This is a genomic window from Sporosarcina newyorkensis (assembly GCF_900167515.1).
GTDB lineage: Bacteria > Bacillota > Bacilli > Bacillales_A > Planococcaceae > Sporosarcina > Sporosarcina newyorkensis.
In genome coordinates this window covers 1-57,671 of record NZ_FUYJ01000011.1, presented here as the reverse complement: position 1 = coordinate 57,671, position 57,671 = coordinate 1, and the positions used below count along the sequence as shown (strand labels likewise).

Sequence of the window (57,671 nt, the reverse complement as noted above, 5' to 3'; positions counted from 1 at the left end):
TGGATCTTATGCAAAAATGTTTCCCTGAGCAGATAGACGAATGGGAACCAAGATTGAAAGAAATGATTCCTTCTTACGGCAAGTCATTGGTTGAGAATCCTGAGCTTCTGAAGGAGATTCATGCTTCTACAGCTAAAACATTAGGCCTGACTGAAAAAGAAGTCGTTCATAATTAAATAAGAAACAAACTAGAGCTCTGTGACGATATCTATCGCACAGGGCTTTTTTAATTGTTGCCAGTCGACACCGCTTTCACTGCAAGGTAGATTGGGTTTAGTTATAAAATAGTTAACGACAGAACTGTTCACACAATGAAGTGGGATTTTACTCAATGATAATATAGAATGAATATGATAGATAATTCATGAAATGAGGGTTTATTCATGTCACTTCACTTTATTAACGCGGAAAAACGGATTCACGATTCTGTTATCTTTCCTTCATTTGACTTATCAGTCGATCCGGGGGATATAGTGGCTGTCTATTCGAGCGTAAATGTTCGAGAACAGCTGATAGAATTACTTTTAGAGAAAACGAGGCTTTCAAATGGAGAAATTAGAGTAGACGATAGTAAGATCTCCAATAATAGGCAGAAGGTCGGGATTCTTTTTCTTCAGGATGGTCTATATGAGCGATTGTCCATTGAGGAAATGATTAGTTTTATAAAAGATCTTTATACATCAAACGTACTCAAAGACGATGTAATACAAGCCGTACAATTAGATTCAAAGCGAAAGGTAAAGATAAAGCAATTATCCTACTCGGAAAGAAAACGTGTCCAGCTGGCCTGCTTACTTATTAGGGATCCGGATATTTACATATTTGAAGAAGCAGATCAGAACCTTGATTTGGAATCGAAACGGATTTTTGTATCAATACTTCAAAGATTGAAACAGCAGAATCGCAGTGTCTTAATTCTAACGGGTAATATGGAAAGTGCTGTTACTACATCTGATAGAGTCCTCAGATTGGATGAAAATGGGCTACATTCAATTCATACACAGGAAGCCATTGAAGATCGAGCCACTCTGATTGAGGAAAAGCCATTGGTTGCAGATTCGGTACTGCCTGTTCGTTTCGAAAAAATTCCAACGAAAATCAATGAAAAAATTGTCTTGTTTGATCCACCTGAAATTGACTATATTGAAAGCAATGAAGGACTCTCTCTTTTGCATATAAAAGGAGAGTCCTTCCCATCCGTTTCTACACTGACTGAATTGGAAGCACGGTTACTGCCATTTGGTTTTTTCCGCTGCCATAGATCGTACATTGTAAATTTACAGAAAGTACGCGAAGTGATTACATGGACTAGGAATAGTTACAGTCTCGTGTTGGATGATACTCAAAAATCGACAATTCCATTATCGAAGTCTAAGATGGTAGAACTAAAAGAGATGCTAGGGCTCTAATGTTGTCGAAATAAGTGTTATTTCCCGGGGAATAACATGAAAATAGTATTTGGACTAACAGAATAGGAGCTTATTTCAGAGAGTCAGCTGTAACTATACAAAATTGACGATTCATTCAACTTTGATATTGTCCCATTCACCCTTTACTAGCCTCTTTTCATTTGAAATATGATGCAGTCCACTTTTCTTTTACGTATTCTAAAGGTGTGAAGAGCAGATACTTGCAAAGTTATACACGAGGAGGAAGGAAATGGATAACATTATTGAGGTGAAGGGGCTAGCAAAAGTATTTGGAAATCAAACAGCAATTGAGGGGTTGAATTTTCATGTTAAGAAGGGAGAAATTTTTGGTTTTCTAGGTCCCAGTGGATCGGGTAAAACAACAACTATTAAAATACTAACTGGGCAAGTAACACCAACGAACGGAACAGCAGTTGTTTTCAATCAGTCCGTTTCACAGCTGAAGAAACCAAAATTTCGCAGCCGTTTCGGTGTGCTTACCGATAACAGCGGACTGTATGAGAGATTATCTATTCATGATAATTTGAAATTATACTGTGAGTTATATAACATACCGTACTCAAAAATTGATGAAGTATTGGACACTGTCAATTTAAAGAAGGAAAAAAACAAAAGAGTCTCCACTTTATCTAAAGGGATGGCACAGCGAGTGACGCTTGCGAGAGCGTTGATTCACGAACCGGAGTTGCTTTTCCTGGACGAACCGACGTCTGCACTTGATCCGACAAATTCTCTTCATATCCATGAAGGGTTGCGTGCGCTCAATGCAAAGGGTACGACCATTTTCCTGACAACGCATGACATGCAGGAAGCTGAACTCTTATGTGATCGTGTAGCCTTTTTAAATAAAGGTTCTATCCAATTACTGGATACACCGGATAAGCTAAAAAAGCGCTATTCCGATTCTACAATCACAGTAGAGCTGATGACAGAAGAGAAAGTAGTTTTGCCTGCGGGAACCGAAGGAGCAGATCGCTTGTTTGAATATATGAATACAAATCAGGTAGTAACAATCCATTCAAATGAACCAACTTTAGGGGAAATTTTTGTGCAAGTGACAGGGAGGAAATTGGCATGATGATTTCATTGAGACGAATGAATGCGATATTGCAGAAAGACTTTAAAGACTTTTCACGGAACTTGGCAGTTTCTACAGTTCTCATTATGCCTATTGGATTAGGGGCATTCTATGGACGTGGGGGAGTGAATTCAATTGAGGCACATTATATGCTCATTAACTTGGCATTTGTGATGATTGCGACATTCGTACAGTGTTGTTTAATCGCAGAAGAAAAAGAGAAAAACACATTGCGTGGTCTTATGCTTTCACCTGCAAGCACAACTGAAATCCTTGGCGGGAAAAGCTTACTCACATTTATCTTGACGATGATTACTGTCTCTATAACAGCCTACTTAGCTGATTATAGACCTGCAAATATTGGTGTTATTGCGCTGGCATTCATTTTATCTTCTTTCTTTTACATTGCAGTCGGTACATTACTCGGTCTCTTTTCAAAATCTGTTATGGAAGCATCTGTTATTGTAATGCCTGTAGTTGCGGTTTTCTCAATGGGAACGTTTCTTCCAACATTTGTGGATCAGTATCCGTTCTTAAAAATGGGGATGTACTTGCCAAATATTCAGCTGATAGAATTGGCTGTAAAAGTCGAAGCAGGCGGTGGTTTCGGGGATGTCCTGATAGAGTTACTCATCATACTTGCATGGACTATTATCCTATGCATGCTGACGGCTGCTATTTATCGAAAGCGGATGGTCGATTGATAGAAAAAGAGTTCTTGCGCTTGAGACTTTACAGCGCAGGAACTCTTTTTGTTATTTAAAAAACTGTACTTTTTTCAGCATCGCACAAACCGGAATTGCAATCGCAATTCCCACAATACATTGGACGATATCACCAGGAATCGATGCCAATGGGATGATCCAACTGTTATATAAAATTCGTTCGCCAATATAATAACCAGCAATCGTTATGGGAACAGACACGGTCATAGCTAGCAAGTTAAACTTGAGGCTGGTTCCTTTACGACCGTTCGACCAAGCAATTTTTCCCACGATATAACCTTGTAAACCGCGTGTCAAAAAAGTGATAGGTGCCCATAACGTCCAGCCGCTAATCAAATCAAACAGGCCCATTCCAATAGCTCCTGCGAGCGCACCTTTTTTAGGTCCGAATAAGATAGAAGCTATGAACAGCATAGCGGTACCGAGATGAATCAATCCGCCATTTCCAATTGGCAACTTAATATTGAGTAAGAGAGTCGCAACAAATACGAGTGAAGCAAGCATGGAAGTTAGTATCAGATCGAACGTCTTCGCTCGGGAAGCTGCATATCCTTGTGTTTTTTGCATTGTCTAGACCTTCCTAACGTTGTGAGATTTATTGGTTTAGGATATAGGAAATCTGGTGTTTTTAAAAGCATCACTTTCTAATAAAGTTTAGGGGTCAGCAAATAAACATACATAGAAATGGTAGAATATACATCAACATAAGAAAGCTGTAGCATAGTAAAAAAAGATTGTAGGTGTTGTATGGAGACTTTTATATTTATTCTTATAGTTTTAGTCGCATCGATTCTTCAAACTAGTACAGGATTTGGATTCTCCATTTTGGCGACTCCATTTCTTCTCTTCTTGTTCGAACCGCTTGAAGCGATCCAGTTGAACTTACTATTATCATTAGTCATTTCTAGCGTCTTGATCCTAAAAATCAGGCAAGATATTGACTTGGGAATACTAAAGAGATTTGTAATCGGAAGTACTGCTGCTTTACCCGTGGGCATTCTAATTTTCGCGTTATTGGATATGAGACAATTAAAGTTAGGGATAGGTCTATTTCTTCTCGCAGTTACGATTCTATTGCTATTCAATTTTAGAATAGCTCTAACTAAAAGCAAGGACTTAGTAGTAGGCGGCATTTCAGGGGCACTGACAGCCAGTATCGGCATGCCGGGACCTCCGATTTTGGTTTATTTTTCAGGAGCTGATACATTAAAAGAAAAAGTGAGGGCTACTACATTAGCTTTTTACTTATTTATCTATTCCACTAGCTTGATCATCCAAGTGCTTTTCGTAGGGACTGCTAAGAGTATTTGGGTAGCGGGTGGGTATGGATTGCCTATCGTGGTGGTTGGTTTGTTTTTGGGGCAACGGTTGTTCAATCGGATTAACCAAACGGCCTTCCGTTTCATTATGTATGCAATTTTACTAATTACAGGAGTATATCTGCTTGTTGAAAATTGGCCTTATTAACGACTTGATAGGTATCTGTTAAGAAAAATAGAGGCTGTCCTGTAGACGCATTGTAGCGACTAGCAGAACAGCCTCTTATGTTGTTAAAACAGACTTTTCAACTCTTCATACTCTTCTTCAGTGAACACGCGAGATTGAGTAATAAAGTGTGTTTCTTCAATACTATCTAGCGAAAACTCGGCACCTCTTCCAGGTACAGCATCGATTATGAGCTGGGTATGCTTCCAATATTCATATTGACTTTTATGCATATAAAATGGTGTGTCGGCCATCATGCCGAGTAATACATCTGCATCACCGAGTTGGAAATCACCTTCTTTATAGCACATCGGCGCAGAACCATCACAGCAGCCGCCTGATTGATAAAGTAAAACGGAGCCATGGATATTCTTAATAGTATTCAGAAATAAAACAGCCGCTTCTGTAGCTATTACCCGTTCAATCATGGAACAACAGATCCTTTCGATTTAGAAGAATCCTTGAGAGCTTTTATCGTAGCTGACTAATAAACATTTAGTTTGTTGATAGTGATCAAGCATCATTGCATGGTTTTCGCGTCCGATTCCCGATAATTTGTAGCCGCCAAATGCAGCGCCCGCAGGATATTGATGATACGTATTTGTCCATACACGTCCTGCTTGAATGCCACGTCCTGCACGGTATGCGATATCGCCTGTACGTGACCAGACACCTGCACCTAATCCGTAAAGTGTGTCGTTTGCGATTTCCATTGCTTCATCGAAATCTTTGAATGTCGTAACTGCAAGAACAGGTCCGAAAATTTCTTCTTGGAAGATGCGCATTTTGTTGTGACCTTTGAATACAGTCGGCTTAATATAGTTACCATTCTCAAGATCGCCACCCAAATGGTTCTCTTCTCCACCGATTAAGCATTCAGCGCCTTCTTCAGTACCCAATTTAATGTATGAAAGGATTTTTTCTTTTTGTTCATTAGAAGCTTGCGCACCCATCATTACTTCTGTGTCCAGTGGGTTGCCGATTTTAATAGCTTTTACTCGTTCAAGTGCACGTTCCATGAATTCATCGTAAATGGACTCTTGGATCAAAGCACGAGAAGGACATGTACAAATCTCACCTGAGTTTAAGGCGAACATTACGAAGCCTTCAATTGCTTTATTCAAATATTCATCATCATGAGCCATTACGTCTTCAAAGAACACGTTTGGTGATTTTCCACCCAGTTCGAGCGTTACTGGAATAATATTTTCTGTAGCATATTGCATAATTTGACGACCAACCGCTGTAGATCCTGTGAATGCAATTTTCGCAATTCGTGGATTTGTCGCTAGCGGTTTCCCTACTTCTACACCGAAACCATTGACGATGTTTAGGACACCTGCTGGAAGTAAGTCTTCGATTAACTCCATGAGTACCATGATGGAAGCAGGCGTTTGTTCAGCTGGCTTTAAGACGATACAGTTCCCGGCAGCTAAAGCTGGTGCGATTTTCCACACAGCCATTAGAATTGGGAAGTTCCAAGGTATAATTTGTCCGACAACGCCAAGTGGTTCTTGGAAATGGTAAGCGACTGTGTCGTTATCTAACTGCGATGTACGCCCTTCTTGTGCACGAATAGCGCTAGCGAAGTAACGGAAGTGGTCAATAGCTAGTGGAATATCGGCATTTAATGTTTCACGTACTGCTTTCCCGTTATCCCAAGTTTCAGCTACTGCTATCATTTCAAGATTCTCTTCCATACGATCCGCAATTTTATTCAAAATCATTGCACGTTCCGCAGCAGAGGTTTTACCCCATGCATCTTTTGCAGCATGAGCGGCATCTAATGCTAGTTCAATATCTTCTGCCGACGAACGAGCAGCCTTCGTAAAGACTTCTCCAGTGACAGGGGATTTATTATCAAAGTATTGACCGTTTACAGGTGCGACCCATTTCCCGCCAATAAAGTTATCATATTTTTCCTTGAATTGAACGACTGCGCCTTCTGTATTAGGATTTGAGTAAATCATAGATGTAAGTCTCCTTTAAGAGTAGTTTAAAACCACACCCAAACGACGGATTAAAATTATACGGTAAAAGTATTATTCAGGTGTTGTTCTATTAATATAATGTTCCTAATCGTTTTAAAATGCAAGTAACATAAACTTTCTTGTGTTAATTCTACTCTTTGAAGGTATATCAGTATATCTATTGTATAACAGTAGAATAAGGGGAACTCTGACGCATAACGGTTTCCTTCGCAAGAAAAAATCTTAGAATTAATTTGGACGTTCTACAAATCCTACTCAATATGTTATTTTCTATGGTTGGAAAGACTGTTAAATTCAACATGTTAAGTTTTTGTAGTATAGTAAGATGGGTAGTGTATGATAACAAGTTTGACCGTACACAAACTTTTGACGCAAAGGAAGGAAGGCAAATACCTCTTCTTTTGCGCTTTTTTCTTGTTCTTACAAATTAATTTGAAAATATCTAATCCGATTTAATTGTCTTAACACCATCAGTCAAACCTTCTAACAATTGTAGAATCCGTTCTTCCATAAGTTCATCCTCCTTTTCAATGTTATATTGCGTTCATTATATAACGCTTAAAGAGAATTATCTGCTGAAAACAGAACGAATGTTTCTGTGTTTTAATTGGAAATAAAATTAGATAAACGTGCCTAGATGCCAAGCCATTCAATTTGAGGTAAAATGGCAAGGGTAGATCAGTCTGCTGGGAAAGGAATGATTGAACTTTGAAGACCTCTACAGCAAAAAGAAAGTTACTTACAGAGTACATTTGGATTATGATTGGCTCGGTTTTTGTCGGCTTGGCCTATAATATATTTTTCCTTCCTGCAAGGCTTGCAGCAGGTGGAGTATCAGGGATCAGTACGATTGTGTATGAACTGTATGGATTCGAGCCTGCGTTCGTGCAATGGCTGATCAATATTCCGCTATTTTTCCTCGGCCTAGCGCTTCTTGGAAAGGATTTTAGTCTAAAAACTTTAGTTGGCACTTTTTTTGTGCCATTTACGATTTGGTTGAGTGCAGACCTTCCGTTCACAATCGATAACCCTTTATTATCGGCAATCTACGGAGGCATTCTGTTAGGTGTGGGACTGGGTATCGTTTATCGAGGGAATGGATCGACTGGAGGGCTTGCAACGGTTGCGCAAATCGTGAAAAAGTATACGGGCTTGTCCAGCGGCTATGCCCAACTCATAGTAGATGGGGTAGTTGTAATTTGCTCAGCATTTGTATTTAATTTCGAGTTGGCTCTATTTGCGATGATGGCGATTTTTGTGACGAGTAAAGTAATTGATTTTGTACAGTTGCAAACATCTCATTCGAAACTTGTGTTAATTATTACAGAGCAAGAAGAGCGAATTCAGACGATTATTAAGGAAGAGATCGATCGGGGATTGACGAAAGTACGGTCTGTCGGTGGTTTCGCCAACCAAGAAAAAACTATGATTTTATGTGTAGTGGAGCAACAAGAAGCGATTTATTTAAAGAAAATTCTACAGGAAGAAGAACCGCATTCATTTGTCGTGTTCTTGAATGCATCTGAAATTCTAGGAAGAGGATTTTCTTTGGCGAAAAGCTAACAGACATGAGTTGTCTAAAGCGTCTACATGGCGTTCTAGACAACTCTTTTTGTTTAGTGAACATTTGCAAAAAACTAAAAGAAGATACAATGTTCTTACAAAATACGAGCTTAGTAAATACTATCGAGTATCCATCCGATTAGAATATAATTTGGTTTATATTTGAGTAATTAATTTAAAGAAGTGCAAAATACAATATACTTCATCTCTTGAATGAACAATTTGGCGGAATCGCGGAAGTGGACAATTTGTTTTGTATAAAGGACGATAGGGATAGTTATACCGTTTGTCACGCGGAATGAAAGGAGAGATTATGGTGAATAATTATTTGTCTGGTTGGAACTTAGAACTCAGCTTCTGTGATTTGCCCGATACATTTTACGCATTAGTGGAACCGAACATTGTCAGTTCACCCCAACTCGTCATCGTGAATGATGCGCTCGCTTCTTCACTTGGTCTGGATGTGGAGCAGTTGAAGACATCGGAAACAATAGACGTTTTTGCAGGAAACAAAAAGCTTGAAGGAATTGAACCGATCGCACAAGCGTATGCAGGACATCAGTTTGGCAATTTTACGATGCTCGGTGATGGACGCGCAATGCTTCTTGGGGAACAGATCACACCTCAAGGAAACCGTATGGATATCCAGTTGAAAGGTTCGGGTCGCACGCCATTTTCTCGCGGCGGTGATGGACGTGCAGCGCTTGGTCCGATGCTTCGTGAATATCTAATTAGCGAAGCTATGCATGGACTCAGTATTCCGACGACACGCAGTCTTGCCGTTACGGTAACAGGTGAGCCGGTGCTGCGTGAGACTGCATTGACAGGTGCTGTATTGACAAGAGTCGCATCAAGTCATTTGCGTGTAGGGACGTTTCAATATGCAGCTGCACGACAAGAAGTCGAAGATTTACGTGCTTTGGCGGACTATGCCATAAATCGTCACTATCCAAGCATAGCCAAAAAAGATAATCCTTATTTATCCTTACTAGAAGAAGTAATTGCACGCCAAGCTTCCTTAGTTGCGAAATGGCAGCTAGTTGGTTTCATCCATGGTGTGATGAATACTGATAATATGACGATTAGTGGAGAAACGATCGACTATGGTCCATGTGCATTTATGGATACCTACGAGCCGACAACAGTTTTCAGCTCGATTGACGTGCAAGGACGCTATTCTTATCGCAACCAGCCTGGTATTGCAGAGTGGAATCTGACACGATTAGCGGAAACTCTTTTGCCGCTATTGCATGACGATCAGGAGAAAGCAGTGGAGCTTGCAGAGAATAAACTGTCCGAATTTGCAAAGTTGTATGTGACGAATTGGATGGGTGGAATGAGAGCGAAACTTGGATTATTCAATGAAGAAGAGCAAGATGAAATACTTGTGAAAGATTTATTGGCATTAATGCAAGAGCATCAGGCAGACTATACGAACACATTCCGTTCATTAACGTTAGGGCGGTTGGAGAAGATGTTCGAAGAGTCGGGATTCGTGGAATGGAAAGAGCGGTGGACAGCTAGATTGCAACGTCAATCGAATAATGAACAAGCTGTCCAGCAGTTAATGAAGAAGCATAATCCTTCTGTTATTCCGAGAAATCATCGAGTGGAAGAAGCATTACAGGCCGCGGAAGAGGGGGATATGAAACCTTTCTTAAAGCTCTTGCATGTGCTGGAACATCCATATGCTTATACAGCTGAGCAAGAAGATTATACAGTACCATCTGATAACGGAAACTCCTATCAGACATATTGCGGAACATAAGGACGGCCTATTCGACGGAGACTCTTGTCGAATAGGCCGTTTTTATCTTTATTCTGGCTCCCATCTCTAAAGGCGGGTGAGATGAATAAAGTCTGCGGCACGGAGTTCTCAGCACCATTTAAAATCTGGACGCAATTACGACAAGGTGTAATTAAGTATACTGCTCCTTAAATGCATATAACTTACTTGGTCTTCCTTTTGAAACGGCTTTCTCCTCACCGACTTGCTTTATAATTCCTGCAGTGCTTAACGCAAGAAGCGCACGTTGTGTATTGCGGTCACTCATTTTTAATTCAAACGCAAGCTCTTTTGCGGTAAAAGCAGACCATCTCTTACGTCTTATGACTTCGCGTATTCTATCAAATAATTGAATATTAATATTTTCGGCTTTCAAAAGCTCAAGCAGATAATTCTCATGGTGGACTGAAGATTCATCATATTGATCTTTTGGTAAATCGAGGACTTTTCCTTCATGATCAACCATAATGATCGTATCAGACTCTCGTTGCGTAAGTTGCAATGCTTTCCTTGCATGCATCTCAGCTTTTAGTGCAGAGTCGCCAAATCCTATACCACTTGTGATTTTCCTATTCCACGCACGCTCTAGTCGCCCAATTGTCTCTCGTAATACAGAAAATGTGTCAATGATTTCTCCGCGCGAGCTGAAAATCATGTACTGTCCTTCTCGATAGCTGATAAAGGAGCCGTTCATTTCTCGACTTAATAGTAGTAGTTCCTCATTCAATTTTAGTGTGGTGAACTGGATATCATATGACAGGTTGGTGGGATGCTCGTACAACAGATTATCAATATGTACCATACACACTCCGATTTGTGAACGTTTTAAAAATGAAATTTCTGCATGGTTATCGATGATTTCCAACGCATGCCGCGTCGCTAGTTTTGTTGTACTGATCCAATCGGCAGGGATACCTTTTTTGTGTAATGCATTCATGATATCGGGATAACATGTCAAGACGGCATCTACCTTTCCAGACTCCCATAAGCGGACATGATGTTCGTACAAAGACCAATAATCGACAGCCGCGTCAAATGCCTCCACAAAGACTTCTTTGACCGGGAGATTCAGTTGGCTAAGAGAGGCATCGACTACATTCGAGGTATTAATAATATCGATACTTAATCGCTCAATTGGTTTTCTTACTTGATTCGTTATATTAAGCAGTGCTTTGTAAAGTCCAGTTTCCAACAGAACGATGGAAAAGAATTTAGCAGAATCCAAGCCTGTCCGTGTAGCCAGTTCATAAGGAATGGGGCCAGAGAATAAAAAATAGTCAAATGCATCATATTGTGCCTTGACGATATCGATAGTTTCGATTGCTGTTTCATAAGTGAAAGAGGTAAATGCCAGTCGTGAAGGAAAATCTTCAATTACACTCTGAATCCGTTCGACAGAAACTAGCGGACCGATAATTGCCACTTTAAACATTCTATACCTCCCATAAAACCACTGTATTTATGTCAGTATATCAAAGAAACAACATGTAACGTCAAATTTCTTTAGGCAGAGTAGCCCCTCATTCTTTTAGACAAAAAAGTGTCTCTTGGCCGTAAACATCGCTAAGAGACACTCTGCATATTACTTATTCAAAAAAATAGGTGCATCCGGTCCCACTGGAATTCCCAGTAAATACCAAACGACTAACAGAATAATCCAGAAGATGCCATAGAACACCGAGTAAGGGAACAGTCCTGCAATTAATGTGCCAAGCCCAGCTTTCTTATCAAACTTCTGAGCGAATGCTAATATGAGTACTAAATATGGAAACATCGGTGTTATAGGATTCGTAATGGAGTCACCGATTCGGTACATCATTTGTGTGAATGCCGGATGATAATCCAAGTACATAAACATTGGCACAAAGATTGGAGCTAATATAGCCCATTTTGCAGAGGCGCTCCCAATTAATAAATTAACCAAGGCCACAAACAAAATGAAAGAAACGAATAGTGGAATGCCTTTAAATCCAATAGAATCTAAAAAGTTTGCCCCTTTAATTGAAATAATTGCTCCCAGATTACTAGCGTTGAAATATGCAAGCATTTGGGCAGAGACGAAAACAAGAACAATGTAAGGTCCCATCGAGCTCATCGCACGACCAATTTGTTGTGCAAAATCCTTGGAGCTCTTAATCGTTTGTGCCCCAATTCCGTAGAAAATGCCTGGTACTAAGAACAAAATCATTACTAGCGGAACAACTGAAGCCATAAGTGGAGAGTCCTGAATAATAGAACCCGTTTCTGCATTTCGTAACCATCCATTGACTGGGATGACGCCGATCAATAGGATTGCAACTACAGCCACTACAGAAATATTTGCCCAGCGCAAACCTTTATTTTCAAGTGGAGTAATTGCCTCATTCTCCAACATATCTCCCTCGAATGCGCCATAACGAGGAATCGTAAATTTATAAGTGACCCATGTCCCAACAGCCAGTAGGAAGAAAGTTGATACGGCAATAAAGTAATAGTTCATTGCTGGATTCGCAACGAAAGAAGGATCTACAGTTTGTGCGCCGATTTCCGTAAATCCGGCAGCTAACGTATCGGTCATACCAATAAGTATATTTGCGGAAAACGCACCAAGCGTTGATGCGTATGCGGCAATTAATCCCACAAAAGGGTGATAGCCAAAAGACATCAGAATCGTTGCAGCAAGTGGTGGCAATACAACTTGTGTTGCATCTCCTGCGACGTTACCAATAATACCAATTAAGACGATCATCGGAATGATAATCTTTTTCGGCGTAGAAAGTACCGCTCTTCTCATTAATGTCTTAAAGTATCCACTTTCATCTGCGAGCCCGACACCAAGCATGATGACCAAAACTGCACCAAGTGGCGGGAAGTCACTAAAGTTTTTGACCATTCCTGTCAGTTGCTCTAAGATTCCATCTCTTGAGAGGAGATTCTTTGCTATAATCTCCTCTCCATCTACAGGACTAATTGCCGAAACGTTAAAGAAAGAGGATAAGGCTGAAATGACAAGAATAGCTAAAGCCATTATGGCAAATAAAACGATAGGATCTGGCAACCTGTTACCGACGACTTCAATGCGGTTTAGCATCCGATCAAAAAATGAGTTTTTAGTTTTTACCTTATCTTGTTTTTTCGACATGTCAGCACCCCTTAGTATTGGCTAGTTAAAAATAGGGCAGTTGAAACAAAATATGAGATGCCTATTTTAAGAGCCTTTTCGTTTATTTCAAAGCGAGGATGATGATGAGGATAAAAGACATCGTCTTTCTTTTTCATGGCACCTACTCCGATATAGCAACCCGGTACGACATTACTAAATGCAGAAAAGTCTTCTCCGCCCATCATCGGGGGAATCTCCTCTACCTTTGCATCCGTAAAAAATTCGGTTAGATGTTGCATCACTTTGGTCGATAAATCAATATCATTGAAGACCGGATCATAACCATATTGATAAGATAACTCAGCTGTGGCGCCATGGGCTTCTGCTATATTTGTGCTGATTTTTTCTAAATTATCTTTAATTTTCTCTCTGACGTCATTGGATAGAGTACGAACGGAACCACCAATTAACGCTTGATCGGGAATCACGTTATAAGCGTCACCACTATGGAAACGAGTACAAGAGACCACTCCGCTTTCGAGGGGACTCAAAACTCGGGAAACGATTTGCTGAAGGTTTGAAACGATTTGAGAACCGATGGCTAGCGCATCTATTGCCCCTTCTGGCTGCGAAGCATGTCCTGACTTCCCTTTAACGGTAATATCAAAAATGTCCGATGCAGCAGACATTGGACCTTTTGTTACTTGAATTTCTCCGACAGGTACAGTGGACCATAAATGCATACCTAAGATACAATCCACACCTTCAAGCACTCCCGCCGCGACCATTTCCTGAGCTCCGCCAGGGGGTAATTCCTCTGCGTGTTGAAATATAAAAACAAATTCCCCGGTAAGCGTTTTCTTTATTTCGGAAAGAACTTTTGCTGTACCTAGCAACATAGAAGTATGCCCGTCATGACCGCAAGCGTGCATCTTCCCGTCCACTTTTGATTCAAAAGAGATACCCGTCTCCTCACGAATTGGCAACGCATCAATGTCTGCCCGCATAGCAATCGTTTTGCCATCGCCTGCTAATCCTTTTAATCTTCCCATCACACTGGTTTTAGTGGGTCTTGATACTTCTATTCCATCAAATGTATTCAGCTGTTCTTCAATAAATTTAGATGTCTCATACTCTTCAAATGATAGTTCAGGATGCTGGTGTAAATGGCGTCTCCATTCTACTACCTGCGGAAATACTTCTTCTACCATGGTTGTAATCGTTTTCTTTTGCATGTCATTGACCTCTCTCACTTAACGCAAATTTAACGACAAGGTCGTTATTTGGATATTATAGTATCTGAGAGGGGGAAATATCAATAGCTAAATTTTCTTATCTTTCAAAGAAGGGGAAATTTTCTACTTGTCAATAGATAAAAGAAAAGGCAGAAAGATTGCTATAGCAATCTTTCTGCCCGTTTCTAATAATCCAAATAAACTAGTAATATTTTTTATCGGTTATGCGGTAATATCCCGTTTCGTAAACACAGAATAGCTGATAACTAGGAAAACCACGAGATAAACGACCAAGACGGTAAGAGAAAAAGGCATGGTCATTCCTTCTACGAAAGGCTGACCCATTTCATAAACAGTCAGATCCATATGTGTGAATACAAGATACTTTACGATTTCATAATTTGAGAGCAACAATACAATCGTGTTGCCGGTGAAAAAAATGAACAGGGAAAGGCCGATTGCCATTCCGTTCGAACGAAATACACTGCCGATCATGAAAGCGAAGGTAGCCGTAATGATCACATTGGCAAAGGACAGAATAAGCAAATATAGTCCATGTCCCCACACAGGAACAGAAACGATTGCATTGCCGTCCATCTTGAGTTCTTGACCACCGCCAGAAGGGAACAGAATGTACGCACAGGCTATGGTTACAACAAAACCAATAAGCATCAGCAACATCCCAAACAGCAGAACCGTGATATATTTTGACGTCATGATTTTCCAGCGTTTTACTGGCCGTGTCAGTAACATTTTAATCGTTCCTTGTGAGAATTCAGAAGCAACGATCCCTGCCGCAACAATGACTGTCAGTAACACAACTAGACTGCCAATTCCTACAGGATTAATAATCATAGACTCCCGACTGTCTTGCGCTAAAGGCGGGACATTCTGGTCTAAGCGATATTCCAAAATTTTAGCGGTTTCTTCCGTTTGTTTTCGTTCGCTTTTCGATAAGTCCATTTGAAGTGTTTCGTGCGTAAATTTTAATTGCTCCTGAACATTGGTTTTCCAATCAGTCGGTTCAGTCGTATTCTGACTGTTTATCCACTTCGTCAGTCCCATTAGGCCAATGACGATAGCGATAAGTAACAAAGTCATGAGCCAAGTACCTCTTTTAGCCCAAAGTTTCATCCATTCATTTTGTATGAGCTTCAGCAATCTGCCCACCTCCCGTCATTTCCAAGAATTGATCTTCTAACGTTTTTCGATGTGGCTGTACGGCAAATACTTGGATTCCATTTGCGGTTAGAAGTTGAACGATTGCTGGAATTTGGCTTTTCTCTGCCTGTAACAACAGACCAACAGGCATTGTTTCGACAATGAACCCTTTGGACAAAAGTAATTCCTGTGCATCTTCAGCGGGGGACGCTTCCAGATAATAATGAGATTGCACAGGCTCTGTCATGTCTTGTATATCAACAAGCTTACCGTTTTGGATGACGGCAATCCGGTCGCACATCAATTCGATTTCAGAAAGCATATGACTGGAAACGAAAACAGAGACATTCTCAGTGGCAGCGATTTCTCGCAAATATTGTCGAAACTCTCGAATACCGGCAGGGTCGAGCCCGTTTGTCGGTTCATCTAGAATAAGAAATTCAGGTCGATGCAATAAAGCTTGTGCTAAACCGAGTCGCTGGCGCATTCCAAGAGAGTAGGTGGAGACTTTTTCGTGGATACGTTGTTCCAACCCTACTTGGCTAATGACTTCATCGATTCGTTCTTTGCTTATATCGCTTTGCATGCGCGCAAAATGCAGCAGATTTTTATAGCCAGTCATAAATTTGTACATCTCAGGATTTTCTACGATCACCCCGATTTTTGACAATCCCTCTTCAAAGTCTTCAGACAGTGGTTTTCCATCAATGAGAATTTCGCCGCTCGTTCGTTTCATCAGCCCAACCATCATACGGATGGTTGTAGTTTTTCCAGCTCCATTAGGTCCTAGAAATCCGGTGATTTGCCCGGGATATAACGATAAATTGAGGTCATCAATAATCTTCTTGTTTCCAATGACTTTGGTCAGATTCTTTAATTCTACTATTGGTTTAATAATCATCGAACCTCCTTTTTTTCTACAAGGTGTGTATGGGTACATACCGCCTTGAATAGTGAGTCGTTGTTATATATACGGCTATCAAGAGAAAAAGTTCTGTTTAATAGCAATTAAGCATGATCAAAATCTGAATTGCCATAAATTCGTATCGACAATTGGATGGATAGCCACGTTACCAATGCACTGACCAAGAGAAACAAGAACGCAAAGGTCCATTGATTTGTAGTCAATAGCTGAGCGATATGCATCATCCACTCGTGAGTTGAAGTCATTCTTGGATTTTCCAAAATATTTTTTATTATAGTAAGTGACATCATGGCCAACACGGGAATCATGACAGTCAAAGTGGAGGCCAACACATAGCCAGCTTTAAATTGCAGTGGATAGTAAATAGAAATCAGTAGAAAAAAGCTGCCCAGTGCTATAAGCAATTCAGTTATACTCATCATGCGTGCAGGAAACGGAGCGAACGTTTCAAACAGGAAGATATATATAAGCACTGCCACAGCGGATAGAACAAACCAAATGAGCCCTGCAGCATACTTAGCTAGCACGACTTGTTTCCTCGTGACCGGCAGACTATTTATTAGGACAGACTCCTTTTCAAACGACTTGGTATTGGAAGAAATAGCTATAAAGTAAGCAACAACGGCAAGTAGGATGACATGACGGATCGGTTGACCATCTGTAAAAAAGTTTGTAAATATAATAAACCACAAAATAGTTAGGAAGTAAGTACTCACTCTTTGCGTATATAAATCTTTGCGTATCAAAAGATTCATTGGTATCCACTCCTTACTGTGTAATACATAATGTCTTCGAGTGTCGGTTTTTCCATAAGCAATGCATGAAAGTGACTTAAAGAGGTTTTTACAGAATCCACCAGACATTCAAAGCCTACATCTGTTTCCCTCAACCCGATCACAGGCAATCCATTGAGCAGGCTGCGCTGGTCAGCTGTGCCTTTTACAAGCACATAGCGCTCGGTGAATTCATCCATCTCGCCTTGAAAGATGATTCGTCCATCGTGAATGAAAATAATAAAATCAGCAATCCTCTCTAAATCAGTCGTAATATGTGTTGAAAAGAAGATGGCTTTCTCTTCATCTTGAATAAGTTCTTGCATCAGATCCAGCAATTCTCGACGAACAATAGGATCTAATCCGGCTGTCGGCTCATCCATAATAATGAATTCGGGATGGTGGGCAAGTGCCATCGCGAGTGAAAACTTCATTCGCATTCCTTTTGATAAATGTTTTACGAGTTTAGTAGCAGGGAGGTGAAATTTTTTTAGATAGTAGTAAAATAATTCATCATCCCAATTTTTATAGAAAGGGGATAGAATCCGTTTGTTTTTTTCAATTGAGCTATCCTCATAATAGTAATTTTCATCGTAAACAAACCCAATTCGCTGTTTGATCTTCGCCGTATGTTCGCTATGAGACCTATCAAAAATACGGATATCGCCTTGATCTTGACGGATTAAGTCCATAATGCAGCGAATGGTAGTACTTTTTCCTGCCCCATTCGGTCCAATAAAACCAGTAATGAAACCTTTCTTAATATCAAAGTTCAGATCATTCAGCACAAAGCCATTCAACTGTTTCGTCAAGCGGCGGACTTCCACAACATTTTCCACTTTTCTCACTCCTCATATAACAATGTCAGCATATCAACCAATTCTTCTAATCCCACATCGAAAGCTCGGCTATCTTCAATGACCATTGCCAGTTGATCCTCAATTTTCTTCAATTGCTCTTCCTTCAGCAATTCATGATTTTGTGCTGCGACAAACGAACCTTTTCCCGGGAAAGTTTCAATCAGTCCATCTCTTTCCAGCTCTTCATACGCTTTTTTTGTCGTGATGACACTGACCTGCAAGTCTTTCGCGAGTTTTCGAATGGAAGGCAGTGCTTCCTTCTCCTGTAATTCTTTAAGTAGGATCTGCTCTTTAAGCTGGTTCTTAATCTGTACATAAATTGGTTGGTTCACTGTATTGGAGATGACAATATTCAATACATCACCTCATTTCTTTTCATATACTGTATATGCACAGTATATACAGATAGCTAAGTAGAGTCAAGTGTAGTTAAATAAAAAAACCTTCAAATGAGATTTCATTTGAAGGGAAGGTGCAACTATGCAAAAGCTTTCGAAGAATGATACCGTTTCGGCGTGATTGGTGACGATAGGATTAATAGTACTTAGCCTTAATTATTCGCAAGCTTATAATTAATCACGATTTAGCCTTTTTAATTAACTTCAATAGTTCAGTGAAGCGAGCATCTAGCACGGCGTATTGTGGATCCTTAGGAGTCAAATATGACAATTGTCCAAGCACGGCCTGTTTTTCAGTCTCGAGTGCAAGTAATACTTCATTCATTGTTTGTTTAGCTTGTGGTAAGTGCAGTGTGCCATTTTCAACTGTTACACTGCGAGTAGCTAGTTTTTCCCGAAAGTAGCGGTCGTGGGAAACGAAAATAAGCGTGCCTTCATAAGCCAGTAGCGCATCTTCCAATTGCTCGCGAGACGCAATGTCGAGATGATTTGTTGGTTCGTCTAATAATAAAACATTGCGTCGCTCCATGATAAACTTAGCAATTTTTAATTTAATCCGTTCGCCCATGCTTAACTCATGAATGGCTGTATGCCAGTGTGCATTAGTGAAGCCTAAAAGAATGAGTTGTGTACGGATTGTGCCTTCTTCCTCGAAGTTATCGTACGTAAAGAATTCGGCAACCGTTTGTTCAAGAGGAAGATCGAAAACTGACTGCGATAAATAGCCAATGTTTGCTGCCTCTGTTAGCCAAAGTTCTCCGCTTGTTATCGCAGATGTATATATTGCGTGTAGTAAAGTAGATTTACCGGCTCCATTTGCACCAAGTATTGCAACTTTTTCGCCACGGGTCACAACTAGGTTTACATCTTGTAAAATAGGAGAAACTGCTACGTTTTTTAATTCAATAATGCGTTTGCCTATCGTACGCTCGACGGCAAGCGAGAAATGAATGGTATGTTCCTTGCTGACTTTATCAATGTGATGTTCCTGCAATTGTTGTTCGAGTTTTTTACGTTTCGATTTCACTTGCTTATCTGCACGTTTAGCTTTGGTTCGGTAATATTCCTTCGCGCCCATTGCTTTCGGGTGGTGGGCAGCTGTGGATTCTTTATGCATAGTAGCCGACCATGTCTGGAGCTCATTTAATTGCTGCTCGACACGTGCAATGTGCTTTTGTTGTACAGTGTACGCATGCGCCTGGCTATCACGCTTCGCTTTGCGCCATGTTTCATAATGACTATAATCGCCAGTGACCACATCAATCGCGCCATCATCAATCGCCCAGATAGTCGTGGCGACTTGGTCTAAAAAGAATCGGTCATGTGATACGATTATCCATGTTTTGGAACTTGTTTGGACCAGTTCTGTAAGCTTTGCTAAGCTGTCATCGTCTAGATGATTAGTCGGCTCATCGAGTAAAAGAATCGGTGCGCGCGAAGTTAACGCCTTCGCGAGGCGGAGCTTCAATTGCTCACCTCCGCTTAACTTTTCGTAGGGAAGGGCTGGGACCTGCCAATCACTGAGGAATGCAAGTTCCTCGGATGTAAACTCCAGTTTTTCGCTTTGCGCCTCTTGTGTCATAAGCGCACTTGTTTTTATAGTGTCGTGTAGTTGGTGTAGAAGCGTAGATTTGCCGCAGCCATTAGGCCCGACAATCCCAATGGTTTCACCACGCTCGATCGTCAAGGTAGTTTCTTTGAATAAACGGTGTGTCACAGTAACTTGCATGTAGCATCTCTCCTTAATGTTTAGAAAGAAAAAATCCTTCTAAACAAGTAGTTTAGAAGGATTAGCCATGTTTAAAAATCGCACTATTATTGTGCGAGCGGCAAAATGTACAGACTAATCCTATGGTTCTTGAAAGCGAAAAAATATTCGTTTCCTTAATCTTCCATAGATTAGTTATCCATTGTCCACTCGTCACCCCGTTCATATAATTAACCTCAGTATAGTAGGTGCTTGTTGTGTTGTCAAATGGATAAACTAAGGCTTGCAGCACACACATCTAAGCAGCAAGCCTTGGTTTTCAGTTTATTGAAAATTGTGATAGAGTGTTGAGTAAAGGAGTGAGCGCAAATGAGCAGGTGTACAATCGACCATTCTCAAAATGATGTCTTGCAAAAGCTGAAAGAACAACACATGTTTTTGCCGAAAGATTTATTCAAGCGTAGTGAGATTTTTTTAAGCAAGCCATTGGATCAAGGGACGTTGAATGAGGTATTTCATCTACTGAAAAAATATGATTTGGCAACAGGAGAAGAAAGAATGGAGCGTAATAAAAACTTGGAAAAACTGTATAGCTAAGTGGATGTTTCTATATTAACTTGCATCGCCTTGCAAAAGAGAAATCGCTGTTTTGAGCAGCTGAATATCTTTTAGGATAAAAGATTTTACATCGGCGGGTGCAGTTTGGTATTCATCGGTCAAAAGTTGCAGCTCTCTGTTGAAGATAAAACTTTCTTGACAATTAGTCATCATTGCAACCCTCCTTATAAGTCATTTTACCCGCCAAATCTATGAGTTAAACAGAGATAAGAGCAAATATTTCATTTAGATGACATTTTGTTTTCTGACGACCTGTAAACGTGTTGGAGACCAAGTGCGTAAAAATTGCTTGGTTCGGTTTCGTCCAATATTGAGCAATTCCTCCATTTGTTCTTCGGTCAGATCAAATTGCGTTGCACTGTAATCATCCACGGGAATAAAGACGATGTTTTTTTCGTGTTCTCGAGAAATATATTTTTCATCATGCGCATTTTTCATCGTGGAAAACAATGCTTCGAATAATTGCAATGCATTGTGAATGGGACGACCGGATGTTTCCTCTTGGCGGCGGCTTAATTTCAATCCAATCAATGGATGGCGTGTATCGTCATCAAAAATCCACATTGGAAAATTACTCAGCACGCCACCGTCTACAACTACTGCTCCCTTTGGTGCATCCAGACGGACGGGTTCAAAGAAATAGGGAATTCCGCAACTCATACGCAATGCTTTCGCAATAGAAAATTTATCGGGATCATAGCCATATTGCTCTAAGTCATCAGGCAACAGCATCATTTTTCCGTTCGTTAAATCAGATGCCACCAGTTTCAACGAGTCTTTCGGCAAATCGCCAAATGCATAGCAACCTTTTCGTGCGAGCTTGTCAAAAAACCAATCCTCTAGCGCTTTTCCTTGATAAAGACCCATTCTCCAATAAAGCGAAACCCATTTCATGAAAGGAAATGGCAGCAAGGTTTTTCGTGGATCAAGCAATGATTGAAAATCTTCTTCCGCTAACATTTTCTCTATCTCATTTGCTGTATATCCTGCAGCCAAAAAGCTTGCTAAAATTGCCCCAGCACTCGTTCCCGCCAAGTTTCTAAAACGATAGCCTTGTTTCTCCAATTCTTGAACGGCACCTACTAATGCAAATCCTTTCAATCCGCCTCCTGAAAAAACTCCATCAATTCGCATGTCGTCCCTACTTTCATTTGTAGTCTTCTTCTACTGTAGAGTCCAGACAACAGAAATAGAACCTGTTAACGGTCTATGTGTATAAAAATATGCATGAAAAATCTCTTTTAGTGAACTATAAGAAGGAATCTTTACAGTTCTGTATTGAATTCGATTATGGATTTACTGAAGGAGGTGTTAGGTATGAGTATGGTTATGCGGGTTGCATTGGCATTGGTCATTATCGGAGCTCTTAACTGGGGATTAATAGGGTTTTTCGGTTTTGATTTAGTGGCAACTATATTTGGGGGGCAAAACACAATACTTGCAAAGATTATCTATGCAATTGTAGGGCTTAGTGGATTGGCAGCGATCGCTCTTTTATTCAAGCCGGATGAAGAGATAGAAGGTGAATACAGTGAAAACCGTGAAGCATTTAGAAATGTGAACTATAACGCTGAATTCGGTGATGAACCAGACTTTACGGCAATGAGAAAAGACAATGAAAGAGACATAACAATTGAGGATGAGGATAAATAGTGAATGATTGGCGGAAGATCGGTAAGAAATCGAGCAAATAAATATTAAAGAATTCGAATAGAATAACACAAGATGTCGGATCCTCTCTACTTAATGTGGAGGGGATTATTTTATTCGATACTAGGTTTAAAATTATTAAAAATGTTTTAAAGAAACTAAACTTACGGATACTTTAGACGATAAACTAGTGGGGAAGTACTATATACAGACAGGGAGAATGGATTATGAAAAGGTCGATAAAGACGAAAATCATCAGCAGTTCAATTGTTTTGTTTTTCTTAGGGGCTGCAATTATGACAGCGTTCAGCAGTAATGCAGTACAAAAAAATTCTTTTGAGAACAATGTCGAGGCAAGCGAAGCAATTGTTCATGAACTAAGTCGTTCGACAGGAAAGTACATAGAGCAATTTGAAAAGGGCCTTAGCCAATTAGCAAGTTCTTCGGATTTTAGAGATTATAAAAGTGCGACAGGCGAATCGGAAGTGGATGTGCAGCAACCACTCAATCAAATTCTACTAGACTTTTTAGAAGTTCATGACAAAACCACATTCATTTATTATGCGACACCTGACAAGAATATGCTTCACGTTCCGTTCGTTGAAATGGAAGAGGGCTTTGATCCCACTAGCAGGGGCTGGTATAAAGGGGCAGCAGAAAATCCTGATTCAGTATTTTGGACAGATCCATACATAGACGCGGGAACGAATGAATTGGCCATCACTGGAGCAAAAGCAGTCGAGTTAGATGGTCAAATTGCGGGAGTAATCGGTATAACATTGGATCTGTCTACCTTTACTTCAGAGTTAGAGGAAACAGAGCTGGGCTTTCATGGCTATCCTATTATGCTAGACAAAACCGGTACAGCCATTTCACATCCCACTCTTCAAGGTGAAAGTCTTATGGAGCATCCATATATTGCTGAAATGTATGCAAAAAATAAAGAGTCGGACGTTATCCACTACGAGGTGGAAGGTAACGATCATGTGATGGTCTATTCCACACTCCCTGATTTAGGCTGGAAAATCAGTGCAGTCTATGATAAGAAGGAAATTAACCTGATGGCCAATAAGCTAAGAACATCCATGATTAGTATCACACTTATCACATTGGTCATTTTAGCCGCTTTCCTATATGCCTTAATGTCAAAAACCTTAAAGCCGGTAGATACACTGAAAGATCTCATGGCATCTGTCGCGCAAGGTGATTTAACTGTCCGTTCCAACAATCAATCGAAGGATGAATTTGGTGAACTAGGGAATTCATTCAACACAATGATAGGGCATATGGATACGATCATTACAGTTGTCAATCAATCCGCGGCAGACGTACGAATGAATTCAGAGAGTATGAGCGCGGTAGCAGAAGAAACGAGTGCTTCCAGTTCAGAAGTGGCACATGCAGTTAATGAAATTGCAAAAGGGGCGGCAAAGTCTGCAGAGGATTCGGAAGATGTTACGGTACAGGCAGACTCACTTGGCGAACAAATCAATGAAATTGCAAGCCGTTCTCGCCGAATGACGGAAATGGCGCAGCAAGCAGGTGTGATGAACACAAATGGGTCTGAACAGATGAAACAGATGCAAGGTTCATTTGCCGATTGGGAAAATGATTTAAAATCCATGTTCAGTGTGATTGGGAACTTAGGGAATAAGGTGAAAGCGATCGGCAGTGTTATGGAGACGATTACCGATATTTCTTCTCAGACCAATCTGTTGGCGTTAAATGCGAGTATTGAAGCTGCCCGTGCAGGGGAGCATGGAAAAGGTTTCGCTGTTGTGGCTGAAGAGGTGCGCAAATTAGCAGAGCAATCTGCACGCTCTACGGACGAAGTGAAAGTCACAGTTTTAGAATTACAAGAAGAGTCGCGAATGGTCACGACTCAAATGCAAGAAACTATGGATAATTTTCATCGTCAAAGCAGTGTTGTGGAAGAGACCGAAACAACATTTAAAGATATTTCACACTTGATGAGCGATATGCAAGAGTCCATTGATGATATTTATAGCCAAGTACAAAGCGTGACAACGTATAAAGAGCAAGTGGCTCAGACCATCCAAATGATGGCGGCGACTTCACAGGAAACGGCAGCAGCGTGCGAAGAAGTGAGTGCATCGACAGAAGAGCAGCTACGGGCTACTCAATCCGTCACGGACTCCGCGGTAAAATTAACAGAACTCAGTGAAGAGCTCAGTAAAGTAGTACAACAATTTAAGATCTAATCTTTTAGTAATTTATAAAAATACAACATGTTAAAAATAGTAGGAAACTAAATTAGTGGCTATCCCAAAAAGATGAAACAACTTTTTGGGATAGCCTTTTTATTTTGTTCTCCGGATAAAGCTCAAATGTCGGCCCGCTTGTTTATCTTCACGATAAGAAAAGCCGTCCGTACTTTGAAACGTACACATGCGGTCAATCGAAATATTGCCAGGAGGAATACCGGCCAATTCGCATTGCTTTTTCACCGTTAGCTGGTTGTCGATATGAAATTTATTTGTCACTTCATTGTATTCAATCCATTCGTCTGCATAGCCAAGATCGTGGAATTTTGTATAGACGTCTTTATCGACTTCAAACTTCCTCTGACTAAGCGCCGCGCCCATTTGTACATGCACATGATTGAGGTTGCACTGTTCCGTTTGCTGCAAGTGCTGGAATAGTTTCAGCGTGATTTCCTTCACGGTCCCTTGCCAACCCGAATGAATGACACCGATCAGTGGATTGTCTTCGCTATAAAAAATCACAGGAACACAATCTGCGGTCAAGCTGCATAATACAATGTTCGGTTCAAATGTATACAGCGCATCTGTGTCCGCTATGGCGGTATCTTGACGTAGCGCACCTTTACCCCGATCGTTTTCAGTCACATGATGAAAGTTTGCGCTGTGTGTTTGATTGGCAAAAACGAAATTTGCAGGACTGGACTGTAGAAAGCTGGCTAATCGCTCTCGGTTGTAGAGCACACTTTTAGCAGATTTGCATGCATGAAGTGCCATGTTGTTGCTTTCCGGACTTTCGAAATCTTTCATTGTCATGCCTGCTTGGTGTTTTTCATTCTGGATATATATTTTTGATTTCATGAAGATCCCTCCAGCCTTACTATATGCCAATTTCGTTCCTTAACCCCTGTGAAATACCCGGCTATGCACCATGCACTCTTCTACCTTGTCCCAGTTTAAATCAAATCCAATTCCTGGAGTTGTAGGCACATCAATGAGTCCGTCATTCATGGTGACTTCCGGTAAGATAATATCTTCATCCCAATAATGAGCGGAAGGAGCGGTGTCACCCGGCAGTGTGAAGCCTGGTAAGCTTGTGATCGCGATATTGTGAGCGCGTCCGACACCTGCTTCGAGCATACCACCGCACCAAAGCGGAATATTATGCTGTACACATAAGTCATGGATTTTCTTCGATTCCGTTAATCCACCCACACGTCCAATTTTTAAGTTGATGATCTTCGTACTACCGAGTTCAATCGATTTTCGTACGTCTTCCGCGGAATGAATGCTTTCATCCAGACAGATCGGTGTTTCGATATTGGCCTGCAATTGTGCATGGTCCACAATGTCGCCGTGTGCAAGGGGCTGTTCGATCATTGTCAGACCAAACTCATCAAATTTTCGCAAATGCTCAATATCCGCCAACGTATATGCACAGTTTGCGTCCGCCATTAGCTGGATATCAGGAAATTCTCCGCGAATCGCCTGCAGAATATCCAAGTCTCTTTCCGGCATCACTTTGACTTTGATACGTTTGAAGCCTCTCTCCAAATAGCCTTCTACTTTCTTCAACAATTTTGCTTCCGTTTCTTGGATTCCTACGCTGACACCTACTTCGATTTGCTTTTTCGTGCCACCTAAAGCGGTAGCTAGCGACATATTCTGTTTTTTTGCATATAAGTCCCAAACAGCACCTTCAATTGCCGCCTTCGCGTTATAGTTCCCTCTGAAGTGGTCAAACATCTTCGTAACATCGTCAGGATGCTGAATATCTGACTTCAAAAGTAACGGAATCAAATAATCACTCAGCATATGCCAATTCGTTTGGACCGTTTCTTCATGAAACAGCGGGGAAATCGAAGCAACTGATTCACCGAAGCCGGATTGCCCATCTGCTGATTTCACTTCCACCAAAATAAAGTCTTTGTCCTGCTCCACTCCGACACTCGTCTTGAATGGGTGAAGCAATTTCATTTTCATATACCGCAAAACAACTGTTTTAATCTCCATCATAATTTCCTCTTTTCTCTAAAATATAGACGTAGCCTTCATTGTTTTCGGGATGTTTAAGCAGATCGGTCACGATCCAGCCATTGCTCAAGCAACCTTTAAAGATTTCTCTCGTTTTTTCTCGCCAGATAATTGCTGCTGTCAAATCATGTTGTTTGAGTTCTTGGAAGTTTGCAGGCACTGGAACGATTAATTTCTGATGGTCGGTTTGCCAATTCATATGCTCTGCATGCAAGAAACCATTATCCACACTCGTTTCAACTAGTGAATGTACTTTGTCTAAATCGATAGGCGCAGAATCGGTGGGCTGTTCCCGAATATTCCACTCCACTGTAAAACGATCGGTCGGTATTCCATTGTTCATTCCATCTTCCATTTCTCCGTACGCATTTTCTGTATAATCCACTACTACGGCACGCAGTTTATGTAGATTCAGATTGGCATTGACTGTTTCAAGTGGATCGTATGTCCAAACGATACGATCATACCCTTTTTCGAGTGCCACTTTCTTTTGAGCCACTTTCAATTGTTCACCAATACCCAGTCTGCGGTAATCGGGATGAATGCCTAGACTGTGTGAATAAAGATAGATACTTTTGCCATCGAAACCGGGGAAGCTATATTGAAAACCAATTAGTCGGTCTTCATCAAATGCTCCCAAAATCAGCCCGCCGTTCTTTACGGTAGCGATCGTATGGCTGGTTGGCACGGTGTCTTCCACACTCCAAACGATGGATTCAAGAGCATGAACTTTTTGTAGATCTTCAAGCGAATCGATTGTTCGAATCGTCAGGGTTGGATTTTTCACAGGATATTCTCCTCCAATTCTTGGTCTGCCTTCATAACCAGCTCAATCAGTATTTTCGTTCCATAAACCAAAGCGTCCGTGTTAAATGTCATTTGCGGATGATGTAGTCCTGGCTTTAAATCGCAGCCTAATCCAATCATCGTAGCTGGAATATGAGGTGTTTTCCATGTGTAAAAATGAAAGTCTTCAGCTCCTTGTGAAATACAAGGGCCGGCAACGTTCTCGCGACCCAATACGGAACCAATTGCATGTTGTGCCATTCGAACGGCAACTGAGTTTTCGGTAGCTGCCGGGGAGTAGCCTATTTGTTCGCAAGCAATGTTCGTCTCTGTCAGCTTTGCGGTGCTCTCGATAATATATTGTGCCTTTGCCAGCAAAGCAACCATCGTTTCATTCGCTTCTGCACGTACATCAAGCGTGAAGCGAGCACTTTCTGGGATGGAGTTACTCGTCTCTCCGCCATGCAGTTCCGTCATTTTAATAGAGTACTTTTTATTGCCTTGCAGACGAATTTGTTTTAATGCTTGAATCAATAAACTCGCCGCTTCAATTGGGTTATTACCTTCCTCTGGCCGTGCTGCATGAGCGGGTGTCCCCGTGATGACGCCAGTCAATGTTGCAGATGAACCGTGCAAGATGACAGGGGCCGATTTGCCATAAGGTACTTCCGTGTGTGGTCTTACATGGACACCGCCTAAAAACAAGACATTTTCTAAGACACCCTCCTTCATCATCTGCAATGCTCCTTCAGCTTTTTCTTCAGCAGGCTGGAAGATGAATCGAATAGTATGTTGTAAAGTGGCTTTGCTATTCTGCAGCGCAAGCGCAGCATATAATGCCATTGTGCTATGTCCATCATGGCCGCAAGAATGATTGGCTTTTACAACGCCGTCCACTTCTTGAACCAACGCATCCATATCGGCACGAAGCGCGATAACGCTCTCTTTTTCACCGGGTATTTCTGCAATAAATCCATAGTGATCTGGATAAGTTTTGATTTGCAAGCCGGCAGCTGAAAGTTTGTCCTGTAGATAGCGAGAAGTTTTCTTCTCTTCCCAGCTAGGCTCTGCCAGTGCATGCAACTCTTGATAGGTTTGTAGAAGTTGTTCTTTATGATCTGAAATGAATTGAATTGGGTTGTTCATTGAGTTATCCTCCATTCTATTCTGAAAATAATTGTTGTTCAGCATATAAATGCTCTAGCTGTTGTTGGCGTTTGGCAATGTGTTCGCAGTCACGTATTCGCATACCTGCAAGAAGCATATCCAATAGACTGATGATCGAGGCAATGGAATGAGCATCTGTCACCTCATTTTCCGAACTCGTAAATGTCATATCCGCTAGTTGACCGATAGGGGATAGTGTTCGGTCTGTAATGCCGATTATCTTTGCTCCTTGCTCTTTCGCAATCGTTGCGGCTTGCACGGTATCTTGACGGTAGCGGGGAAATGAGAAAATTACAGCCGCTGAATTTGTAGTCAAGTCACAAATGTCTTCCGTCATAAATCCAGTAGGACTGGATATTACAACATTGCCTCGCATTTGTTTCAGTGCGTAATATAACCAGTAGGCTGCAGCATATGAACTGCCGAAACCGCCAATATATATTCGATCTGAATGAATAAGCGTCTCTGCCATTGCCCAAACGTCATCCACTTTTATCTGCTCGGCCAGGTTCTGTAAAAGGGCTTGCTCTCTTAGAATTACTTGACGAATGAGTTGATTGTCGTTTGTTTGTCCATCTTTTGAAGGCAATACTTCGGAAATGTCTTGTTTAGGTAAAAGCCAATCTTTTCGAAGGGCTTGTTGTAATTCAGAATAACCGCTAAATCCTAATGCATAAGCCAAGCGAATAACTGTCGTTTCACTGACGCCCACTTGCTTTCCGATCTGGAAAGCAGTTAACAATGCAGCTTCTTGGGGTCGTTCTATATAGAAGGCAGCTACTTTCTGTTGACCGGGTGATAAAGAAGAGTAATGTACTTTTATTGTTTCCTGCAATGTTCTCATAAGTCACCTACAATCGTATGAAGTTTATCCTTCCTCTATTAAAACACATTGCATGTAAAACTTCAAAAGTCTGTGAATAAAATTTCTAAGTACATTGACTTTTCAAACCAATTAACTGAGAATAGAAAAAGAACATCTAAGACAGTTACCTGAAGGGGGAAATTTTATGAAGCGATTTTTGTATGCAATGAGCGTAATCTTAGGGTTATTTATTTTAAGCGCTTGTTCGAGTGATAATGAAAAAGAGGCGGATGCTTCAAAAGGGAATGGGAGCTCAAAAGAAGGCGGTACGATGGTCTATGCAAGAGGTGCCGACTCTGTAGGATTAGATCCGATCAATATTACAGACGGAGAATCCATTCGAGTGACTCACGCTATTTTTGAAACTTTATTTGAGTATGATAAAGACTTGCAATTACAGCCTAAATTGGCTGAATCCTATAAAACGAGTGAAGATGGCTTAACATGGACACTTGCACTTAAAAAGGGCGTAACTTTCCATGACGGCACTGATTTTAACGCCGATGCTGTCGTGTTTAATTTTGAACGTTGGATGGATACCGAAAACGAATATCATATCGGAGATTTCCCGTACTATCCATTCTTGTATGGTGGATTTAAAGGAGACGAAGAACATAAAATCGACTATGTGAAGGCTGTGGATGAACATACGGTAGAAATCAAGTTGAAGGAAAAGGTCGCTCCATTTATCAGCTATTTGGCAATCCCGATGTTTGGTATTGCAAGCCCGACAGCTATAGAACAGTACAACGAACGATTTTATGAAAATCCGGTAGGTACGGGACCATTCCAGTTTGATAGCTGGACACGCAATGACAAAATTGTCGTCAAAGCGAATGAGAATTATTATGTGGAAAATCAGCCGCTGCTGGATCAGATTATCTTTACAGTTGTTCCGGACAACTCGGCCCGTTTGAATGTTTTGCTGAGCGGAGAAGCAGATTTCATTGATGGGATGAATCCGGAAGACGCAAAAACCGTAGAAAAAGACGAAAAATTAAAACTCGTCAAACGACCAAGTTTCAATGAAGGCTTTATGGTGATGAATACGCAGAAAGTACCATTTGACGATGTCAAAGTGAGACAAGCGATCAATATGGCGATTGACAAGAAGGCACTTGTTGATGGGTTCTACAGTGGATTTGCAGATGTTGCAAAAAGTCCGGTGCCACCTGCTTTATGGGGGTATAACGATGAAATAGAGGATTATAAATTTGACGTAAAGGCAGCGAAAGCATTGCTTGCAGAAGCTGGCTATCCTGAAGGGTTCGAGACAGAAATCTGGGCGATGAGCAACCCTCGTCCATACCTTCCACAACCAATGAAAACAGCTGAAGCAATCCAAGCTAATTTGGAGGAAATTGGTATCAAAGCAAAAATTGTCACTTATGAGTGGGCAACATATTTGGAAAAGACGGGTGACGGACAGCATCCAATGGCTTTATATGGATGGACTGGTGTTATGGCAGACCCAGACAACTTCCTCTACCCAAATCTGAGCAATACGAATATGGAAACCCCTGCGAACAATTTAGCGTTCTATGATAATGAAGAGTTCCAAGAATTAATTGAACAGGCACGTGTCACATTCGACCAAGATGAACGGGTCGAATTGTATAAGAAAGCACAGGAACGATTCCACTTAGACGCTCCTTGGGTTCCATTGGCGCATACTACACCGCCGATCGCATTTGCTGATTATGTTAAAGGATTTGAGCCGCATCCAATGGAAAACGATAATTATGCTGTAATGTATTTAGACAAATAAGAAGAAGTCGGCAAGAGATGACAGTCCAATCTCTTGCCGGCTTTTTTATTGAATAACACTTCGTACTATAAATAAAGACAACTAGAAAAGACTTCCAAGTATCAAAGACCTAAGGCTAACCAATTGGTCAATATTTGGGGAATAACCGGGAAATTCCTTTTAAACTACTGTGTAAGAAGTTTTCATTTTAAATTTCAGAAAAACACAATATAGACCGCCATGCAAGGGTTTAGGGCTCCTCACGTACTAATAAAATAAAAAACTTCCACATATTCATTTGATTTCTTAATTAATTGAGAGTATAGTGTACAACTGCTATGCAAACTATGTTAATTGGGGGAACCATGAAGAAAATTTCAAATGTCTTTTACATTACAATAGGATTGATCATCTTGGCTGTTGGCTATGGTGTAATTGATCCAGAACATTTTGAGCAGATCACAAACTCCGGCAAAGCATTTGTAGCATCATCGTTTGGTTGGTATTACATGTTGCTCATGACTGCACTCTTGTTACTCAGTATTTTTATGATATTCAGCCCTTATGGAAAGATTCGTTTAGGAAAAGATTCGGATCGACCGCAATTCTCTACAATTACATGGATTGCAATGCTTTTCTCTGCAGGCATGGGAATTGGTTTGGTTTTCTACGGTGCTGCAGAACCTATATCCCACTACGCTGTTCCGGCTACTGAAGATCCTTTCACAGCTGCCGCATTTAAAGAATCGATGCGAAAAACATTTTTACATTATGGTCTTCACATCTGGGCATTGTATGGAATGGTAGCATTGGCTTTAGCATATTCTCAGTTTCGAAAAGGTGAACCTGGTTTAATTTCAGCAACACTGAAGCCGATTTTTGGAGCGAAGATGAAAGGTCCTTGGGGGACAGTAATTGATGTTCTTGCTGTTTTTGCAACAGCTTTTGGCGTAGCAACCTCCCTCGGCTTTGGCGCAGTTCAAATTAATGCAGGTTTGAATTATTTATTCGGATTCTCGATCGGTATACAGTCTCAATTTATCATTGTAACTGTCGTGACGTTTTTGTTTATCGGCTCCGCGTGGTCAGGGTTAAATAAAGGAATACGATATCTATCCAACACGAATTTGATATTAGCTGTCGCGCTTTTAGGGTTTATTTTAATCTTAGGACCGACATTGTTGATCTTGAATATGTTCACAGATTCAGTTGGGGGCTATTTTACTCATCTCATCGAAATGAGTATGGGAACAGCTCCGTTGAATGGAGAAAATCGAGGGTGGCTTGACGGTTGGACAATTTTCTACTGGGCTTGGTGGATTTCTTGGTCTCCATTCGTCAGTATGTTCATTGCGCGTGTCTCAAAAGGACGCACAATCCGTGAGTTTATGGCGGGTGTGCTACTCGTTCCATCATTCTTCGGTTTTATCTGGTTTGCTGCGTTCGGTTCGACAGCTGTAGATATACAGAATTCAGGCGCAGTGGACTTGGCATCTTTAGATATTGAGATAGTTGTGTTTGAAATGTTTAACGAGCTACCATTGTCGTTCTTGATCTCGTTATTCGCCATTCTTCTTGTGACATCTTTCTTCATCACATCAGCAGATTCTGCTACATATGTGCTCGGAATGCAGTCAACGTATGGCTCATTGACGCCGCCGAATTCTGTGAAGGTCATTTGGGGAATCATTCAATCTGCAATTGCATTGATCTTACTTTCAGTAGGTGGTCTCGCTGCTTTGCAAAATACAATCATTATAGCGGCCTTGCCGTTCTCGTTCATCGTCGTGCTGATGATTTACTCCTTATTCAAATCCTTGAATCAGGAATTGTACAAAATGAAATAATGGAAGGAACATGTGGATGGTCACATGTTCCTTTTTGAATTGATTTTGACGGTTCCTAGGCTACATGATACGATCAATTCAATATTTTAGGATCGGAGGACAAGAGATGAACATCGAAGGAAAACTCAAAGAACTAGGAATTGAATTACCACCAGCTTCACGGCCTATGGCGAACTATCAGATGACTGCCCGTCTGGGAAGTGCACTTTACACATCAGGTGCCGGTTATATGCGTGAAGGAAAAGCAATGATTACAGGAAAACTGGGCGATGATGTTTCAATGGAGCAAGGCTATCAGGCAGCCCGAGAAACGGCTCTTCAGTTAATGAGCAATCTGCGGGCCGAGCTTGGTTCATTGGATAAAATCAAAAGCTTTGTGAAGATCTTAGGCTTTGTTAATTCGACTGATGATTTTATTCGGCAGCCGGAAGTGATCAACGGAGCATCAGATGTTATTGTCGAAGTGTTTGGCGACAAAGGAGAGCATGCTCGCTCAGCGATCGGCGTCAATACGCTTCCGTTTGATATTCCTGTCGAAATTGAGCTTATTGTGGAAGTGGAAGAAGAATAATCGAGCCAGCCTATAATGAGGCTGGTTTTTTGTTTTTAAAGCAATTGGAAGTCGGGGATGGTAAAATAATAGAAACAGCTATGATTAACGCATTACTGTCCAAGTGTTCTTGTTGTACAGTAATTGTTTTTTAGAATATCAATGAATAAAAAGGAATAGGTGTACATCATGAGTTTATTAACAGTGAAAAATATTAGTCATGGATTTGGAGATCGGGCGATTTTCGATGACGTGTCGTTTCGTTTGTTGGCAGGGGAACATATCGGATTGATAGGTGCGAACGGAGAAGGGAAATCTACGTTCATGAATATCATCACGCACAAGCTGGAGCCAGATGCAGGGACAGTGAATTGGTCGAAACGTGTACGGATTGGATATTTGGATCAACATGCCGTTTTGAAACAAGGAATGTCGATTCGCGATGTATTGCGTACGGCATTTCAGTATTTATACGATATGGAAACTGAAATGAATGAACTGTTTGCTAAGATGGGTGAAGTAGAGCCGGATGAATTGGAAAGCCTTTTGGAAGAGACGGGACAGATTCAGGACACATTGGAGCAAAGTGGATTTTATATGATCGATGCGAAAGTGGAAGAAGTGGCGAACGGTCTTGGTTTGAATGAATTCGGTCTGGATCGGGACGTACACGACTTAAGTGGTGGACAACGGACCAAAGTATTGCTAGCGAAGCTTTTGCTTGAGAAGCCGGATATTTTGCTGTTGGATGAGCCAACGAACTACTTGGACGTAGAACATATTGAGTGGCTACGTACCTACTTACAGGAATACCCTGGTGCATTTATTTTGATTTCGCACGATATTCCATTTTTGAACAATGTCATCAATTTAATTTATCATATGGAAAATCAGAAAATTAATCGCTACCCAGGCGATTATAACGAGTTTTTGCGCGTGCATGAGATGAAACAACAGCAAGTGGAAGCTGCGTATAAGAAGCAACAGAAAGAAATCGCCAATTTGAAAGATTTCGTTGCACGTAATAAAGCAAATGCTGCGACAAGCCGAATGGCGATGTCCCGTCAGAAGAAGCTGGATAAAATGGATGTAATTGAACTGGACTCTGAAAAGCCGAAGCCGCATTTTGATTTCAAAACGGCACGGACGCCAGGTAAGTATTTATTCGAAACGACTGGACTCGTAATTGGTTATGACGAGCCCCTTTCAAAACCACTCGACCTGACGATGGAACGAGGACAAAAAATTGCATTGGCAGGAGCGAACGGTATTGGGAAAACAACACTTTTGAAAAGTATTCTCGGTGAAATTCCGGCTTTGCAAGGAAAAGTAGAGCAGGGAGAACATTTATCCATTGGTTATTTTGAACAGGAAATGAAAGCTGAGACAGATAATACATGTCTGGAAGAAATTTGGAGTGAGTTTCCGCACTTTGCACAATATGAAGTACGTGCTGCTTTAGCACGTGTCGGATTGACGACGAAGCATATCGAGAGCAAAGTGAAAGTGTTAAGTGGAGGGGAACGTGCGAAAGTACGACTATGTAAGCTGGTAAATCAGGAGACAAATTTATTGGTACTGGATGAGCCGACCAATCACTTGGATGCTGATGCAAAAGAAGAGTTGAAGCGTGCATTGAAAGAATATAAGGGCAGTATCTTACTCATCTCACATGAACCCGATTTTTATGAAGATGTTGTTTCAACCGTGTGGAATGGCGAAACATGGACGACAAAATTTTTTTAATTGACAAAATCCTACAATGTTCCACGTGAAACGTTAAAAAATCCAGCCGTTTACTTGGTTGGGTTTTTTACTTACTATTTACTTACTCAATTTTAAACAAGAGTTATTTAGTTAGATAAGAATGAGACAGATGAGGATTTAAAAGCCAGAACGATATATCCTTTAAAGGATGTGTCGTTCTGGCGTTTTTTAATTCATTTTTTCAATAGCAAGTAACAAAAGTACGGGGCTCCTATCAATGAGACGATGATGCCTGCGGGAATTCCATCTGGTTCTAAAATATTCCGTCCCAACGTATCCGCTAGCAACAATAGAAAGCTACCGATCAGAATGGCAATAGGTAAATTCAATCGATGGCGCGGGCCAACTAAGGACTTTGCAATATGTGGCGCCATTAAACCAATAAATGCAATTCCGCCTGTAACAGATACAGCAGAAGCAGCTAATGCAACTGCTGTAAGTAACAAAATCAACCGTTCTCGTTCAACTGAAACACCAACCCCTGTAGATATAGATTCATTCAGACCTAATAAATCCAATCGATATGCTTTATAGAGAGCGAAAGGTATCAATATCAGCAGCCAAGGCAGAAGAGCCCAAATATACGGCCAATCAGTGCCCCAAATATTACCTGCAATCCACCTGGAAATGAAATCAACCTTTTCCCGTTTAGCAGAGGAGGTGATCACAACCATGATTCCAGAAAGTGCCATGGAAAACCCAATTCCGACAAGTACAAGCCGCATAGGCTGCAGTCCGGATTTACGGCTGTATGCAAATAGATAAATGAGAACGGACGTCACAATAGCACCTGCAAATCCTGCCAGCGGTAAGAAAAATGAGAATGATCCTGCTTCGATCGGGAAAAATAGGAAGAATATTGCAATCGCCACGCCAGCGCCTGAATTAATTCCGATAATTCCAGGATCGGCTAAATCATTTCGTGTAATTCCTTGTAAAATAGCACCGGACAGGGCGAGTGCGGCACCGGCTAGAAGGGTGATGATGATTCGCGGAAGACGGATCGAAAACAGTACGAATTCTTCTTTGAATGTTCCTTGACCAAGTAAAGTAGGGATTATTCGATTCCATTCGATAGATGCATAGCCAAGTCCCATCGCAACTGTGGTCAGCAGCAATATTAAAACAGTTAAGCAGCCGGCTAAGAGACGCTGCTTTTTTCTTGTAGCGGGAAGAATCATGAGAATGCACGGCCTCCTTTACGGACAATCACTAAAAAGAAAGGTAGACCAATTATAGCAATCAAAGCGGCTACAGGTGTTTCAAAAGGTGCCTGCAAGGTTCTGCCGAGTATATCAGCGAGCAACATAAAGCTTCCGCCTATTACTACGGATACAGGGATGATGAATCGATAATCCGTTCCGACGATTGCACGTACAATATGCGGAATCATGAGTCCTACAAACGCCAGATTGCCGACTAATGCCACTGCGGCTCCGGCCAATAGAATAATGATTAGGAATAGAATGACTTTCACTTTGAAGGTATTTTGTCCAAGTCCAATTGCAACCTCTTCATTTAAGCTCAATAAAGTCAGCTGGCGGGACAGCAAAATTGCGATGAAAATCCCAGCGAGAATGACAGGCACGATCACCTGCAGCTGTCCCCATGCAGTGCCGATCAATCCGCCTGCAGTCCACATGGAAACATCTTTGGAAATCTTAAAATACAGACCAACCCCTTCTGCAATTGCAAATAAGAAGGTGGACACTGCAGCTCCGGCCAGAACCAATCGAATAGGCGCGAATCCTCCACGTTTGGCAGAGGCGATACCGAAAACGAGAAGAGCGCCGACAGCAGATCCTATGAAGCAAGCAATCATAATTCCAAAATAATTAACGGCAGGCACCAATGCAAGAGTAATAGCCAGAGCGGCATTGGCCCCGGCAGTCAGTCCGAGTAGTCCAGGATCTGCCAGCGGATTTCTTGTCATGCCTTGCATGATGGCCCCTGAGACCGCTAACGCGGCGCCGACAGCCAGTGCACCGATTTCGCGAGGCATACGGATTTCCTTTAGGATCAGAGCGCTTTGTTGTTTGCTGCCTGTGAATGACAGCCAGACATCCCTCCAGGAAGTGTGGGCTGCTCCAAGCTTCATAGCCAGCAGAAATACAATCAATAAAAGCAGTATACTCGCCAGCAACTTGATTCTAAAAGGAGTAGTTTTTCTTTTCTGTTCTTTCATTTGGACCGTTCCTGCCTTTCCGTTCATTAAAAAAGGAGCCCGCTTCTGTGGTAGAGGGGCTCTCTGTTCGATTATTAGTTAGTGCCCAAAAAATGCTTTGTAAAGAATTCTAGTTGATATTCCAATGTCAGCGGATCGTTGAAATAAAATTCCTCTCCATTGGCTTCAAACACTTGATTGTTCTTCACTGCCGGGATATTTTTATAGGTATCTGTTTCCATGAAGGAATTATCCGCTGCATCAAAGGAACTTAAGATCATGTAGTCTCCTGCAAATTCAGGCAACACTTCAGTGGAAAGTGCGTAATAGCCTGGTTCCATTGCCATTTCTTTTACTTTCTCGGGCATAGCAAGTTTCATTTCTTGATAAAGGATTTCTGTACCGCGCCCCCAACTGTCGCCATAAACATATAATTGTTTGTCAAAGTTTTCGATAACAGAAACGGTAGAATCTTCACCGATTTTTTCTTTAATCTTTTTACCTGTATCTTGTGCACGCTGTTTAAAGTCTTCCACCCACTTTGTCGCTTCTTCCTCTTTGTTGAGAAGTTTTCCAATTTCAATATGTTGTGTCAGATAATCTACTTTGCCGTATGTATAGGTCACAGTAGGAGCAATTTCTTTCAATTTATCAATATTTTTAGTGGTAGAAAATCCAATAATTAAATCGGGTTCAAGCTCAATGATTTTCTCGATGTTTTCTTCGGATACTTCTTCTACGTCACGTAACGCGGAATCAAAACGGGGATTCGACTTTGACCATGAATCGACGCCGATCAAATTCACGTCAAGTGCCATAACATTACCCGCAAAGCTGGCCAGCACCACGACTTTTTGTGGATCTGCCGGAACTTCCACTGGACCATCTTCAGATTCATATGTGATCGTATCGCTTTTTCCTTCGTCTTCTTTCACTGTGTTTTTATTCGATGATTCATCCTGTTTGTTTCCACAAGCCCCTAACGCAAGTGCGAGAAGCAAAATGGCGGGTAATATAAATTTCTTCATTTTCTATTATCTCCTTTATGTAGATCGTATGTAATGCACAGCGGTTTTCCAGTCCTTGGATCTATGCCGATTTCGGCATCAATTCGAAACACTTGGCGCAATATATCTGGCTGGATGACTTCCTCGCATATCCCGGCACGAATAATCTCTCCATCTTTCATTGCGACAATGAAATCAGCAAAGCGTGCGGCTTGATTCAAGTCGTGAAGCACCATCACAATTGTGCGCTGCTGTTCAATGTTTAACTTCTGAAGCAGTTCTAGCACTTCAAGCTGATGCGCCATATCCAAATAGGTTGTCGGTTCGTCGAGGAAAATGATGTCTGTCTCCTGGGCAAGAGCCATTGCTATCCAAACACGTTGACGCTGACCACCTGATAAGGCATCCACTTGACGATATTTGTATTCACTTGTATTGGTCACTTTTAAAGCCCAATCAATCACTTCTGTATCATGCGTTGTGAGTCGGCCCATCGCATTTTGATAAGGGAATCTTCCATATGAAACCAATTCACCGACCGTTAAACCGCTGGCGGCTTCCTGTGTTTGAGGGAGAATCGCCATTTTCTGTGCTAACTTTTTCGTATTTTGTTTGGCGATATTTCCACCATCCAACACAACTTTTCCTGCTTGATGGGGGATCAATCGGGTAACAGCTTTCAGAAAGGTAGATTTTCCACATCCGTTGGCACCGATAATGGCCGTCACTTTTTGATCTGGTATTTGCACGGATATTCCTTTAACGATCAGACGATCGTCGTAAGAAATTTGCAAATCCTCTGTATATAAACGAACCATTTATAATATTCTCACCTTTCTTACATGAAATTGGTTGATAATGATTCTCATTTTCAGTACAATAAAAACTATAAGTTGAAACGCTGTCTTTGTCAATAATTTTTTTAAGGGAGTAGATATCGTGGAAAGAAAAGATATATTGGATGTAACAATCATTGGTGGGGGACCTGCTGGGTTATATGCGGCTTTCTATAGTGGTCTACGTGAAATGAAGACAAAAATTATTGAGTATCAGCCACAGCTCGGCGGAAAAATTCATGTCTATCCAGAAAAAATGATTTGGGATATAGGGGGAATCACACCAGCGCCGGGAGCCCATGTAATTGAGAAATTGGTAACTCAAGGCCTGACATTTAATCCTGAAGTTGTGCTGAATGAAAAGATTGTGCAAATTGAAAAGTCAGTGGAAGGTCATTTTGTTTTACGAGCTGCTTCTGGGACAATTCATTATAGTAAAACAGTGATCTTAGCTACGGGAACAGGGATTTTAAATCCTCAAAAGATTGAGGTTGAAGGTGCAGAACGGTATGAAGTGACGAACTTGAATTACACAGTAAAGTCTCTGGGGCGTTTCAAAGGAAAAGACGTTCTCATCTCAGGCGGCGGCAATGCGGCTATTGACTGGGCGAACGAATTGCAACCGATTGCGAAGAACGTATTCTTGACCTATCGAAAGGACAATTTGAATGGGCATGAAGCGCAAGTGCGGCAATTGTTAGAGGGAGGAGTGACTTGCTATTTCAATACAAATATCTCGCGTTTTATTGCATCTGATGATCATAGCTCGATTGAGTCAGTGGAGCTGCAGCACAATGAAGACCAAACCATTATTACAGTACCTGTAGATGAAGTAATCATCAATCATGGATATGAGCGAGATACCTCATTGATTGGTGACCAGCAACTCGGGATTCAATTGACGGAACATAAGCAAGTCGCTGGAACTTGCATGAGTGCCACGTCTGTAGACGGAGTCTTTGCAGCAGGCGATGTGCTGAGTCACGATGGGAAGTTGCATTTAATTGCCGGAGCATTCCAAGATGCTGCAAATGCAGTGAACTGTGCAAAGATATATATAGATCCAGAAGCGACTGAACACGGTATGGTTTCTTCTCATAATGAGTTATTTAAGGAGCGGAACCGTGAGTTGGTGAAGCAACTGATCTGACGCGGCTCAGCGAGCGGGTAGTAAGCCAATGCGTCAAAAGACGATTGAAGGCTTCAGGTTGTGCAATTGGAAACCCATGTCCGACATCTGAAATGAGAAGCGACTGGCAGTTGTTGAACTGAGCGAGCCGTGAAACGGATTTTATCACACTTCGCGACTCCTTAGTTCCAGCTGTTGCCAAAATGCGTGTTGTGCTGCTTTCCAAATCTTCGGAAAGCGAAAACGACAGGTTTTCTTGTATCATTTCAATCAACGTGTCAGAACTCATCTGCAAGCTTGTAGTGTAATAGCGTTCAAAAAACTCCCGATCCAAATAGAGTTGTTTCGCTTGTTGCCTGGCAAATTGACGGTTTTGGATGAGTGGATAAGTGAGCTTAATCATTGGCTTGACGAAAGGGACGGCAAATTTCATTGGCGTAAGCAACGCGCTATTGATCATTGCGGAGTGAATAAAGTTCGGTGCAAGACGAATCATTTCCAGTCCAATTTGCGCACCAATGGAAAATCCGACAATGTGTATACGTTTGCTGCCTTGCTTTTCTTCAAGCAGTTCCAACAGTTCTACAGCATTTTGATGTATGGAGAAAGAGGTTTTATCGCTTCTTTCACCATGTCCTTGAAGCGTGGGAACGAGAATATGGTAGTTACTGAATTTCGGAATTTGTTGATCCCACATCCAACCGTCCACGCCGCCTCCGTGGATAAACAGTAGAAGTTCACCATTTGAATCACCAGCCTCTTTATAGTGAAGAGCCATTTTGCCGTCACCCTTTCAATTTACGTAGTTTGAAGTTTCTCTATCCGTTTCACAAGCTTTTCTTTCCAAACATCCGCCAAGGCATCCACTGCTACTATCCGTTTCATTCCATCCAGATCATTCGGTCGATGAAAATAAATTTCATTCGCATAGAGTATAGAGACACCATTCGGGTCGCGTTCCAATAAAGTAATGGATGAGTCATCGCGCACCATTCCTTCCCCCAGCACCCGACATAAATAACCTGTGAATCCAGTGTCCACGATCTTCTTCATGAGAGTAGGCAAGCCGGTTCGTTTATTGATCGTACTGCAAGGAACCCGGCCTTGTGTTACTTGTAGCACGGCTTCTCCTACCCGAAAAGTATCTCCAATATACACTTCATTTTCGAGCATGCCTGAGATAGTCAAATTTTCCCCAAAAGTAGAAGAGGGTAGAGTACAGTTGTATTCATTTTCCCAATGCGGATAATGCTCAGCAGGATAGATACAAACTGCACGATCCGGTCCTCCGTGATGTTTGGTATCTGCAATGCCATCCCCCCGAAAACCATCTATAGAAAGAAATGCCTCTCTAGAAGGCTGTTTGCAAATTGCACTGATGTAATCTTGTCCTTTAGAAGTCTGTAATTTTTTCGGGAGGCCGATGGATAAAGTAATCAGTTTCCGTGTACTCGGTTCAATCATGATATCACTCTTTTCTCTTATGTATAACTTATATCCTACCATACAAATAGTAGGGCATTTATATTATTCAGATATTTAATTATGATATTAAATTTCAATAATAAAAAATGGGCTATCGGTTAGATAGCCCACCAGTCTTATAGAATATCCAGTTGTACGATTAACGCTAAGAGAATTTGTAGCAATAGCTGCAAAGAAATCGCTACGTCAGTGTCTACTGTTGTGACTTCAATATTACGGCTATTTTCAATGATGAGTTTTTGGCGGTTCGTCTGTCGAATCTGAGCTCTCTCCAATAATTCTGCTGTCACTTTCTCTGCACGTGTACCGTCTGCAATTGAGATATTTACAACAAATGCAATGGCTACTTGTAGTGCAGCTTGTAAGGATACTGCGACCTGTGTGTCCGTCGTACTAACCATGACATCGCAAGAATCTCGAATGACGATGACCTCGTTGGAAAACTGGTCAATGTCAGAAATTACATCTGCGTCGGCTCCTGTATTGTTTGAGTCATTGGAACAAGGGGCGCAAGGGTGTTTTGAAGACGTGTCTAATGCAGACCATCTTTCTTCTTCGTGTTCGTAGTGGTGGCTCATGGGTTCATCCCTCCTCTCTCTCTCTATTACATGCGTTGGAAATCTCTTGAGCTGAACGAAACGTCTATTTTTATTGTCCCTGACCATCCTCATTATTTTCATTTTCACTCTCTTTCTTTGTTGTTTTTTTCAAAAGAGCTTCTCTGAGTGGATTTGATTTCAAGTCCGTTGCATTTTCTGTTTCGGTAATTATTTTTTGTGAATTTTTTTCTTCTAAAAATTCCTCTACCTGTGTCTTTAATTGCTCTACAGTTTGCTTAAGTTTTTCTTTTTGGACCTCTGTAAGGCGTTGCTTTGTTTCCTCTGTACTAACTTTATTCTTGGTAAATAAGTCTGAAACAAAAAGTTCCATTAACTGATTTGACAGCCCATAGAGTTGGTCGCGATTATTCTTCTTCTCCAATTCATTCACCTCCTATTGCATTTACTAATATGTATACTCTACTTTGGAGGAAACGGCAGGGCGTCTGCTGGCAACTGTATTAGAATGAAAGGGTTTCTTTTTAAAATGAATATCTGCTATACTAGTAAAATATTGTTGGAATATTCTGAATAAATAAGAGGAGTGAGCATGCGTAATATTGGAAATCAAATTCAATATCAGATTTACATGACAATGCAAAATCCTGATCCAAACAGATTGCCAGTCACATATGAGGAATGGGAGAAACTCGCAAGAGAAAAGTTGCAAGATGGTCCTTTTTATTATATTGCTGGTGGCGCTGGCGGAGAACAGACAATGCAATCCAATTTGAAAGCATTTACACATTGGCAACTCTTGCCTCGAATGTTGAACAATGTGGATGATCGTGATTTATCTATTGAACTATTTGGTAAGACATATCCTTATCCTGTATTTCATGCCCCAATTGGTGTCCAATCAATTATTCATCCAGACGGTGAAATTGCCTCCGCAAAAGCATGTGCAGAGTTAGGTATCCCATATATCGCAAGTTCAGCAACTTCTGTCTCTATGGAGAAGATTGCTGAAGTGATGGGTGATGCCCCTAAATGGTTTCAATTATATTGGAGCAGAGATCCAGACATAGCGGCCAGTTTTTTTAAGCGTGCAGAAGCCTCAGGCTATTCGGCGATCGTCGTGACACTCGATACGCCGATGATGGCATGTCGAGAGTATGATTTGAAAAATATATATTTGCCGTTTTTGGCGGGGGAAGGAGTGGGAAACTATTTCTCAGATCCAGTATTTTGTGCAAAACTGGAAAAATTTCCAATTGAAGTTCCGCAAGCCGTCATCCTACATTGGACAAAGATTTTTGGAAACACGAGCTTAACATGGAAGGATATTAATTTCTTAAAAAGGAACATACGAGTTTGCCAATTATTTTGAAAGGCATTCTTCACCCTGCGGATGCACAGCAAGCAATGGAGTTTGGAGTAGATGGCATCATAGTTTCCAACCATGGCGACAGACAAGTAGATGGAGCAATCGGAGCATTGGAAGCGTTGCCTGCAATTTGTGAAGTTGTTCAAGACCGAATCCCTGTACTGATGGATAGTGGAATTCGTCGAGGATCAGATGTGATCAAAGCGATAGCACTCGGGGCGAAGGCAGTTTTGGTCGGGAGGCCGCATATGTATGGACTCGCTGTTGCGGGACAGCAAGGCGCGAAAGAAGTACTTCAAAATATAGTTGCCGACCCTAGATATCACTCTAGGACTTGCAAGATCTAATTCAGTCAGAGAGTTGGATGTGGACATATTAAGAGAATCGAGAACCGATTAAGATAAAAAACCTTCAAAAACATAAGGCTTTTGAAGGTTTTTCTGGATACTTACGACAAATAGGGTGGATGCTAGCCAGTATCCACCCTATACTGATTAGATAATTCATCCAATCAGTATGCTGAAATATATACCAATGAAAGGAAGGTGAGAGGGTTTGGGGTTTACAGGACTATTATTTTTATTCATGAGTATGCTTATGGTAGCTGTGCTCTTACTTGCAGTACACCTACATAAGAATCATGGTGCAGGACCAAGACCATACATATTTTCAGTTCTCAGTCTTAGCCTGCTTTTACTCAATGTGCTGCTCTTTATCATCATGTTATTTACGGTGGTTCCTGATATAGTTGATCGATTGTTTTTCCCCTATGGGAGCATCGTATGTGGGATGGGAATTATAGCCACATTTTTTGAAGTAAGGAATAACAAAATCTTCGCATTAGCTACAGCGACCGTTACGTTAAACAGTTTATTAGTCCTGCTGCTTGTTTTAGCCATTTCGGGCATGTAAATGACTCGTAATGCTGTATAAAGGAAAAAGGGTATCACAAAAGATAGCCCTTTTTTATAGAATTTTAAATTGCGACTACGACCAGCCAAAAAATATGGATACACATAACGGCTATATACAGGAACAAGGCGGTCGTCAAAGAAATACGCAATACTATGCCTGACTTACTGATCGTGATTATATATAAAAGTAGTAAAGGCAGCCCTAGTTTGACAATGTAGAACATTGGAATGCTTTGCTCATACAGCAACGCAACGAGTACATTTGCTTCTTGGATATGACCGGAACGAATGCCATAGTCGGTGAATACAGCATCTAATAAACATAAACAAACTAATAGAAAGCCGGCATTCAGTAACCGGTTCTGTTGGATGGGCAAGTCTTTTACGGTATTCATTTGATTCGCTCCTAACATACATTGTAAATAAGTAGGATGTGTCAAAAGCGGGCGATTTATTCACACGAATTGATGCCGTTAAATAAATAGGATGGATTGAAAAGATGCCTGGTAGTTATCCTGCATCTTTTTTGTGTTTATTTGCTTTTCTTAAATATAAAATGTATAGTACATGACAACAGTAATGTACTGGGTAACCAGAAGGTGGTGAAGCTCTTGCTGGAGATGGATGGGGAAAAACCAATTTATGTACAGATAGCAGAATGGCTGGAGAGAGAGATTATTGACGAAACACTGAAAACAGATGCCAAAGTATATTCACAATACCAGTTGGCGGAGCTTTTTAATATTAATCCCGCGACTGCCGGGAAGGGGCTGACGATTTTGCTGGATGCGGAACTCATTTATAAAAAGCGCGGCCTTGGTACATTTGTGTCGGCAGATGCACGAAAGAAGTTGTTGGCGAAAAGAAAAGATCGGACATTACGCCGTCTAGTACATGAGCTGCTCGACGAAGCAAAATTATTAGGCATAGAAGAAGAGCAGCTTTTCCAATTAATTCGGGCAGAGCGAAAGGAGAGACTATGATGCAAACTGTTACACTACGAGACGTGACGAAAAAATATCGATCCCTCACCATATTGGATAAAGTCAATCTGGACATTCGGGAAAGCGTCATTACTGGCGTGGTAGGACGAAACGGTGCGGGGAAGACGACGCTGCTGAAGATGATTGCAGGCTTTATGAAAGAGTCTAGTGGCGAGTTGAGGGTGTTTGGTGAGCGTCCTTTTAACAGTCTCTCCGTCTCTGCAAATATGATTTTTATTGATGATCTGATGGGATTTCCAGACTCTTTGACGTTGGGTGATATTTTAGTAGAGTGCGAACGTTTTTATGCGAATTGGGATGGAGAACTAGCTAAACGATTATTGGAGTACTTTTCCTTACCGCTAATTTTGAATCATCGGGTGCTATCTAAAGGGAAGCGCAGTACATTTAATGCAGTTGTCGGGATTGCAGCACGTTGTCCGTTGACGATGTTCGATGAGCCAATTACAGGAATGGATTCGGCTGCGTGCCGAGATTTCTATCGGGCATTGTTGAAAGATTATATTGCACATCCGAGGACAATTTTATTATCAAGCCACCATGTGGAAGAGATGGAAGACATTTTGGAAGATATTTTACTGATCGATGGGAAAGGTATCGGGTTTCATGGTCCCATCACTGAGTTGCAAGAAAAGTTCTTATTACTGCAAGGGAAACTAGAGGTATTGGAGAAGTATGCCAATAAATATGCAGTCATTCACCGTTCTTCAGCTGGTCCAATTTCTGAATGGATTGTTGATAGTGAACACACAGAAGCGGAACTAAAAGAATTGAAGCAAGCAGGCATCCGTATTTCAGCAGTGTCGGCGAGTAATGCATATTTAGCGATGACAGGTCAGACGAGAGGAGGGGTGGATGATGTTTTCAACGCAATGGAGCGTGCATGAGCTGGCGAAGCGCCAGTTTTTATTCAAATTTAACGCCAATGGACCGATTTTCACGATGTTGATCGTGTTGCAGATCATTTCTACAGTGTTCTTAAGCGGTGCATCTACTTCTACCTCTTCGTACGAGGACGGGGACACACTACTATCGTTTAACTATGCGAATGTATCTAATGATGGTCAGGTAGGGTTGACGTTGTTTTGGGCATTTATCGTAGGCTTTTTGCTAACTTCCGCTGCCCAGCGAAATGAATCCTTTGCCTTTGTGACGAATCGTTTGACCTTTCAGCTGGCCAACTTCTATTTCTTCTGTATGGCAGCGCTATTTGGCGGTGTGACGACAGTTTTGCTAGGATCGGTTATGAAAATTGTTGCGATTTTCAATGACAATGCCATCATTGAAACGAGTGGCTTATTTTCGGCTCCTTTAGACTTCTTTTCGCAAATTATTGCGATGACGGCCTATACGTTGCTGCTCATGCTTGTCGGCTATACACTTGGCACATTCATTCAGTTCAGCAAGCTATTCATTGCGCTGTTTGCTTTGATCTGGATTGCCTTTACGCAAATCTCATTCGGCAGTGACAGCAACGGTTTATTAAATTTCTTTTATGGAGAGACTTCTATTCTACTATTCATATTGAAAGTTTTGATTGCCATAGCGCTATTATTCGGTGTAAGTTTTTGGGTGACGAATCGGTTGGAGGTGAGAAATCCATGATGATGTTTGCAATCGTGATGCCCATCCTTTTGATAATAGGTATACTGACGATTATGATGGTAGTGAAAAGTATGGGTAATGTGCGAGTAAAAAAGAAGTTTCATCACAAGCTGATCATAGGGTATCTTGCGCTGCTGGTTATCGTGTTGATAGTGGCAGAAATAATGGTACAGAATCATCAAATGGAGCCACCGCCGACAGTAACTTCGAGCGAGGCTGGGTTCGACTTGAGATACGCGATCGATCAGGGGGCACCTATCCCGGAACGCCTGATTGCGGCTCAAAGAACGCATGAAGTGGAAGGAGAGTTCTCGTTACCCAAATTCTATAGACACGCATATATTCTAATTGAGCGAACGCCGGAAGAAAGCAATACAATTGAAGAAACAGTCTATAAGCCTGAATTACTGACAGGGTTTGATGAATCAGGTGGGATATATTATGATTTATCAGATCAACTGCAAATCGAATTGCCAATTTGGGACAGTCATTCTATGTCTGTGCCAAAACAACCGATAAATAAAATTCAGTATACGTTTTATCACGACTCGAATATGTTGAATCAATTCACCGGGGTACAAAATCACGGCTATAGTTCAGGTATGGTTTCAGGCGTGATAACCATTCACTTAGTCATACCCGAGTCGGTTGAGTTGGATATTCAGGAAACGGGTGACGAATACGGCGATTATATAGAATTCCTTTGACAACAAATAAAACCTGTCCGTAGCTCATACAGCCATGGACAGGTTTTATTTTACCCACGTTCGATCGGCATGGAACAACATCTGAAAGAGCCGCCGGATTTGATAATCTCGGAGAAATCGACCTCTATGACATGGAATCCATTTGCGCGTAATGCCATGTTGACCTGATGATTTTGTGGCAGGCTAAAGACGTGCCCTTTACCGATTGAGAGTACATTTGTGCCGAGTGAAAACTGCTCGTCTGCCGATACTTCAATCAATTGGTATGAAGCGGCGAGCTCCTTGAGTGTTTCCCGGTCGAATGCAGATGGAAAAATAAGCGCCTTCTCAGGTGAGAGAATATTGAATACACAGTCAAGATGCAAATAGCGCCCGTCAAAAGGTACGCGTTTAATTTTGTAATCGGGCAACTTCTTTTCAAGCTGGTTAATGGCTTCTTTTGACGTACGGCTGCTGATTCCGACATAGACGGTGCCTCGATCAACGATAATATCGCCGCCTTCCATCCGCTCCGTTGCAGATTGATAGGGGACAGCTTCCTCTGACAACCATTCTTTGAGCGGCGCCTCTTCCCCTTTTCGGATATCCGCTGCCAAGTCGGCGATGAACACTTCATCTCCAATAGTAAATCCAATATCCCGCGTGAAAACTTGCTCAGGAAATTCAGAAGATGCAGGTAGTGTGATGACTTCTACATCATGCTCTTTCAGTAATTCTTCAAATTGGGCGTGCTGTTTCATTGCACGCTGCTTATTGATATTTTCATCTTCATACTGTTTTTGTACTTCGTTGATGGCTTCTTCAATCGCCATAAATTTTGGCGGGCATAGGATCACCCGGCGCAATGTATCGTATTCTGTTATACATTTTATAGTGGATGTTTTTTGTGCATGAGCTACCAATGTTTGTGTACCTCCCATTTTGTGAAACTTCCTTTCTATTCCCTTAATTTTGATTGGGTAAACATTTTCTGACGAATGGAATAGGTTGTTCAAATGATTGGCGGAGGAGGAGCATCACAAGTCCTAATTCAGTATGACCATTGAAGTTTATGGTAAAATTAAGGTACTACAAATGAAAGGTTGATTTCGACTATGCGAAATTCTACTGTAAAACTGACTGCTTTATCTTCCAAAGGGGGTTGTGGCTGTAAAATTGGTCCAGCTGACCTTGCTGAAGTATTACATACACTGCCTCCTGGTTTAACGGATCCCAATTTACTTGTAGGGCTTGACACAAGTGATGATGCGGGAGTTTATAAATTGAATGACACAACAGCTATCGTTCAAACATTGGACTTCTTCACACCAATCGTCAATGATCCGTATGATTTTGGACAAGTGGCGGCAGCAAATGCAATCAGTGACGTCTACGCAATGGGCGGCAAACCGATCACAGCATTGAACATCGTGGCATTTCCGATCCATACATTGGAACGCAGTATATTGACGGAGATTCTACGGGGAGCAGGCGATAAACTGAAGGAAGCGGGCGCCGTGTTGGTTGGCGGACATTCCATTGACGATCAAGAACCTAAGTTCGGCATGCAGGTGACAGGTACGGTTCATCCTGATAAGATCCGGACGAATGCAGGGGCTAAACCCGGGGACCGTTTAATTTTGACGAAACCAATTGGCGTAGGCATCATGACAACTTCATTGAAGAATGAGTTATTGACGGAAGAAGAAATCACCCAGGTCACTGGCGTCATGACAACGCTCAATAAAACAGCTGCTGAAGTGATGGATGGCTACAATGTACATGCATCTACCGACGTGACGGGTTTTGGATTGCTTGGACATGCGTCCGAAATGGCGAAAGGCAGCGGCGTATGCTTGCGTATCAATAGTGAAAAAGTGCCTGTCTTACCCCGCACAAGAGAATTGGCGGAAGCGGGTTCTGTGCCGGGCGGAACGAAAAATAACTTTGCTCACTTGGAAGGCGTTGTCGACTATCCAGAGTCGATGGATCAAGTAGACAGATGGATTTTATGTGATGCAGTAACTTCAGGCGGCTTGCTAGTTTCAGTTGCAGGCGAGGAAGCTGATCGCCTTCTAAAACAATTACGCGAAGAGGGCGTGGATGCGCATTTGATTGGAGAAGTGACCGGTGAGCAAGAGGGCCGAATTATCGTGCAGTAATTCAAGGAGATGGTGAAGGACATGGTACGGGATATTACATTGACAGATGCATTGGATTTACAGAAAACAAAAGCACATATATTAGTCGATGTCCGCTCGCCAAAAGAGTTTGAAGAAGCCACTATTCCAGGCAGCTTAAACATTCCTATTTTTACAGATGAAGAACGTGCCGAAGTAGGTACATTGTATAAGCAGGTTGGCAAGCAAGCGGCAATGGATCGAGGATTAATGATTTTCTCTCGGAAACTTCCATCATTTATCAAAGCATTTCAGCAAATTGAATCACCAATCACTGTCTTTTGTTGGCGTGGCGGCATGCGAAGCAAAACGGCAGTAACGGTACTTGAATTGATGGGTATACGAGCAAATCGTATAATCGGTGGGATTCATACCTACCGACAATGGGTAATAAAACGTCTCGGGGAGCCATTTACTCCTCAGTTGCTTGTGTTAAACGGCTATACAGGAAGCGGTAAGACGAAGATTCTGCATAAGCTAAGGGAAGATGGCTACCCGGTGATTGATTTGGAAGGGATGGCAGGACACCGCGGCTCGATTTTTGGGCAAATTGGTGTAAAGCCGAATAATCAAAAGCGATTTGAAATGCTATTGGCCGAAAAGTTAGTGGAGTATGCGGATCAGCCATATGTATTTATCGAAGGGGAAAGTAAACGGATCGGCCAGGTACATATGCCGCCAGAGTTATATGAGAAAAAAGAACAGAGTTCGCAATGGATCATCCAGCTGCCGACAGCTGTACGTGTAGAAGAAATCCTTTCCGAGTATGAGCCGGATAAAAATCCTTCCAAGTTTTTAGAAGCGTTCGAGCTGATTCGAAAGCGAATTCATCAGCCGATTGCTATGCAAATCCAAAATGATTTAGAAAACGGCCGATTTGCTGAAGCAGTTGAACAGTTGTTGACTTATTACTACGATCCACAATATGAACATTCCGTTGCACGTTTTGCGAAGTCGGGTGAACATGTGATTCAGGTCGATACTGTGCAGGAAGCGTATGAAGAATGTTTGGAAAGGTATAAAGAACTGGCGAAGTAAGAAGCTAAATTGAGGAACAATTTGTTTGGGACTGCCTTTTGAAGTTGTAGTGGGCGTACTTGGTGAGTTCCTTCAAAGTTAAAGAGCAATCCTTGAAAATAAGGACTGCTTTTTTCTTTTTGCAATGTATAGAATTTTCCGCTATACGTTGGCGGGGATATGATAAGATGAATGAAGTCTAAAAACCAAGGACCTAAATGAGCAGCTATAGATGACTAGGTGACGTTCCTAGAGATAGTGGAGGGGGAAAATGGCAAGCAAGCAAAAAGACTTTTCATACTATACACATTCCAAGGAAGCTCAGCAGAAATTGTACAAGCGCTCTTTGATTGTCGTAATAATTTCTCAAATATTTAGTGGAGCTGGATTGGCGGCAGGGATTACAGTTGGCGCACTATTGATTCAGGAGATGACTGGCAATGAGAACTTGGCAGGGATGCCAATTGCGCTTTCTACATTCGGTTCTGCTATTTCTGCATACCTTGTTGGAAGACTCTCGCAACGATATGGCCGAAGACTTGGTTTAGGAGCTGGCTTTATAACTGGTGGGATTGGTGCGATCGGAGTCATAATGGCTGCGATGATGGGCAGTTTAACAATCTTATTTCTGTTCCTACTTATTTACGGAGCAGGCACGTCTTCGAACTTGCAAGCTCGTTATGCAGGCACTGATTTAGCCAATGAAAAGCAGCGGGCTACAGCAGTCAGCCTAGCGTTAGTTTCTACTACTGTAGGAGCTGTCGCTGGACCTAATCTCGTACTGCCAATGGGCCATGTAGCTGATTTTATTGGGATCCCTACACTGACTGGGGTCTTTTTATTGGCTGGTATTGCCTATATTTTAGCAGGTCTCACCTTCCTGGTCTTTTTACGGCCGGATCCGCTGCTGGTGGCGCGTGAAATAGAGCTGGCTGCAGAAAAAGACAGAAAGAGCATTGAGGATGGGCAACTTACTCACCGCCAAACGACGAGTCGGATGGGAGTATGGGTAGGTGCAATTGTTCTTGTATTATCCCATGGAGTGATGGTCGCTATCATGACCATGACACCTGTACATATGCAGCATCATGGGGCTGAATTGTCGGGTATCGGCTTGGTAATAGGGCTACATATTGCCGGTATGTATTTGCCATCAATCTTTACAGGTGTATTGGTAGATCGTATTGGTCGTCCTGCTATGGTAATCGCGTCAGGTCTGACTTTGGCATTATCGGGTATTCTCGCTGCTTATGTGGCGGGAGGATCGGTTTTCTGGATGTCTATTTCATTGATTCTCTTAGGTGCAGGCTGGAATTTCGGATTGATTAGTGGAACAGCCATCGTCATTGACTCGACTGATGTGCTGACGCGTGCGAAGACTCAGGGTAGTATTGATGTATTTGTTGCGTTGGCTGGAACCGCAGGAGGTTTGGCATCGGGGTTAATCGTGGCATTCTCTAGTTTTGCCCTGCTGAGTTTTCTGGGAGTGTATATCTCGTTACTACTAATCCCACTGATTATCTGGATGCGCTATAAAGAGAAGAAACCCCTTGTTGATTCTATTTGAACTAATTATTTCCGGGGAAATATTGCATAATTCCTCATTAAACGACAGTGGATGATTAGGCACATTATTTCATTTCTTCGCATAGATTGATAGCGAGTGAAGAAATGGAGGGATCTTGTATTGAATCAACAACGAGAAGGGCAAAACCCTAATTGGGTAAATCACTGGCAACATCCACAGTATCGAAGAATTTCGATGGAACAGGCGAATGAAATTGCATTGCGACAAGTACCGGGGCAAGTGGTGAAAGCAGAGTTGGAATATGATGATGGAATTCTAATTTATGAAATTGACATTCGAAATGAACAGGGACATAAGTATGAAGTAAAGGTAGATGCTGTAACGGGTGAGGTTTTGAGGGTTAAATTGGATTGACTTGCAATGTAGGTGGAGTTTGAATACTTTTCCCTAGATGTTATTCTGTGTATGATTAAGAAAAGACCTTAATCAGAAAGCAGGGAAAAGCAATGTATACAACTATTGATTATTCAAACAATTCAAAGGAAAAGTATAAGCAACTTTCAGCGCAACTAGATGCCTTAGTGTCTGGTGAACCGAATGTCTACGCTAATTTAAGCAATGCCTCAGCTTTACTTAATCAGTTCTTTGACCGCATCAATTGGGTTGGATTCTATTTGATGGATGGCGAGGAATTAGTGCTTGGACCATTTCAAGGATTGCCGGCTTGCATCCGCATTCCGCTAGGCAGAGGGGTTTGTGGAACGGTGGCACAGTCGAAAGAAGGGCTAGTCGTCCCTGACGTCAATGCCTTTCCTGGACATATCGCATGTGATGCAGCTTCTCGTTCGGAAATTGTCGTGCCGCTTATTAAAAATGGAGAAGTATTTGGGGTACTGGATATCGACAGCCCTGAATTAAATCGTTTTACTGAAGAGGATCTAACAGGACTTATGCAATTGGCAGCTGTTCTGATGAAGCATATCTAAAAAAGCACGCTGGAGTGATTAAGTTCACTCCGGCGTGCTTTTTACATTCCGAATATCCAAGAAAAGAAAATCACTACGATTGCCAATGGCGCAAAGTAACGAACGATTACTTTCCAGAGGGAGTGAAGAGCAGAGTTCATACGTAGCTCCTCTGCAGTATCTTCTTTCGTCAGGATAAAACCGGCAAAAAGTGAAACTGCCAATGCTCCAATCGGCATGGCAATTCGGCTCGTCAGCAAGTCAGCGAAATCAAATATCGTATTGCCAAATACGTTTACGTCCGACAATAAGCCGAAGGATAACGCGCTTGGAATACCGACCAAGAAGATCAGCCCGCCGAATACCCATGAAGCACGCCTTCTCCGGTCATGTTTATTACGGATTCCGGTTGAAACGACAATTTCAAGCATCGCAATTGAAGAAGTAATCGTCGCGAACAACATCAATAGGAAGAATATGATTAAAAATACGGCGCCAAATGGAATTTCATTGAAAATGGCAGGCAAGATCACGAAGATCAACCCAGGCCCTGCCGCAGGTGAGTGACCGAGCGCGAATACCGCTGGAAAAATCACAAGACCTGCCAGAATGGAAATTCCGATATTCAATATTGATACATTAAATGCAGACTGACCGAGCTTCTCTTCTTTTGAAAGATAGGAAGCATACGTCATCATCGCAGTGACACCGACACTTAACGAAAAGAATGCTTGTCCCAAAGCGACAAGAAAAGTAGTTCCGTTAAAATAACTCCAATCGGGGACGAATAAAAAACGAACACCTTCCATTGCTCCTTCGAGAGTCAATGATCGAATTGCTAAGACGATGAAAGATAGAAATAATAAAGGCATGATCCAGCGGCTGGCACGTTCAATTCCGCCACGAATCCCACTTTGCACGATCCAAATGGTCAGTCCCATGAACAGTGCTTGTGCAAGGAGTACTTCCACTGGATTTGCAATAATAGAGTCGAATAATTCACCGTAATCTAGCTCTCCCAAGTTAAAAGTAAAAGCTCTCGCCAAATAGGATAAAATCCAACCTCCGACAACGCTGTAAAAGGACAAAATAATAAAAGATGAAGCGAGACCCATCCAGCCAACCCAAGCCCAGTTGCGTCCGGTCGATAACTTCTTCAGAGATGTGACAGCGTCTGCCTGTCCCCTTCTCCCAATTACAAACTCCGCCAATAAAATAGGCAAACCAATCAGCAACGTACAAATGATAAATAATAGGACAAATACGCTGCCTCCATTTGTTCCTGCCATATAGGGGAATTTCCAGATGGCTCCTAATCCGATAGCACTGCCTGCAGCTGCTAAAATAAATCCAATCTTAGAAGTCCATTGTTCACGCTGTTTCATATAAGTCCTCGTTTCCTGTACATAATGACAAATTCACTAAATCCTATCATAATTTTGAGAAAAAAGCGATAGTGAATGGATTTACAGAGAGTTTTGAAAACTTCTTGCATTACTTTATCTATAGGTGTAATATTACACCAATAGATATAAAATGTAACCATGAGGTGAATGTATGAACCAACAAGAATTGACAGATTTGATATCTCTTAAGCTACGGGTTGTACGCTTGGAAAGAGAATACTCTCAACAGAAGATGGCGAACGTGCTTGGTCTCTCCAAAAAGACATTGATCCAGATCGAAAAGGGCAGGGCCGCTGCGAGCTGGACTGCCGTTATTGCAATATGCGCGCTATTTCGTGAAAGTGATGTCTTGCAAGCGACAGTAGGCGGCGATCCTTTAGAAGTGCTTGAAACGATTGCACATGACGGGATAGATCGACCGATTGATCAGTCGATGGGCGGTAAAGTGTGGTGGCGAGAGCTTGAAACGAATGGACGATTTCGTTTGCAGCAAAACTTGATCAGCCAGCATTTTCGTATTTTAGATGACGAACATTTTCGGTGGTATAGTTCATTTGATGAAGAGGAAGCGAGACATCGCTTGAGCGAATTGAATAAAAAGTAGAAAGGAGAGAGTTGGAATGTTCACACCCATTGTGTTTGCTGTGTTTTTTCTGATTATGATTTTGTTTTTCACAGCGATTGGCCTATTCTATTTGTTATTTATGGGTTTAGTACATTATATCCCGTTAGTGATTGGAGCGGTTGTAATTTTATATATATGGATTGTAATGATGATTTTTCACTTTTTCAATACGAAGGAGCGGAAAGTAAAGTTTGGAGCTATTGCCGGAGTAGTCTTGCTCGGTACTTCGGTTTGGCCAATTTATCAGGCTTACAAAGATAGTATTCCAACAGTAGATGCAGAGGTTGATATCTATTATTATGAGCCTTTCTCAAAGAACTCGAAGCTTGCAGATCTAGATGAACCTGCAACATTGCAGCTGAAAGATCAGTTGCCAAAAATCGATGGGGCGACTGCGCTGTATCCGCTGTATGCCGCATTCACTCAGGCGGTCTACCCTGAAAAGGAATATAGTCCGTATGATAGTGAAGTGATGGTCAATACGACACCGGAAGCGTACCAAAATTTAATTCAAGGCAAGGTAGATGTGATCTTGGCGGCAGGACCGTCCGATGCACAACTGAAAATGGCAGAGCAAAAGGGAGTGGAATTGGAGCTGACCCCGATTGGGCGAGAAGCCTTTGTATTTTTCCTCAATCAAAAAAATCCAATAGACAGTTTACAGTTGCAGCAAATCCAGGATATCTATGCAGGAAAGATCACCAATTGGCAAGAAGTCGGTGGGAAAAATGAACCGATCCGCGCATTTCAGCGACCCCCAGACAGCGGAAGCCAAACTGCATTGGAGCGGTTGATGGGTGACATCCCGATCATGGAAGCCCCAAAAGAAAATGTACCTGAAGGAATGGGCGGCATCATCAAAGAAGTATCGATGTATCGCAATTACAAAAATGCCATTGGGTATACATTCCGCTATTACTCAACGGAAATGGTGGGCAACGATCAGATTAAGCTGCTGGCAATTGACGGAGTAGCACCGACAAAGGAAACAATTCGTAATCACGAGTATCCGATTTCATCTGAATTTTATGCTGTGACAGCAGGGACTGACAATCCGAACGCAAAGAGGTTCATAGATTGGATGGTGTCTCCGCAAGGACAGGAATTGGTGGAGAAAGTGGGCTATGTGCCGGTTAAGTAAACTTGATGGAAACAGATAGGGATGGATTGTAATGAAGATCGTGATTTCAATAATTTCCAGCATGATAATAGCGACAATCCTAGGTGTGTATGGTCAGGGGTTGGCTTATTTCATGACAGAGCATGCAATAGACATTAATCCGGTGTACTATTTGACTGTGTTTACTGTGATGAGCATGTTGTTGTATATAGTCAGTTTTGTTTTAGCATATTTAGTAATGAAGAAAGAAAAGGTGAGTGGAGGAAGTGCTGTTTTTAGTCTTCTCGTAATCAGTATCGTCGCCGTTCCGGTTTCCATGTTTTCATTTTTCGCTATGGCGATGTGGTGGGGATAAGATGGTGGTTTTATAATTGAAGAACTCAAGTATATTTTAATCTCAGAACTTAAAAGAGACTAAGTCAAAAAATGAGACTGGGACAAAAGGATTCCAAACGATTCCAAAACATTCAATCAAAGTTTTGTAAAATGGTTCGGTTTTTTCTAATGCAAAGGAATTGCAGACTTAGAGCTGCCTATGGAATTTCCGCTGCGGGCAGGGACGCTTTCTTACCTCTAGTCAAGGGTTTTGTTAGAATAAAAGATACGTACTATGATTTACTA

Annotated in this window: 58 protein-coding genes and 1 pseudogene (1 of these 59 running past the window's edge); 29 read left to right on the top strand and 30 right to left on the bottom strand. The window is 41.6% G+C overall.

What is annotated here, in order from left to right; genetic code table 11:
* From B5D59_RS16780 to B5D59_RS16765, 4 genes are all read left to right on the top strand, one after another.
* Positions 1-176 carry the 3' end of a malate:quinone oxidoreductase gene (locus tag B5D59_RS16780; RefSeq protein WP_078818737.1) on the top strand. 1,324 nt of this gene lie to the left of the window's left edge, so the window shows 176 of its 1,500 coding nt (coding positions 1,325-1,500); the start codon falls outside the window, past its left edge; it ends in the stop codon at positions 174-176.
* 207 nt (positions 177-383) lie between these two features.
* On the top strand, positions 384-1,409 hold the full coding sequence (locus B5D59_RS16775; protein ID WP_078818736.1) for a LytTR family transcriptional regulator DNA-binding domain-containing protein: 1,026 nt from the start codon (positions 384-386) through the stop codon (positions 1,407-1,409).
* A 250-nt stretch (positions 1,410-1,659) separates the two neighbouring features.
* Entirely contained in the window at positions 1,660-2,508 is an 849-nt protein-coding gene (locus tag B5D59_RS16770) for an ABC transporter ATP-binding protein (RefSeq protein ID WP_009499284.1), read from the top strand.
* Positions 2,505-3,212: an ABC transporter permease gene (locus B5D59_RS16765; protein ID WP_009499283.1), complete on the top strand. Its 708-nt coding sequence runs from the start codon at positions 2,505-2,507 to the stop codon at positions 3,210-3,212. The genes B5D59_RS16770 and B5D59_RS16765 overlap by 4 nt, the downstream gene beginning before the upstream one ends.
* Positions 3,213-3,263: 51 nt before the next feature.
* Here B5D59_RS16765 and B5D59_RS16760 read toward each other — a convergent pair whose 3' ends face one another.
* Positions 3,264-3,800 (bottom strand): ECF transporter S component, encoded by a 537-nt coding sequence (locus B5D59_RS16760; RefSeq protein ID WP_078818735.1) that lies wholly within the window; start codon positions 3,798-3,800, stop codon positions 3,264-3,266.
* 180 nt (positions 3,801-3,980) lie between these two features.
* Here B5D59_RS16760 and B5D59_RS16755 point away from each other — a divergent pair, with 180 nt between their 5' ends.
* Complete coding sequence (locus tag B5D59_RS16755; protein WP_009499281.1) at positions 3,981-4,700, top strand: sulfite exporter TauE/SafE family protein; 720 nt, start codon at positions 3,981-3,983, stop codon at positions 4,698-4,700.
* An 83-nt stretch (positions 4,701-4,783) separates the two neighbouring features.
* Here the strand turns inward: B5D59_RS16755 and B5D59_RS16750 are convergent, their stop codons facing one another.
* Together B5D59_RS16750 and exaC are read right to left on the bottom strand one after the other, a co-directional pair.
* Positions 4,784-5,146 carry a DUF779 domain-containing protein gene (locus B5D59_RS16750; protein WP_009499280.1) on the bottom strand — a complete coding sequence of 121 codons (363 nt, stop codon included), beginning with the start codon at positions 5,144-5,146 and terminating at the stop codon, positions 4,784-4,786.
* Between the two features lie 21 nt (positions 5,147-5,167).
* Positions 5,168-6,688 carry an acetaldehyde dehydrogenase ExaC gene (gene exaC, locus B5D59_RS16745; protein WP_009499279.1) on the bottom strand — a complete coding sequence of 507 codons (1,521 nt, stop codon included), beginning with the start codon at positions 6,686-6,688 and terminating at the stop codon, positions 5,168-5,170.
* 729 nt (positions 6,689-7,417) lie between these two features.
* On the opposite strand from exaC, the gene B5D59_RS16740 reads away from it, so the two are divergent.
* Together B5D59_RS16740 and B5D59_RS16735 are read left to right on the top strand one after the other, a co-directional pair.
* Positions 7,418-8,272: a YitT family protein gene (locus tag B5D59_RS16740; RefSeq protein ID WP_078818734.1), complete on the top strand. Its 855-nt coding sequence runs from the start codon at positions 7,418-7,420 to the stop codon at positions 8,270-8,272.
* A gap of 313 nt (positions 8,273-8,585) precedes the next feature.
* Positions 8,586-10,040, top strand: a complete 1,455-nt coding sequence (locus B5D59_RS16735) for a protein adenylyltransferase SelO (RefSeq protein WP_078818733.1) — start codon at positions 8,586-8,588, stop codon at positions 10,038-10,040.
* Between the two features lie 151 nt (positions 10,041-10,191).
* Here the strand turns inward: B5D59_RS16735 and B5D59_RS16730 are convergent, their stop codons facing one another.
* The 9 genes from B5D59_RS16730 to abc-f form a co-directional block, all read right to left on the bottom strand.
* Complete coding sequence (locus tag B5D59_RS16730; RefSeq protein WP_078818732.1) at positions 10,192-11,490, bottom strand: hypothetical protein; 1,299 nt, start codon at positions 11,488-11,490, stop codon at positions 10,192-10,194.
* 150 nt (positions 11,491-11,640) lie between these two features.
* Positions 11,641-13,179: an AbgT family transporter gene (locus B5D59_RS16725; RefSeq protein WP_078818731.1), complete on the bottom strand. Its 1,539-nt coding sequence runs from the start codon at positions 13,177-13,179 to the stop codon at positions 11,641-11,643.
* A gap of 11 nt (positions 13,180-13,190) precedes the next feature.
* Positions 13,191-14,375 (bottom strand): M20 metallopeptidase family protein, encoded by a 1,185-nt coding sequence (locus tag B5D59_RS16720; protein WP_078818730.1) that lies wholly within the window; start codon positions 14,373-14,375, stop codon positions 13,191-13,193.
* A 222-nt stretch (positions 14,376-14,597) separates the two neighbouring features.
* Positions 14,598-15,545 (bottom strand): ABC transporter permease, encoded by a 948-nt coding sequence (locus tag B5D59_RS16715; RefSeq protein ID WP_245799556.1) that lies wholly within the window; start codon positions 15,543-15,545, stop codon positions 14,598-14,600.
* A complete protein-coding gene (locus B5D59_RS16710; protein ID WP_078818728.1) occupies positions 15,514-16,437 on the bottom strand; it encodes an ABC transporter ATP-binding protein in 924 nt (307 codons plus the stop codon). Before B5D59_RS16710 ends, B5D59_RS16715 begins: the two co-directional genes overlap by 32 nt.
* A gap of 107 nt (positions 16,438-16,544) precedes the next feature.
* Positions 16,545-17,216: an ABC-2 transporter permease gene (locus tag B5D59_RS16705; RefSeq protein ID WP_176132620.1), complete on the bottom strand. Its 672-nt coding sequence runs from the start codon at positions 17,214-17,216 to the stop codon at positions 16,545-16,547.
* Positions 17,213-18,073 (bottom strand): ABC transporter ATP-binding protein, encoded by an 861-nt coding sequence (locus B5D59_RS16700; RefSeq protein WP_078818726.1) that lies wholly within the window; start codon positions 18,071-18,073, stop codon positions 17,213-17,215. Before B5D59_RS16700 ends, B5D59_RS16705 begins: the two co-directional genes overlap by 4 nt.
* 5 nt (positions 18,074-18,078) lie before the next feature.
* Positions 18,079-18,450, bottom strand: coding sequence for a GntR family transcriptional regulator (locus B5D59_RS16695; protein WP_078818725.1), 372 nt, complete (start codon positions 18,448-18,450; stop codon positions 18,079-18,081).
* Between the two features lie 220 nt (positions 18,451-18,670).
* On the bottom strand, positions 18,671-20,221 hold the full coding sequence (gene abc-f, locus B5D59_RS16690) for a ribosomal protection-like ABC-F family protein (protein ID WP_009499265.1): 1,551 nt from the start codon (positions 20,219-20,221) through the stop codon (positions 18,671-18,673).
* Positions 20,222-20,569: 348 nt separating this feature from the next.
* Between abc-f and B5D59_RS16685 the strand changes: the two genes are divergently transcribed.
* Positions 20,570-20,797, top strand: coding sequence for a hypothetical protein (locus tag B5D59_RS16685; protein WP_009499264.1), 228 nt, complete (start codon positions 20,570-20,572; stop codon positions 20,795-20,797).
* Between the two features lie 15 nt (positions 20,798-20,812).
* On the opposite strand, the gene B5D59_RS18345 is transcribed toward B5D59_RS16685, so the two are convergent.
* Both B5D59_RS18345 and B5D59_RS16680 read right to left on the bottom strand, forming a co-directional pair.
* Positions 20,813-20,968 (bottom strand): hypothetical protein, encoded by a 156-nt coding sequence (locus tag B5D59_RS18345; protein WP_171805953.1) that lies wholly within the window; start codon positions 20,966-20,968, stop codon positions 20,813-20,815.
* A gap of 75 nt (positions 20,969-21,043) precedes the next feature.
* The gene (locus tag B5D59_RS16680; RefSeq protein ID WP_009499262.1) at positions 21,044-21,952 is read right to left on the bottom strand and encodes a patatin-like phospholipase family protein; all 909 of its coding nucleotides are present in this window, start codon (positions 21,950-21,952) and stop codon (positions 21,044-21,046) included.
* Between the two features lie 183 nt (positions 21,953-22,135).
* On the opposite strand from B5D59_RS16680, the gene B5D59_RS16675 reads away from it, so the two are divergent.
* Together B5D59_RS16675 and B5D59_RS16670 are read left to right on the top strand one after the other, a co-directional pair.
* A complete protein-coding gene (locus tag B5D59_RS16675) occupies positions 22,136-22,471 on the top strand; it encodes a DUF378 domain-containing protein (protein ID WP_040759996.1) in 336 nt (111 codons plus the stop codon).
* 224 nt (positions 22,472-22,695) lie between these two features.
* Positions 22,696-24,690, top strand: coding sequence for a methyl-accepting chemotaxis protein (locus tag B5D59_RS16670; protein WP_009499260.1), 1,995 nt, complete (start codon positions 22,696-22,698; stop codon positions 24,688-24,690).
* A 99-nt stretch (positions 24,691-24,789) separates the two neighbouring features.
* Here B5D59_RS16670 and B5D59_RS16665 read toward each other — a convergent pair whose 3' ends face one another.
* From B5D59_RS16665 to B5D59_RS16645, 5 genes are read right to left on the bottom strand one after another with little or no spacing between them, the layout of a single operon-like run.
* Entirely contained in the window at positions 24,790-25,551 is a 762-nt protein-coding gene (locus B5D59_RS16665) for a purine nucleoside phosphorylase YfiH/LACC1 family protein (protein WP_078818724.1), read from the bottom strand.
* Positions 25,552-25,590: 39 nt separating this feature from the next.
* Positions 25,591-26,703: an o-succinylbenzoate synthase gene (menC, locus tag B5D59_RS16660; RefSeq protein WP_078818723.1), complete on the bottom strand. Its 1,113-nt coding sequence runs from the start codon at positions 26,701-26,703 to the stop codon at positions 25,591-25,593.
* Positions 26,693-27,511 (bottom strand): GNAT family N-acetyltransferase, encoded by an 819-nt coding sequence (locus B5D59_RS16655; protein ID WP_078818722.1) that lies wholly within the window; start codon positions 27,509-27,511, stop codon positions 26,693-26,695. Before B5D59_RS16655 ends, menC begins: the two co-directional genes overlap by 11 nt.
* A complete protein-coding gene (locus tag B5D59_RS16650; protein WP_040759995.1) occupies positions 27,508-28,656 on the bottom strand; it encodes an amidohydrolase in 1,149 nt (382 codons plus the stop codon). Before B5D59_RS16650 ends, B5D59_RS16655 begins: the two co-directional genes overlap by 4 nt.
* Positions 28,657-28,672: 16 nt before the next feature.
* Positions 28,673-29,521 (bottom strand): MurR/RpiR family transcriptional regulator, encoded by an 849-nt coding sequence (locus B5D59_RS16645; protein ID WP_078818721.1) that lies wholly within the window; start codon positions 29,519-29,521, stop codon positions 28,673-28,675.
* A gap of 166 nt (positions 29,522-29,687) precedes the next feature.
* On the opposite strand from B5D59_RS16645, the gene B5D59_RS16640 reads away from it, so the two are divergent.
* The 4 genes from B5D59_RS16640 to B5D59_RS16625 all read left to right on the top strand — a co-directional run bounded on the left by B5D59_RS16640 (position 29,688) and on the right by B5D59_RS16625 (position 35,432).
* On the top strand, positions 29,688-31,310 hold the full coding sequence (locus B5D59_RS16640) for an ABC transporter substrate-binding protein (RefSeq protein WP_009499254.1): 1,623 nt from the start codon (positions 29,688-29,690) through the stop codon (positions 31,308-31,310).
* Positions 31,311-31,654: 344 nt separating this feature from the next.
* Positions 31,655-33,136, top strand: coding sequence for a BCCT family transporter (locus B5D59_RS16635; protein WP_040759993.1), 1,482 nt, complete (start codon positions 31,655-31,657; stop codon positions 33,134-33,136).
* Positions 33,137-33,242: 106 nt separating this feature from the next.
* The gene (locus B5D59_RS16630) at positions 33,243-33,707 is read left to right on the top strand and encodes a RidA family protein (protein WP_040759991.1); all 465 of its coding nucleotides are present in this window, start codon (positions 33,243-33,245) and stop codon (positions 33,705-33,707) included.
* 168 nt (positions 33,708-33,875) lie between these two features.
* Positions 33,876-35,432 carry an ABC-F family ATP-binding cassette domain-containing protein gene (locus B5D59_RS16625; protein WP_078818720.1) on the top strand — a complete coding sequence of 519 codons (1,557 nt, stop codon included), beginning with the start codon at positions 33,876-33,878 and terminating at the stop codon, positions 35,430-35,432.
* A 194-nt stretch (positions 35,433-35,626) separates the two neighbouring features.
* Here the strand turns inward: B5D59_RS16625 and B5D59_RS16620 are convergent, their stop codons facing one another.
* The 4 genes from B5D59_RS16620 to B5D59_RS16605 all read right to left on the bottom strand — a co-directional run bounded on the left by B5D59_RS16620 (position 35,627) and on the right by B5D59_RS16605 (position 39,442).
* Positions 35,627-36,634 (bottom strand): FecCD family ABC transporter permease, encoded by a 1,008-nt coding sequence (locus tag B5D59_RS16620; protein ID WP_078818719.1) that lies wholly within the window; start codon positions 36,632-36,634, stop codon positions 35,627-35,629.
* Positions 36,631-37,638 (bottom strand): FecCD family ABC transporter permease, encoded by a 1,008-nt coding sequence (locus tag B5D59_RS16615; RefSeq protein ID WP_078818768.1) that lies wholly within the window; start codon positions 37,636-37,638, stop codon positions 36,631-36,633. Before B5D59_RS16615 ends, B5D59_RS16620 begins: the two co-directional genes overlap by 4 nt.
* Before the next feature lie 74 nt (positions 37,639-37,712).
* Positions 37,713-38,645: an iron-hydroxamate ABC transporter substrate-binding protein gene (locus B5D59_RS16610; protein WP_078818718.1), complete on the bottom strand. Its 933-nt coding sequence runs from the start codon at positions 38,643-38,645 to the stop codon at positions 37,713-37,715.
* Positions 38,642-39,442 carry an ABC transporter ATP-binding protein gene (locus B5D59_RS16605; protein WP_009499247.1) on the bottom strand — a complete coding sequence of 267 codons (801 nt, stop codon included), beginning with the start codon at positions 39,440-39,442 and terminating at the stop codon, positions 38,642-38,644. Before B5D59_RS16605 ends, B5D59_RS16610 begins: the two co-directional genes overlap by 4 nt.
* 121 nt (positions 39,443-39,563) lie before the next feature.
* Here B5D59_RS16605 and B5D59_RS16600 point away from each other — a divergent pair, with 121 nt between their 5' ends.
* On the top strand, positions 39,564-40,610 hold the full coding sequence (locus B5D59_RS16600; RefSeq protein WP_009499246.1) for an NAD(P)/FAD-dependent oxidoreductase: 1,047 nt from the start codon (positions 39,564-39,566) through the stop codon (positions 40,608-40,610).
* On the opposite strand, the gene B5D59_RS16595 is transcribed toward B5D59_RS16600, so the two are convergent.
* The 4 genes from B5D59_RS16595 to B5D59_RS16580 all read right to left on the bottom strand — a co-directional run bounded on the left by B5D59_RS16595 (position 40,570) and on the right by B5D59_RS16580 (position 43,055).
* Positions 40,570-41,367, bottom strand: coding sequence for an alpha/beta fold hydrolase (locus B5D59_RS16595; RefSeq protein ID WP_009499245.1), 798 nt, complete (start codon positions 41,365-41,367; stop codon positions 40,570-40,572). The genes B5D59_RS16600 and B5D59_RS16595 overlap by 41 nt on opposite strands.
* Positions 41,368-41,387: 20 nt before the next feature.
* The gene (locus tag B5D59_RS16590; RefSeq protein ID WP_040759990.1) at positions 41,388-42,053 is read right to left on the bottom strand and encodes an MOSC domain-containing protein; all 666 of its coding nucleotides are present in this window, start codon (positions 42,051-42,053) and stop codon (positions 41,388-41,390) included.
* 137 nt (positions 42,054-42,190) lie between these two features.
* Positions 42,191-42,652 (bottom strand): spore coat protein, encoded by a 462-nt coding sequence (locus B5D59_RS16585; protein ID WP_040759989.1) that lies wholly within the window; start codon positions 42,650-42,652, stop codon positions 42,191-42,193.
* Positions 42,653-42,722: 70 nt separating this feature from the next.
* The gene (locus B5D59_RS16580; RefSeq protein WP_040759988.1) at positions 42,723-43,055 is read right to left on the bottom strand and encodes a hypothetical protein; all 333 of its coding nucleotides are present in this window, start codon (positions 43,053-43,055) and stop codon (positions 42,723-42,725) included.
* A 168-nt stretch (positions 43,056-43,223) separates the two neighbouring features.
* Between B5D59_RS16580 and B5D59_RS16575 the strand changes: the two are divergent.
* Positions 43,224-44,399: pseudogene (locus B5D59_RS16575) on the top strand (lactate 2-monooxygenase).
* A 156-nt stretch (positions 44,400-44,555) separates the two neighbouring features.
* On the top strand, positions 44,556-44,912 hold the full coding sequence (locus tag B5D59_RS16570) for a hypothetical protein (protein WP_040759987.1): 357 nt from the start codon (positions 44,556-44,558) through the stop codon (positions 44,910-44,912).
* A 64-nt stretch (positions 44,913-44,976) separates the two neighbouring features.
* Here B5D59_RS16570 and B5D59_RS16565 read toward each other — a convergent pair whose 3' ends face one another.
* Positions 44,977-45,309, bottom strand: a complete 333-nt coding sequence (locus tag B5D59_RS16565) for a DUF5658 family protein (protein ID WP_040759986.1) — start codon at positions 45,307-45,309, stop codon at positions 44,977-44,979.
* A 225-nt stretch (positions 45,310-45,534) separates the two neighbouring features.
* Between B5D59_RS16565 and B5D59_RS16560 the strand changes: the two genes are divergently transcribed.
* The 4 genes from B5D59_RS16560 to B5D59_RS16545 are packed head-to-tail and all read left to right on the top strand — an operon-like array spanning position 45,535 to position 48,230.
* Positions 45,535-45,897, top strand: coding sequence for a GntR family transcriptional regulator (locus B5D59_RS16560; RefSeq protein ID WP_040760228.1), 363 nt, complete (start codon positions 45,535-45,537; stop codon positions 45,895-45,897).
* On the top strand, positions 45,897-46,805 hold the full coding sequence (locus B5D59_RS16555; protein WP_342746534.1) for an ATP-binding cassette domain-containing protein: 909 nt from the start codon (positions 45,897-45,899) through the stop codon (positions 46,803-46,805). The genes B5D59_RS16560 and B5D59_RS16555 overlap by 1 nt, the downstream gene beginning before the upstream one ends.
* Positions 46,777-47,523, top strand: coding sequence for a hypothetical protein (locus B5D59_RS16550; RefSeq protein ID WP_040759984.1), 747 nt, complete (start codon positions 46,777-46,779; stop codon positions 47,521-47,523). Before B5D59_RS16555 ends, B5D59_RS16550 begins: the two co-directional genes overlap by 29 nt.
* On the top strand, positions 47,520-48,230 hold the full coding sequence (locus B5D59_RS16545; RefSeq protein WP_078818716.1) for a hypothetical protein: 711 nt from the start codon (positions 47,520-47,522) through the stop codon (positions 48,228-48,230). The genes B5D59_RS16550 and B5D59_RS16545 overlap by 4 nt, the downstream gene beginning before the upstream one ends.
* Before the next feature lie 50 nt (positions 48,231-48,280).
* Here B5D59_RS16545 and B5D59_RS16540 read toward each other — a convergent pair whose 3' ends face one another.
* On the bottom strand, positions 48,281-49,150 hold the full coding sequence (locus B5D59_RS16540; protein WP_078818715.1) for a dimethylarginine dimethylaminohydrolase family protein: 870 nt from the start codon (positions 49,148-49,150) through the stop codon (positions 48,281-48,283).
* A 174-nt stretch (positions 49,151-49,324) separates the two neighbouring features.
* Between B5D59_RS16540 and selD the strand changes: the two genes are divergently transcribed.
* The 5 genes from selD to B5D59_RS16515 all read left to right on the top strand — a co-directional run bounded on the left by selD (position 49,325) and on the right by B5D59_RS16515 (position 53,920).
* Entirely contained in the window at positions 49,325-50,371 is a 1,047-nt protein-coding gene (selD, locus tag B5D59_RS16535) for a selenide, water dikinase SelD (protein WP_078818714.1), read from the top strand.
* Between the two features lie 21 nt (positions 50,372-50,392).
* Positions 50,393-51,427, top strand: coding sequence for a tRNA 2-selenouridine(34) synthase MnmH (gene mnmH, locus B5D59_RS16530; RefSeq protein ID WP_078818713.1), 1,035 nt, complete (start codon positions 50,393-50,395; stop codon positions 51,425-51,427).
* Between the two features lie 250 nt (positions 51,428-51,677).
* Positions 51,678-52,973, top strand: coding sequence for an MFS transporter (locus B5D59_RS16525; protein ID WP_009499228.1), 1,296 nt, complete (start codon positions 51,678-51,680; stop codon positions 52,971-52,973).
* A gap of 120 nt (positions 52,974-53,093) precedes the next feature.
* Positions 53,094-53,348: a PepSY domain-containing protein gene (locus tag B5D59_RS16520; RefSeq protein WP_040759981.1), complete on the top strand. Its 255-nt coding sequence runs from the start codon at positions 53,094-53,096 to the stop codon at positions 53,346-53,348.
* Between the two features lie 92 nt (positions 53,349-53,440).
* Positions 53,441-53,920 carry a GAF domain-containing protein gene (locus tag B5D59_RS16515; protein WP_078818712.1) on the top strand — a complete coding sequence of 160 codons (480 nt, stop codon included), beginning with the start codon at positions 53,441-53,443 and terminating at the stop codon, positions 53,918-53,920.
* A gap of 41 nt (positions 53,921-53,961) precedes the next feature.
* Here the strand turns inward: B5D59_RS16515 and B5D59_RS16510 are convergent, their stop codons facing one another.
* Positions 53,962-55,284 (bottom strand): sodium-dependent transporter, encoded by a 1,323-nt coding sequence (locus tag B5D59_RS16510; RefSeq protein WP_009499225.1) that lies wholly within the window; start codon positions 55,282-55,284, stop codon positions 53,962-53,964.
* Positions 55,285-55,456: 172 nt separating this feature from the next.
* Here B5D59_RS16510 and B5D59_RS16505 point away from each other — a divergent pair, with 172 nt between their 5' ends.
* From B5D59_RS16505 to B5D59_RS16495, 3 genes are read left to right on the top strand one after another with little or no spacing between them, the layout of a single operon-like run.
* On the top strand, positions 55,457-55,909 hold the full coding sequence (locus B5D59_RS16505; protein WP_078818711.1) for a helix-turn-helix transcriptional regulator: 453 nt from the start codon (positions 55,457-55,459) through the stop codon (positions 55,907-55,909).
* A gap of 16 nt (positions 55,910-55,925) precedes the next feature.
* Complete coding sequence (locus B5D59_RS16500) at positions 55,926-57,071, top strand: substrate-binding domain-containing protein (RefSeq protein WP_009499223.1); 1,146 nt, start codon at positions 55,926-55,928, stop codon at positions 57,069-57,071.
* Positions 57,072-57,102: 31 nt separating this feature from the next.
* A complete protein-coding gene (locus B5D59_RS16495; RefSeq protein ID WP_078818710.1) occupies positions 57,103-57,405 on the top strand; it encodes a hypothetical protein in 303 nt (100 codons plus the stop codon).
* Positions 57,406-57,671: the final 266 nt, after the last annotated feature.

Coding starts and splice junctions, on each gene's coding strand:
- B5D59_RS16775 (WP_078818736.1), top strand. CDS start 384: ATGTCACTTCACTTTATTAACGCGGAAAAACGGATTCACGATTCTGTT.
- B5D59_RS16770 (WP_009499284.1), top strand. CDS start 1,660: ATGGATAACATTATTGAGGTGAAGGGGCTAGCAAAAGTATTTGGAAAT.
- B5D59_RS16765 (WP_009499283.1), top strand. CDS start 2,505: ATGATGATTTCATTGAGACGAATGAATGCGATATTGCAGAAAGACTTT.
- B5D59_RS16760 (WP_078818735.1), bottom strand. CDS start 3,800: ATGCAAAAAACACAAGGATATGCAGCTTCCCGAGCGAAGACGTTCGAT.
- B5D59_RS16755 (WP_009499281.1), top strand. CDS start 3,981: ATGGAGACTTTTATATTTATTCTTATAGTTTTAGTCGCATCGATTCTT.
- B5D59_RS16750 (WP_009499280.1), bottom strand. CDS start 5,146: ATGATTGAACGGGTAATAGCTACAGAAGCGGCTGTTTTATTTCTGAAT.
- exaC (WP_009499279.1), bottom strand. CDS start 6,688: ATGATTTACTCAAATCCTAATACAGAAGGCGCAGTCGTTCAATTCAAG.
- B5D59_RS16735 (WP_078818733.1), top strand. CDS start 8,586: ATGGTGAATAATTATTTGTCTGGTTGGAACTTAGAACTCAGCTTCTGT.
- B5D59_RS16730 (WP_078818732.1), bottom strand. CDS start 11,490: ATGTTTAAAGTGGCAATTATCGGTCCGCTAGTTTCTGTCGAACGGATT.
- B5D59_RS16725 (WP_078818731.1), bottom strand. CDS start 13,179: ATGTCGAAAAAACAAGATAAGGTAAAAACTAAAAACTCATTTTTTGAT.
- B5D59_RS16720 (WP_078818730.1), bottom strand. CDS start 14,375: ATGCAAAAGAAAACGATTACAACCATGGTAGAAGAAGTATTTCCGCAG.
- B5D59_RS16710 (WP_078818728.1), bottom strand. CDS start 16,437: ATGATTATTAAACCAATAGTAGAATTAAAGAATCTGACCAAAGTCATT.
- B5D59_RS16705 (WP_176132620.1), bottom strand. CDS start 17,216: ATGAATCTTTTGATACGCAAAGATTTATATACGCAAAGAGTGAGTACT.
- abc-f (WP_009499265.1), bottom strand. CDS start 20,221: ATGCAAGTTACTGTGACACACCGTTTATTCAAAGAAACTACCTTGACG.
- B5D59_RS16685 (WP_009499264.1), top strand. CDS start 20,570: ATGAGCAGGTGTACAATCGACCATTCTCAAAATGATGTCTTGCAAAAG.
- B5D59_RS18345 (WP_171805953.1), bottom strand. CDS start 20,968: ATGACTAATTGTCAAGAAAGTTTTATCTTCAACAGAGAGCTGCAACTT.
- B5D59_RS16680 (WP_009499262.1), bottom strand. CDS start 21,952: ATGCGAATTGATGGAGTTTTTTCAGGAGGCGGATTGAAAGGATTTGCA.
- B5D59_RS16675 (WP_040759996.1), top strand. CDS start 22,136: ATGAGTATGGTTATGCGGGTTGCATTGGCATTGGTCATTATCGGAGCT.
- B5D59_RS16670 (WP_009499260.1), top strand. CDS start 22,696: ATGAAAAGGTCGATAAAGACGAAAATCATCAGCAGTTCAATTGTTTTG.
- B5D59_RS16665 (WP_078818724.1), bottom strand. CDS start 25,551: ATGAAATCAAAAATATATATCCAGAATGAAAAACACCAAGCAGGCATG.
- menC (WP_078818723.1), bottom strand. CDS start 26,703: ATGGAGATTAAAACAGTTGTTTTGCGGTATATGAAAATGAAATTGCTT.
- B5D59_RS16650 (WP_040759995.1), bottom strand. CDS start 28,656: ATGAACAACCCAATTCAATTCATTTCAGATCATAAAGAACAACTTCTA.
- B5D59_RS16645 (WP_078818721.1), bottom strand. CDS start 29,521: ATGAGAACATTGCAGGAAACAATAAAAGTACATTACTCTTCTTTATCA.
- B5D59_RS16640 (WP_009499254.1), top strand. CDS start 29,688: ATGAAGCGATTTTTGTATGCAATGAGCGTAATCTTAGGGTTATTTATT.
- B5D59_RS16635 (WP_040759993.1), top strand. CDS start 31,655: ATGAAGAAAATTTCAAATGTCTTTTACATTACAATAGGATTGATCATC.
- B5D59_RS16630 (WP_040759991.1), top strand. CDS start 33,243: ATGAACATCGAAGGAAAACTCAAAGAACTAGGAATTGAATTACCACCA.
- B5D59_RS16625 (WP_078818720.1), top strand. CDS start 33,876: ATGAGTTTATTAACAGTGAAAAATATTAGTCATGGATTTGGAGATCGG.
- B5D59_RS16620 (WP_078818719.1), bottom strand. CDS start 36,634: ATGATTCTTCCCGCTACAAGAAAAAAGCAGCGTCTCTTAGCCGGCTGC.
- B5D59_RS16615 (WP_078818768.1), bottom strand. CDS start 37,638: ATGAAAGAACAGAAAAGAAAAACTACTCCTTTTAGAATCAAGTTGCTG.
- B5D59_RS16610 (WP_078818718.1), bottom strand. CDS start 38,645: ATGAAGAAATTTATATTACCCGCCATTTTGCTTCTCGCACTTGCGTTA.
- B5D59_RS16605 (WP_009499247.1), bottom strand. CDS start 39,442: ATGGTTCGTTTATATACAGAGGATTTGCAAATTTCTTACGACGATCGT.
- B5D59_RS16595 (WP_009499245.1), bottom strand. CDS start 41,367: ATGGCTCTTCACTATAAAGAGGCTGGTGATTCAAATGGTGAACTTCTA.
- B5D59_RS16590 (WP_040759990.1), bottom strand. CDS start 42,053: ATGATTGAACCGAGTACACGGAAACTGATTACTTTATCCATCGGCCTC.
- B5D59_RS16585 (WP_040759989.1), bottom strand. CDS start 42,652: ATGAGCCACCACTACGAACACGAAGAAGAAAGATGGTCTGCATTAGAC.
- B5D59_RS16565 (WP_040759986.1), bottom strand. CDS start 45,309: ATGAATACCGTAAAAGACTTGCCCATCCAACAGAACCGGTTACTGAAT.
- B5D59_RS16560 (WP_040760228.1), top strand. CDS start 45,535: ATGGATGGGGAAAAACCAATTTATGTACAGATAGCAGAATGGCTGGAG.
- B5D59_RS16555 (WP_342746534.1), top strand. CDS start 45,897: ATGCAAACTGTTACACTACGAGACGTGACGAAAAAATATCGATCCCTC.
- B5D59_RS16550 (WP_040759984.1), top strand. CDS start 46,777: ATGTTTTCAACGCAATGGAGCGTGCATGAGCTGGCGAAGCGCCAGTTT.
- B5D59_RS16545 (WP_078818716.1), top strand. CDS start 47,520: ATGATGATGTTTGCAATCGTGATGCCCATCCTTTTGATAATAGGTATA.
- B5D59_RS16540 (WP_078818715.1), bottom strand. CDS start 49,150: ATGGGAGGTACACAAACATTGGTAGCTCATGCACAAAAAACATCCACT.
- selD (WP_078818714.1), top strand. CDS start 49,325: ATGCGAAATTCTACTGTAAAACTGACTGCTTTATCTTCCAAAGGGGGT.
- mnmH (WP_078818713.1), top strand. CDS start 50,393: ATGGTACGGGATATTACATTGACAGATGCATTGGATTTACAGAAAACA.
- B5D59_RS16525 (WP_009499228.1), top strand. CDS start 51,678: ATGGCAAGCAAGCAAAAAGACTTTTCATACTATACACATTCCAAGGAA.
- B5D59_RS16515 (WP_078818712.1), top strand. CDS start 53,441: ATGTATACAACTATTGATTATTCAAACAATTCAAAGGAAAAGTATAAG.
- B5D59_RS16510 (WP_009499225.1), bottom strand. CDS start 55,284: ATGAAACAGCGTGAACAATGGACTTCTAAGATTGGATTTATTTTAGCA.
- B5D59_RS16505 (WP_078818711.1), top strand. CDS start 55,457: ATGAACCAACAAGAATTGACAGATTTGATATCTCTTAAGCTACGGGTT.
- B5D59_RS16500 (WP_009499223.1), top strand. CDS start 55,926: ATGTTCACACCCATTGTGTTTGCTGTGTTTTTTCTGATTATGATTTTG.
- B5D59_RS16495 (WP_078818710.1), top strand. CDS start 57,103: ATGAAGATCGTGATTTCAATAATTTCCAGCATGATAATAGCGACAATC.